This is a genomic window from Sphaerisporangium dianthi, assembly GCF_042654065.1.
Taxonomy (GTDB): Bacteria; Actinomycetota; Actinomycetes; order Streptosporangiales; family Streptosporangiaceae; genus Sphaerisporangium; species Sphaerisporangium dianthi.
Genome location: NZ_JBHSFP010000035.1, coordinates 1 through 55,150, shown reverse-complemented (window position 1 = coordinate 55,150; position 55,150 = coordinate 1). Strand labels below are relative to the sequence as shown.

General features: G+C 72.8%; 52 protein-coding genes (1 of these 52 cut by a window edge). 21 read left to right on the top strand and 31 right to left on the bottom strand.

Annotation, left to right across the window (positions count from 1 at the left end; genetic code table 11):
- Together ACFO60_RS33890 and ACFO60_RS33885 are read left to right on the top strand one after the other, a co-directional pair.
- On the top strand, positions 1–1,227 hold the 3' portion of the coding sequence (locus ACFO60_RS33890) for an aldehyde dehydrogenase family protein (protein ID WP_380849023.1). It extends 372 nt beyond the left edge of the window; only the last 1,227 of its 1,599 coding nucleotides appear in the window; its start codon lies beyond the left edge, outside the window; the stop codon is at positions 1,225–1,227.
- A gap of 14 nt (positions 1,228–1,241) precedes the next feature.
- On the top strand, positions 1,242–1,934 hold the full coding sequence (locus tag ACFO60_RS33885) for an SRPBCC family protein (protein WP_380849020.1): 693 nt from the start codon (positions 1,242–1,244) through the stop codon (positions 1,932–1,934).
- A 20-nt stretch (positions 1,935–1,954) separates the two neighbouring features.
- Here the strand turns inward: ACFO60_RS33885 and map are convergent, their stop codons facing one another.
- On the bottom strand, positions 1,955–2,722 hold the full coding sequence (gene map / locus ACFO60_RS33880) for a type I methionyl aminopeptidase (protein WP_380849017.1): 768 nt from the start codon (positions 2,720–2,722) through the stop codon (positions 1,955–1,957).
- A gap of 58 nt (positions 2,723–2,780) precedes the next feature.
- Between map and ACFO60_RS33875 the strand changes: the two genes are divergently transcribed.
- From ACFO60_RS33875 to ACFO60_RS33845, 7 genes are all read left to right on the top strand, one after another.
- On the top strand, positions 2,781–3,050 hold the full coding sequence (locus ACFO60_RS33875) for a helix-turn-helix domain-containing protein (RefSeq protein WP_380849014.1): 270 nt from the start codon (positions 2,781–2,783) through the stop codon (positions 3,048–3,050).
- 170 nt (positions 3,051–3,220) lie between these two features.
- Positions 3,221–3,799 (top strand): PadR family transcriptional regulator, encoded by a 579-nt coding sequence (locus ACFO60_RS33870; RefSeq protein ID WP_380849011.1) that lies wholly within the window; start codon positions 3,221–3,223, stop codon positions 3,797–3,799.
- Positions 3,799–4,557 carry an ABC transporter ATP-binding protein gene (locus tag ACFO60_RS33865; protein WP_380849129.1) on the top strand — a complete coding sequence of 253 codons (759 nt, stop codon included), beginning with the start codon at positions 3,799–3,801 and terminating at the stop codon, positions 4,555–4,557. The genes ACFO60_RS33870 and ACFO60_RS33865 overlap by 1 nt, the downstream gene beginning before the upstream one ends.
- A gap of 4 nt (positions 4,558–4,561) precedes the next feature.
- Positions 4,562–6,478: an FtsX-like permease family protein gene (locus tag ACFO60_RS33860; RefSeq protein ID WP_380849008.1), complete on the top strand. Its 1,917-nt coding sequence runs from the start codon at positions 4,562–4,564 to the stop codon at positions 6,476–6,478.
- Between the two features lie 104 nt (positions 6,479–6,582).
- Positions 6,583–7,263, top strand: a complete 681-nt coding sequence (locus ACFO60_RS33855) for a GNAT family N-acetyltransferase (RefSeq protein ID WP_380849005.1) — start codon at positions 6,583–6,585, stop codon at positions 7,261–7,263.
- 134 nt (positions 7,264–7,397) lie between these two features.
- A complete protein-coding gene (locus ACFO60_RS33850) occupies positions 7,398–8,378 on the top strand; it encodes a hypothetical protein (RefSeq protein ID WP_380849002.1) in 981 nt (326 codons plus the stop codon).
- 259 nt (positions 8,379–8,637) lie between these two features.
- Positions 8,638–8,934: an SHOCT domain-containing protein gene (locus tag ACFO60_RS33845; protein WP_380848999.1), complete on the top strand. Its 297-nt coding sequence runs from the start codon at positions 8,638–8,640 to the stop codon at positions 8,932–8,934.
- Between the two features lie 115 nt (positions 8,935–9,049).
- Here ACFO60_RS33845 and ACFO60_RS33840 read toward each other — a convergent pair whose 3' ends face one another.
- Positions 9,050–9,694: a hypothetical protein gene (locus ACFO60_RS33840; protein WP_380848996.1), complete on the bottom strand. Its 645-nt coding sequence runs from the start codon at positions 9,692–9,694 to the stop codon at positions 9,050–9,052.
- Between the two features lie 193 nt (positions 9,695–9,887).
- On the opposite strand from ACFO60_RS33840, the gene ACFO60_RS33835 reads away from it, so the two are divergent.
- From ACFO60_RS33835 to ACFO60_RS33815, 5 genes are all read left to right on the top strand, one after another.
- On the top strand, positions 9,888–11,309 hold the full coding sequence (locus ACFO60_RS33835) for a sensor histidine kinase (protein ID WP_380848993.1): 1,422 nt from the start codon (positions 9,888–9,890) through the stop codon (positions 11,307–11,309).
- Entirely contained in the window at positions 11,306–11,908 is a 603-nt protein-coding gene (locus ACFO60_RS33830; RefSeq protein WP_380848990.1) for a response regulator transcription factor, read from the top strand. Before ACFO60_RS33835 ends, ACFO60_RS33830 begins: the two co-directional genes overlap by 4 nt.
- Positions 11,909–12,013: 105 nt before the next feature.
- Positions 12,014–13,114 (top strand): serine hydrolase domain-containing protein, encoded by a 1,101-nt coding sequence (locus ACFO60_RS33825; RefSeq protein ID WP_380848987.1) that lies wholly within the window; start codon positions 12,014–12,016, stop codon positions 13,112–13,114.
- Positions 13,115–13,279: 165 nt separating this feature from the next.
- Positions 13,280–14,227 (top strand): zinc-binding dehydrogenase, encoded by a 948-nt coding sequence (locus tag ACFO60_RS33820; protein WP_380848984.1) that lies wholly within the window; start codon positions 13,280–13,282, stop codon positions 14,225–14,227.
- A gap of 216 nt (positions 14,228–14,443) precedes the next feature.
- Positions 14,444–15,658 carry a glycosyltransferase gene (locus ACFO60_RS33815; RefSeq protein ID WP_380848981.1) on the top strand — a complete coding sequence of 405 codons (1,215 nt, stop codon included), beginning with the start codon at positions 14,444–14,446 and terminating at the stop codon, positions 15,656–15,658.
- Between the two features lie 63 nt (positions 15,659–15,721).
- Here ACFO60_RS33815 and ACFO60_RS33810 read toward each other — a convergent pair whose 3' ends face one another.
- From ACFO60_RS33810 to ACFO60_RS33800, 3 genes are all read right to left on the bottom strand, one after another.
- Complete coding sequence (locus ACFO60_RS33810; protein ID WP_380848978.1) at positions 15,722–16,336, bottom strand: response regulator transcription factor; 615 nt, start codon at positions 16,334–16,336, stop codon at positions 15,722–15,724.
- Between the two features lie 269 nt (positions 16,337–16,605).
- Positions 16,606–17,295, bottom strand: a complete 690-nt coding sequence (locus ACFO60_RS33805) for a hypothetical protein (RefSeq protein WP_380848975.1) — start codon at positions 17,293–17,295, stop codon at positions 16,606–16,608.
- A gap of 12 nt (positions 17,296–17,307) precedes the next feature.
- Positions 17,308–18,180: a hypothetical protein gene (locus ACFO60_RS33800; RefSeq protein ID WP_380848972.1), complete on the bottom strand. Its 873-nt coding sequence runs from the start codon at positions 18,178–18,180 to the stop codon at positions 17,308–17,310.
- 173 nt (positions 18,181–18,353) lie between these two features.
- On the opposite strand from ACFO60_RS33800, the gene ACFO60_RS33795 reads away from it, so the two are divergent.
- Complete coding sequence (locus ACFO60_RS33795; protein WP_380848969.1) at positions 18,354–18,812, top strand: Rv0361 family membrane protein; 459 nt, start codon at positions 18,354–18,356, stop codon at positions 18,810–18,812.
- Positions 18,813–18,847: 35 nt separating this feature from the next.
- On the opposite strand, the gene ACFO60_RS33790 is transcribed toward ACFO60_RS33795, so the two are convergent.
- From ACFO60_RS33790 to ACFO60_RS33700, 19 genes are all read right to left on the bottom strand, one after another.
- On the bottom strand, positions 18,848–21,526 hold the full coding sequence (locus tag ACFO60_RS33790; RefSeq protein WP_380848966.1) for a glycoside hydrolase family 3 protein: 2,679 nt from the start codon (positions 21,524–21,526) through the stop codon (positions 18,848–18,850).
- Complete coding sequence (locus tag ACFO60_RS33785) at positions 21,523–22,266, bottom strand: PIG-L deacetylase family protein (protein WP_380848963.1); 744 nt, start codon at positions 22,264–22,266, stop codon at positions 21,523–21,525. Before ACFO60_RS33785 ends, ACFO60_RS33790 begins: the two co-directional genes overlap by 4 nt.
- Positions 22,256–23,281 carry a glycosyltransferase gene (locus ACFO60_RS33780; RefSeq protein WP_380848960.1) on the bottom strand — a complete coding sequence of 342 codons (1,026 nt, stop codon included), beginning with the start codon at positions 23,279–23,281 and terminating at the stop codon, positions 22,256–22,258. The genes ACFO60_RS33785 and ACFO60_RS33780 overlap by 11 nt, the downstream gene beginning before the upstream one ends.
- Positions 23,278–24,537 (bottom strand): sugar efflux transporter, encoded by a 1,260-nt coding sequence (locus tag ACFO60_RS33775; protein ID WP_380848957.1) that lies wholly within the window; start codon positions 24,535–24,537, stop codon positions 23,278–23,280. Before ACFO60_RS33775 ends, ACFO60_RS33780 begins: the two co-directional genes overlap by 4 nt.
- A 26-nt stretch (positions 24,538–24,563) precedes the next feature.
- Positions 24,564–26,162: a flavin-containing monooxygenase gene (locus ACFO60_RS33770; RefSeq protein ID WP_380848954.1), complete on the bottom strand. Its 1,599-nt coding sequence runs from the start codon at positions 26,160–26,162 to the stop codon at positions 24,564–24,566.
- 10 nt (positions 26,163–26,172) lie between these two features.
- Positions 26,173–27,351 carry a radical SAM protein gene (locus ACFO60_RS33765; RefSeq protein WP_380848951.1) on the bottom strand — a complete coding sequence of 393 codons (1,179 nt, stop codon included), beginning with the start codon at positions 27,349–27,351 and terminating at the stop codon, positions 26,173–26,175.
- Positions 27,348–28,589 carry a glycosyltransferase family 2 protein gene (locus ACFO60_RS33760; RefSeq protein ID WP_380848948.1) on the bottom strand — a complete coding sequence of 414 codons (1,242 nt, stop codon included), beginning with the start codon at positions 28,587–28,589 and terminating at the stop codon, positions 27,348–27,350. The genes ACFO60_RS33765 and ACFO60_RS33760 overlap by 4 nt, the downstream gene beginning before the upstream one ends.
- A 176-nt stretch (positions 28,590–28,765) precedes the next feature.
- The gene (locus ACFO60_RS33755) at positions 28,766–30,031 is read right to left on the bottom strand and encodes a sulfate adenylyltransferase subunit 1 (protein ID WP_380849126.1); all 1,266 of its coding nucleotides are present in this window, start codon (positions 30,029–30,031) and stop codon (positions 28,766–28,768) included.
- Positions 30,032–30,046: 15 nt separating this feature from the next.
- Complete coding sequence (gene cysD, locus ACFO60_RS33750; protein ID WP_380848945.1) at positions 30,047–30,967, bottom strand: sulfate adenylyltransferase subunit CysD; 921 nt, start codon at positions 30,965–30,967, stop codon at positions 30,047–30,049.
- Positions 30,964–31,746 (bottom strand): SDR family oxidoreductase, encoded by a 783-nt coding sequence (locus ACFO60_RS33745; protein ID WP_380848942.1) that lies wholly within the window; start codon positions 31,744–31,746, stop codon positions 30,964–30,966. The genes cysD and ACFO60_RS33745 overlap by 4 nt, the downstream gene beginning before the upstream one ends.
- Positions 31,731–32,699: a sulfotransferase gene (locus tag ACFO60_RS33740; protein ID WP_380848939.1), complete on the bottom strand. Its 969-nt coding sequence runs from the start codon at positions 32,697–32,699 to the stop codon at positions 31,731–31,733. The genes ACFO60_RS33745 and ACFO60_RS33740 overlap by 16 nt, the downstream gene beginning before the upstream one ends.
- Positions 32,700–32,721: 22 nt before the next feature.
- Positions 32,722–33,618, bottom strand: a complete 897-nt coding sequence (locus ACFO60_RS33735; protein WP_380848936.1) for a family 3 encapsulin nanocompartment shell protein — start codon at positions 33,616–33,618, stop codon at positions 32,722–32,724.
- The gene (locus tag ACFO60_RS33730; protein ID WP_380848933.1) at positions 33,615–34,664 is read right to left on the bottom strand and encodes a transketolase family protein; all 1,050 of its coding nucleotides are present in this window, start codon (positions 34,662–34,664) and stop codon (positions 33,615–33,617) included. Before ACFO60_RS33730 ends, ACFO60_RS33735 begins: the two co-directional genes overlap by 4 nt.
- Positions 34,661–35,434, bottom strand: a complete 774-nt coding sequence (locus tag ACFO60_RS33725; RefSeq protein ID WP_380848930.1) for a 1-deoxy-D-xylulose-5-phosphate synthase N-terminal domain-containing protein — start codon at positions 35,432–35,434, stop codon at positions 34,661–34,663. Before ACFO60_RS33725 ends, ACFO60_RS33730 begins: the two co-directional genes overlap by 4 nt.
- Entirely contained in the window at positions 35,431–37,377 is a 1,947-nt protein-coding gene (locus tag ACFO60_RS33720; protein ID WP_380848927.1) for a M20/M25/M40 family metallo-hydrolase, read from the bottom strand. The genes ACFO60_RS33725 and ACFO60_RS33720 overlap by 4 nt, the downstream gene beginning before the upstream one ends.
- Positions 37,368–38,396, bottom strand: a complete 1,029-nt coding sequence (gene argC / locus ACFO60_RS33715) for an N-acetyl-gamma-glutamyl-phosphate reductase (RefSeq protein ID WP_380848923.1) — start codon at positions 38,394–38,396, stop codon at positions 37,368–37,370. The genes ACFO60_RS33720 and argC overlap by 10 nt, the downstream gene beginning before the upstream one ends.
- Positions 38,393–39,295: an ATP-grasp domain-containing protein gene (locus tag ACFO60_RS33710; RefSeq protein WP_380848920.1), complete on the bottom strand. Its 903-nt coding sequence runs from the start codon at positions 39,293–39,295 to the stop codon at positions 38,393–38,395. The genes argC and ACFO60_RS33710 overlap by 4 nt, the downstream gene beginning before the upstream one ends.
- Positions 39,288–39,476 (bottom strand): lysine biosynthesis protein LysW, encoded by a 189-nt coding sequence (locus ACFO60_RS33705; RefSeq protein ID WP_380848917.1) that lies wholly within the window; start codon positions 39,474–39,476, stop codon positions 39,288–39,290. The genes ACFO60_RS33710 and ACFO60_RS33705 overlap by 8 nt, the downstream gene beginning before the upstream one ends.
- 200 nt (positions 39,477–39,676) lie before the next feature.
- Positions 39,677–40,405: a 2OG-Fe dioxygenase family protein gene (locus ACFO60_RS33700; protein WP_380848914.1), complete on the bottom strand. Its 729-nt coding sequence runs from the start codon at positions 40,403–40,405 to the stop codon at positions 39,677–39,679.
- A gap of 336 nt (positions 40,406–40,741) precedes the next feature.
- Here ACFO60_RS33700 and ACFO60_RS33695 point away from each other — a divergent pair, with 336 nt between their 5' ends.
- On the top strand, positions 40,742–43,489 hold the full coding sequence (locus ACFO60_RS33695) for a helix-turn-helix transcriptional regulator (protein WP_380848911.1): 2,748 nt from the start codon (positions 40,742–40,744) through the stop codon (positions 43,487–43,489).
- 14 nt (positions 43,490–43,503) lie between these two features.
- Complete coding sequence (locus tag ACFO60_RS33690; protein WP_380848908.1) at positions 43,504–43,701, top strand: hypothetical protein; 198 nt, start codon at positions 43,504–43,506, stop codon at positions 43,699–43,701.
- Between the two features lie 86 nt (positions 43,702–43,787).
- On the opposite strand, the gene ACFO60_RS33685 is transcribed toward ACFO60_RS33690, so the two are convergent.
- Positions 43,788–45,113, bottom strand: a complete 1,326-nt coding sequence (locus ACFO60_RS33685; RefSeq protein ID WP_380848905.1) for a trypsin-like peptidase domain-containing protein — start codon at positions 45,111–45,113, stop codon at positions 43,788–43,790.
- Between the two features lie 292 nt (positions 45,114–45,405).
- On the opposite strand from ACFO60_RS33685, the gene ACFO60_RS33680 reads away from it, so the two are divergent.
- Complete coding sequence (locus ACFO60_RS33680) at positions 45,406–46,221, top strand: NAD-dependent protein deacetylase (protein ID WP_380849123.1); 816 nt, start codon at positions 45,406–45,408, stop codon at positions 46,219–46,221.
- A gap of 21 nt (positions 46,222–46,242) precedes the next feature.
- Here ACFO60_RS33680 and ACFO60_RS33675 read toward each other — a convergent pair whose 3' ends face one another.
- Positions 46,243–47,514 (bottom strand): NAD(P)-binding domain-containing protein, encoded by a 1,272-nt coding sequence (locus ACFO60_RS33675; RefSeq protein WP_380848902.1) that lies wholly within the window; start codon positions 47,512–47,514, stop codon positions 46,243–46,245.
- A 74-nt stretch (positions 47,515–47,588) separates the two neighbouring features.
- On the opposite strand from ACFO60_RS33675, the gene ACFO60_RS33670 reads away from it, so the two are divergent.
- On the top strand, positions 47,589–48,566 hold the full coding sequence (locus tag ACFO60_RS33670) for a LysR family transcriptional regulator (RefSeq protein WP_380848899.1): 978 nt from the start codon (positions 47,589–47,591) through the stop codon (positions 48,564–48,566).
- On the opposite strand, the gene ACFO60_RS33665 is transcribed toward ACFO60_RS33670, so the two are convergent.
- The 4 genes from ACFO60_RS33665 to ACFO60_RS33650 form a co-directional block, all read right to left on the bottom strand.
- Positions 48,497–48,946: an ester cyclase gene (locus tag ACFO60_RS33665; RefSeq protein ID WP_380848896.1), complete on the bottom strand. Its 450-nt coding sequence runs from the start codon at positions 48,944–48,946 to the stop codon at positions 48,497–48,499. The genes ACFO60_RS33670 and ACFO60_RS33665 overlap by 70 nt on opposite strands.
- Positions 48,947–49,255: 309 nt before the next feature.
- Positions 49,256–49,993: a ribonuclease HII gene (locus tag ACFO60_RS33660; RefSeq protein ID WP_380848893.1), complete on the bottom strand. Its 738-nt coding sequence runs from the start codon at positions 49,991–49,993 to the stop codon at positions 49,256–49,258.
- A gap of 163 nt (positions 49,994–50,156) precedes the next feature.
- Positions 50,157–50,774: an FMN reductase gene (locus ACFO60_RS33655; RefSeq protein WP_380848890.1), complete on the bottom strand. Its 618-nt coding sequence runs from the start codon at positions 50,772–50,774 to the stop codon at positions 50,157–50,159.
- A gap of 58 nt (positions 50,775–50,832) precedes the next feature.
- Positions 50,833–51,951, bottom strand: a complete 1,119-nt coding sequence (locus ACFO60_RS33650; RefSeq protein ID WP_380848886.1) for an LLM class flavin-dependent oxidoreductase — start codon at positions 51,949–51,951, stop codon at positions 50,833–50,835.
- Between the two features lie 209 nt (positions 51,952–52,160).
- Between ACFO60_RS33650 and ACFO60_RS33645 the strand changes: the two genes are divergently transcribed.
- Positions 52,161–53,717, top strand: coding sequence for a sensor histidine kinase (locus ACFO60_RS33645; protein ID WP_380848883.1), 1,557 nt, complete (start codon positions 52,161–52,163; stop codon positions 53,715–53,717).
- A 330-nt stretch (positions 53,718–54,047) separates the two neighbouring features.
- Here ACFO60_RS33645 and ACFO60_RS33640 read toward each other — a convergent pair whose 3' ends face one another.
- The gene (locus tag ACFO60_RS33640) at positions 54,048–54,290 is read right to left on the bottom strand and encodes a zinc ribbon domain-containing protein (protein WP_380848880.1); all 243 of its coding nucleotides are present in this window, start codon (positions 54,288–54,290) and stop codon (positions 54,048–54,050) included.
- A 112-nt stretch (positions 54,291–54,402) separates the two neighbouring features.
- On the opposite strand from ACFO60_RS33640, the gene ACFO60_RS33635 reads away from it, so the two are divergent.
- Positions 54,403–55,017 carry an ArsR/SmtB family transcription factor gene (locus tag ACFO60_RS33635; protein ID WP_380848877.1) on the top strand — a complete coding sequence of 205 codons (615 nt, stop codon included), beginning with the start codon at positions 54,403–54,405 and terminating at the stop codon, positions 55,015–55,017.
- The last annotated feature ends 133 nt before the right edge of the window (positions 55,018–55,150 follow it).

Here is a 55,150-nt window from a genome sequence, read left to right as displayed (position 1 = left end):
CGGACGCTGGCGGAGTGGGAGATCGACGGCCTGCTGCACATCGTCAGCCCCGAGACGCTGAGCTGGTGCGCCGAACTGCTGCAGCGGGACTTCCACTACGGCGGCAAGCGCATCTCGATGCGGCGCAAGCCCGACGGGGTCGTGTGCGTCGCCCCGCCGCAGAACGCCCCGCACTCCAACGCCATCTACGGCGCCGCCGCCGTGCTGTCCGGCAACGCGGTCGTCGTGCGGGCGCCGCGGAGCATCCCGTTCGGCGTCATGTACGCCCTGCGGGAGATCGTCGCCCCCGCACTGGAGGAGGCCGGCGCCCCGCCCGGCACCCTCAACGTCGTGTGCGGCCCGCCCATGATGGAGGAGTGGCTCGCCAGCGAGCACGTGAACGACATCATCTACTTCGGCGGCACCGAGAAGGGGCTGGTCTTCCAGAACGACTGCGCCGCCGCCGGCAAGAAGCCCATCCTGGAACTGGCCGGCAACGACTGCGCGATCGTCTGGCGCGACGCCGACCTCGACCTCGCCGTGGGCGCGCTCGCCGAGGCGTTCCACGCCTCCGGCCAGATCTGCAACATCCCGAACCAGGTCATCGCCCACCCGGCCATCGCCGGCGAGCTCATCGAACGGCTGGCCGCCGCCGCGGCGCGCGTCAGGCCCGGCCACCCCGACGAGGAGGGCGTCGTCCTCACCCCGGTCCTGGCCGCCGACGGGTTCTTCGCCTTCCTCGCCGACGCGCTGGACAAGGGGGCGGAACCGGTGTGCGGCGGCCGGCGCCTGGAGGTCGACGGCACGCCGTCCGACACCGGGTTCTTCATCGAACCCACGGTGATCCGCGTGAACGGCCTGGCCGGGGCGCGTGACATCGAGGCCGTGCGCAGTGAGACCTTCTTCCCGCTGCTGCCCGTGGTGGTCCCCGAGGCCGGCGGCTCCGACGAGCGGCTGCTGGACGAGGTGCTGGCGTTCGTCGACGGCAACGCCTACGGCCTGCGCAACTCGCTGTGGACCGCCGACGAGCGCGTCGCCGAGCGGTTCGCCGACGAGGTGCGCAACGGCGGCGTCCTGAAGGTCAACGACGACTCCCACTGCGGGTTCTATCCCTACATGCCCTCCCACGGCGGCACCGGGCTCACCGGCGGCGTCTTCGGCGAGGCCAGCTACATGATGATCCGCACCACCCACCTCCAGGGCGTCGCCCTGACCCCCGCGAGACCGGCCACGGCCGGCGGGAAGTGAAAGGGGACCGTGACATGCGAAAGGTAGGCATGAGGGCCCGCGTCGCGCTCGACGCCCGCGCCGCGCTGGACCGCCTGGCCGGCGGCTCCTGGAGCGAGCGCCTGACCGGCGACGTCCTGTCGGTGACCCCCGTCCCGGGTTCGCCGACCGTACCGGGCGAGTCCTCCGCGCCGGGCACGCCTCCCGTCCTCGAGACGCCCCCCGCCCCGGCCTCTGAGACCCCCCTCGTCCTCGAGTCGCCCCCCGGCACCGAGACGGCCCCCGGCCGTCCGGTGAGCCCGGCCGCATCGGCCGGAGTGGGACGCGACGGCGACCGCCTCAGCGAATGGGCCCTGCCCTTCCGCGGAGGCACGGTGCGCTGGCGCCAGTACGAGCAGGCGTTCCCCGCGCGGGCGGACGCCTCCTCCCCGGCGCCGGGCATCGCCTTCGAGCAGGTGGACGGCGACTTCGCCACGCTGTCCGGCACCTGGCACGTCGTCGCCGACCCCGGCGGCGCGTCCTGCCAGGTGCTCTTCGAGGCCCGGTTCGACCTCGGCGTTCCCATGTACGACAGGGTCGTCGAGCCGTTGCTGGCCCGGGTGATCGCCCGGGCGGTCCGGGCCGTCCTTGTCGCGGCCTACGGCTCGGTGGAGGCGGAGGAGGACCCGCCGACCGTCCCGGAGGCCGAACGCCGCGTCGCGTCCCTCCTCGCGGCGGCCACCGCCTGAGCCCGCCTCCCTGAAGGGCTTCAGAGGAGGGTGAGGATGCGGGGGCCTTCCCGGGTGATGGCGATCGTGTGCTCCATATGGGCGGCCCGGGTGCCGTCGGTGGTGAGCAGCGTCCAGCCGTCGGCCGCGCTGCGGTAGTCGTCGCGGCCGCCCGCCATGAGCATGGGTTCGATGGCGAGGGTCAGGCCGTGGCGGAGCGGGAAGCCGCGGCGGGGACGGCCGCGGTTGGGAACCGGCGGGTCCTCGTGCATGCGGCGGCCGATGCCGTGCCCGCCGAAGTCGGCGGGCATGCCGTAGCGGGCGGCCCCGGCGACGGCGGCGATGGCGTGCGAGATGTCGCCGATGCGGTTGCCCGGGACGGCGGCGGCGATGCCGGCGGCCAGGGCCCGCTCGGCGGTGCTGATGAGCTCCAGGTCGGCGGGCCGCGGGGTGCCGACGGTGAAGCTGATGGCGGCGTCACCGGTCCAGCCGTCCAGTTCGGCGCCGCAGTCGATGCTGACCAGGTCACCGTCGCGCAGGCGGTAGCGGCCGGGGACGCCGTGGACGATGGCGTCGTTGACCGAGGTGCAGATCACCGCCGGGAAGGGAGTGGGGGCGAAGGAAGGCCGGTAGCCGAAGAACGGCGAGCGCGCCCCGGCCTCGTCCAGCACGGCACGGGCCGCGTCGTTCAACTCCAGCAGCGACACTCCGACGGCCGCCGCCTTGCGGACGGCCTGCAGAGCGCGGGCCACGATGCGCCCTGCCTCCCGCATGGCGTCCATCGCCGCGTCGTCCTTGATCTCAACCATTCGCGTACTCCTTGCCCCACGCCGAACCAATTTTTATACCGGTATTAGTATCACAGTCATGGTGAGGACTCCTTTGACCCCCTGGGAACGCCGGCGCGGGGAGCGGTTCGGGGCGCTGCTGCGCCGGGCGCGCGGCGACCGCAGCATGGTGGAGGTCGCCGCGGCGGCGGGGGTCTCGGCGGAGACGCTCCGCAAGATCGAGACCGGCCGCGCGCCGACCCCGGCCTTCTTCACGGTCGCGGCGCTGGCCGCCGCGCTGGGGATGTCCCTGGACGAGCTGGCCGCCGCCTGCGCGGAGGGCTGGGACGGCCGGGAGCTCACGGCGTGAGCACCCTGATCCCGGGGGCGCGTGCCCCGGGCCGACGGCCGACCCCGTAGAGAACGGCCGGGCCGGCCCGCCCCGCATCCCGCCGCCGTTGCCGCCCGCTTGAGGGAGGGGTTGCTCGGATCCCTACCTAACGGTTAGCTTGTCTAGCTAACCGTTAAGTAGGTGTGGTGATGTCCGAGAATGCCGGCGTTTCGAGCAAGGAGCCGTCCGGCGGCTATCAGCTGCGAGTCGTGCAGGAGGTGTCGCTGGCGCTGCTGGCGAAGGAGGCGTCTCACGGCTATCAGGTGCGCGCGCGGCTTCAGCTCGCGCTCGGCCCACTGGCGGAGGCTCTGAACGCGGGCCAGGTGTACGTGACGCTGACCCGGCTGGAGAAGGCCGGTCTGGTGACCTCGGAGCGGATCGGCCAGACCGATCGCCCGGACCGCAAGGTCTACGAGCTGACCGCGGCGGGGCGCGAGCGGGTCGACGAATGGCTGGGCGACACCAGCTGGCCCAAGCCGGCCCCGGCGGAGTTCCATCTGAAGCTGGTGGCCGCCGCGGCGGCCGGACTGGGCGACCCGGTGCGACTGGTGGACACCCAGCGGCACGTGGTGCTGGCCGGGCTGGCCGCCGCGCAGCGGGCCGCGTTGGCCGAACCGGACGGTTCGGTCGCCGCTCTCTTGCTCGAGGGCGTGGTGCTCAGGCTGCAGGCGGACCTGAGCTGGCTTGAAGCCTGCAGTCGGTATTGGACTTCGAGGAAGGACCGATGATGGTGGCGAGCGAGGCGCTGTCGGGCACAGACCCGGTCTTACGCACGCGCGGGTTGCAGATGCGATTCGGCCAGGGAGCGGGGCTCGTACGCGCGCTCGACGGAGTCGATCTGGAAGCCGCCGCCGGCGAGACGCTGGCCGTGATGGGTCCCAGCGGCAGCGGGAAATCGACGCTGCTGCACCTGCTGGGCGGCATGGAACGCCCGTCGTCGGGGGAGGTGTGGCTCGCGGGGCGCCGCATCGACGGGCTGGGCGAGAAGGCGCTGGCCCGGCTCCGCCGGCGGGCGATCGGGTTCGTCTTCCAGGCCTTCCACTTGATGGACGAGCTCACCGCCGCCGAGAACGTCGAGCTGCCCGCGCTGCTGGCCGGGCGCCCGCCGCGCGCGGCCCGCCGCCGGGCCGCTGAGCTGCTGGAACAGGTCGGGCTCGGCGACCGCGCCGAACACCTGCCGTCGGCGCTGTCGGGCGGCGAACGCCAGCGGGTCGCGATCGCCCGTGCGCTCAGCAACGAGCCGCTCGTCGTGCTCGCCGACGAACCGACCGGCAACCTCGACAGCGTCGCGACCGTGGACGTGCTGCGGCTGCTCGACAGCCTGCGCGCGGCGGGTCAGACGCTGGTGATCGTCACCCACGACGCGCGCGTCGCGGCCATCGCCGACCGGCTGATCTCGATGCGCGACGGCGCCTTCGTCGAGGAGACCAGGCTGACCCACGGCACCGGCGGGCTGGTGGGCGAGCTCACCGGACTGGGGGGCTGACCCGATGGGCCGCATCCTGCTCGTCTTCCGGCTCGCCGCGCGAGACCTGCGCCGGCGCCCGGCCGAGGCCGCGCTCCTGGTGCTCACGATCACGGCCGCCACGGCCACGCTGACGCTCGGGCTCGCCCTGCACGGCGTGACCGACCGGCCCTACCAGAGCACGCGTCAGGCGACGGCCGGTCCAGACGTGGTCGCCAGCGTCACCGCGGGGTACGACAGCGGTCAGCCCGCCGACCTCGCCGGTCTCAAGGCGCTGACCGAGGCCCCCGGTGTCGTCGCTCATAGCGGTCCCTACCCGTACACGCAGGTGGACCTCGGAGCACGCGGCATCACCGCGAAGGCGTGGGCACAAGGGCGCGACACCGCCCGCGCCCTTGTCGACCGGCCCGAACTCACCGAGGGCGGCTGGACGCGCGACGGCGGCGCGGTGGTCGAGGCCGGCTTCGCCAAAGCACTCGGGGTCGGCGCCGGTGACCGGATCACCGTGAACGGCCGGTCGTTCCGCGTCGCCGGTGTCGCCGTCACCGCCGCCACGGATCCGTATCCGAAGGTGTGCTTCGCCCCCTGCCGGGCGGGAGGCTATGGGGAGATCGCCGCGAAGGCCGCCCGGACCGAGCCCGCGGGACCGGCGCCCGCACCGCGAGGCGGCCCACCCGGCGCCGGGGGCGCCAAGCCGGAAGCCGGCCCGCCCGGAGCCGGGGATTTCCAGCTCGGCCCGAGCGGCCTGGTCTGGCTCACCGAGGCGGACGCCCGCGGCCTCGCCTCACAGGCGAGACCCCTCTCCTACGCCGTGAACCTGAAACTGGCCGACCCGGCGAGGGCTCCGGCGTTCGTCAACGCGCGCTTCTCGGGCAGGGACAACGCACCGGCGCTGGCGACGTGGCAGGACATCCTCTCCGGGCACGCCAGGCTCGCCGAGTGGAAGCAGACCGCCATGCTGCTCGCCGGCTGGCTGCTCGGCCTGCTCGCGCTGGCCGGCATCGCGGTGCTCGTCGGCGGCCGGATGGCCGACCAGCTGCGCCGCGTCGGACTGCTGAAAGCGATCGGCGGCACACCGGGCCTGGTCGCGGCCGTGCTCCTGGCCGAACACCTCGCCGTGGCCCTCCTCGCGGCCGCGGCCGGGCTGGCGGCCGGACGGCTGGCGGCCCCGCTGCTCACCGCGCCCGGCGCGAGCCTCCTCGGCCGCGCGGATTCCGCGCCGTTGACCCTGTCCGCCGTCGGTCTGGTGACGGCCGTCGCGCTCGGGATCGCGGGCATGGCGACCTTCGTCCCCGCTGTGCGCGCCGCCCGCACCAGCACCGTCCGCGCGCTGGCCGACGCGCCCCGCCCGCCGCGGCGGACGGCCTGGCTGATCACGATCTCGGCGCGACTGCCCGTCCCGCTACTGCTGGGACTGCGGCTGGCAGCCCGGCGGCCGCGCCGCGCCATGCTGGGCGTGGCCGCTATCGCGATCACCGTCACCGGCATCGTCGCGGCCCTGGCGGCTCACGCTCACCGATACGCCGAGAAAGCCCCAGGGGACGATCCTCGCACCGCCTTGAGCCAGGCGCTGACCCTGTTCGTGATCATGCTGATCGCCCAGGCGGCCGTCAACGTGATCTGCATCGTCCGGGCGAGCACGCTCGACGCCAGACGCGCTTCGGCGCTGGCCCGCGCGCTCGGCGCGACCCCGGCTCAGGTCAGCGCGGGACTCTCGGCGGCACAGGTCCTTCCCGCCCTCGCCGGCGCCCTGATGAGTCTCGTCTTGGGAATCGGACTGGCCGAGGTCCTCGACGAGGATCCTGTGACCATCCCGCCGCTGTGGCAGCTGCTCGCCGTGGTCCTCGGGTGCGTGGCCGTGATCACAGTGCTCACCGCGATACCGGCCCGCGTCAGCGCCCGCCGCCCCGCGAGCCGCATGCTGCGGACCGAACTCACCTGACGGCCGCGCCGCATGTCGCGCCTCGCCGTCCGGCAGCCCTGTGCGGTGGTGTGCGGCCGCGTCGACCTTGTAGTATCCCCGGCCCCGACACAGGAGTGAGGCCGATGGTCCCAGAGCGAAGGTTGGCAGAGCATCTGGCCCGGTGGCTCGGCAAATGGCCCGGCGCCGGTGACCTGGACATCGTGGGATCGCCGGGACGGACGCTGCCGGGGTGGAACGGCGCGATCTATCCGGCGATGGGTGTGCGGAGTCCGGCGGGCGGGGTGCTGTCGGTCCCGCCCGAGCACGCCGAGAAGGTGGCGGAGCTGTACGCCGAGGCGCGCGACTTCGACGCGATCGCGCCGCAGGTGTCGGCTCTGCTCGGATACCAGGAGCGAGGCTTCTACACCGCCGTCTACCGCTGGAGCATCCGCCCCGCGCAGTCCGCGGACGCGGGTTCCTGGGTCGCGGCGGACGATCCCCGGGTGCCCGCGTGGCTGCGGCCCTTCGGCGGGGAGGTGCTGGTGGCGTGGGATCCGGATACGGGAGCGTACCTGGCGGGCGTGGGTCTCAAACGGCACGACGACCGCGGACGCGAGCTGGCCGTGGTGACGGCCTCGGAAGCGCGCGGGCGCGGGCTGGCGCGCAGGCTCGTCGCGCAGGCGGCCCGGCGCGTGCTGGACGAGGGCGCCGTGCCCACGTACCTGCACGCGCGGGACAACCGCGCCTCCGCCGCCGTGGCCGATGCCGCCGGGTTCCCCGACAGGGGGTGGACGGCCTTCGGGCTGAGCGGGCGAGAAGGCTGAGGCGTACCGGCGGACCATGGCGCAGATACCATAGGGGGGTATAGTGTAAGCCGGGTCCTGAACGGTGGGCGCCGTCGACGTGGCGAGATCGTCGCCGTCGTCGAGGGGGCCGGGTACGAAGTGGAGGTCCGGTCATGAACACCGGCGTCAAACTCGGCTCCTATGTCCTGGGGCTGGCCGTGGTCTTCGGCGGAGCCCTGGGGGCGGGAAGACTGATGGGGCCGGCAGGGCCGCCCCCGGCCCGGGATCGCGCCACGTCGGCCGCCCCGGCGCACGGAGGGCCCGCCGCGCGGCAGGCGGTGAGCGATACCCCTGGGGGGCTCCAGGTGTCCGAGAACGGCTACACCCTGGTTCCGCTCACCGCGGCCGTCCCGCCGGGCGAGCCCACCGACTTCCGCTTCACCGTGACGGGCCCCGGCGGGCGGCCGGTCACCGGCTACCAGGTCCGGCACGACAAGAAGCTCCACCTGATCGTCGCCTCGCGCGACCTGGACGTCTTCCAGCACCTGCACCCCGCGCTCACTCCCGACGGGGTGTGGTCGGTCGGGCTCACGCTGCCCGCCGCAGGCGTCTACCGGGTGTTCGCCGACTTCGCGCCCATCGGCGGCGAGGCGATGACCCTGGGCGCCGACCTGCCGGCGGCGGGCGACTACACGCCCAAGCCGTTGCCGGAGGCCACCCGCACGGCCCGTGTCGACGGCTACACCGTCACCCTCGACGGCGACCTGATCCCCGGGCAGGTGAGCAGGCTCACTCTCACGGTGGCCGAGGACGGCGAGCCGGTCGGCGACCTCGCGCCCTACCTCGGCGCCTACGGGCACCTGGTGGCGCTGCGCGCCGGAGACCTGGCCTACCTGCACGTCCATCCCGACGGCACGCCGGGCGACGGCAGGACCAAGGCCGGGCCCGAGGTCGTCTTCCACGCCGAGGTGCCCGGTGACGGCGACTACCGGCTGTTCTTGGACTTCAAGCACAAGGGCGAGGTCCGCACCGCCGGCTTCACGCTCGGCGCCGGACGGCCCGCGGCGGCGCCCGCGACTCCCAGCGCCGAGCCCGGCCCCGCCGAGTCCGCCGAGTCCGTGGAGCCCGCGGAGCTCGGCGACCACGGCCACTGAACCACGTCGACCACGCCGCGGCCGGAATGACGACCGCGCTCGGCTACCGGAAGGCGGCCGTCCCCACCTCTCGAGACGTCACCGGGGCGCGCCCTGGACGGCGTCTCCTGCGAGGCGTCCGCACGCGGGGAAGGGCCGGGAAATCCCAGAAGTATGGCCGCCGACCGCCGCCGGCCTTCCGGCTCGGGCCGGGAACGCGGATCCTGGACACCGTGGGCTCCTCTGTCAGCGAATGAGCCGAGGGAGCAAGGTGGTCAGGATGGACTGGAACGGACCGGGCATGGGCGGCGGCTGGAGCGGCGGTTGGGGCGGCGGCTGGGGCGGCGGCTGGGGCTACGGCCTGATGATCCTCAACACGGTGCTCTTCTGGGCGGTGGTGATCACCGTGGTCGTGGTCGCCGCCCGCTACCTGGCGCGTGCGCCGCGCCGCCGGAACGGCCCGGGCTCCGCCGCGCCTTCGGCCGAGGAACTGCTGGCGCAGCGCTACGCCCAAGGGGAGATCGACGCGGAGGAGTACCGCACACGTCTTGACACCCTGCGCGGCGCCCGTACCTGAGCTCGGCCGAGCCGGTCCCGATTCTCGGCCCAGGCCTGGCCGCGCCTCCAGCTTCGGGGCCGCCGGCACGACGGCCCCGAGCGCCAGGGCGCGCTCGCCGACCACGGCGCATCGGCTAGAACATGAGCAGCAGCCCGGCGGCGATCAGGATGTCCAGGACGCCGCACCACTCGGCGTACGACCGGGCCACGACCTTGCCGAGCCGGAGGTGGACGAAGTCCCAGACGCCGTGGAGCAGCCATCCGGCCGCCACGAGATATCGGCCCGCGTCCGGGTCGGCGGTCAGCCCGGCCAGCGCGAGCGCGCCGAACCCGATCATGCCCAGGGCCTGGGCCCTGAAGACGCCGGAGCCGCGCAGTTGCCCGTCGACGGCACCCCAGACCAGGACGACGAGCGCCGCGGCGGCGACGGCCGCGGCCGGTGTCACCACCTCCGCGATCCGCAGGACGGCGAAGGAGACGATCAGAACGGCGAGCGTCGGCCACGACGCCCGCCGGCTCCGCAGCTTCGCGACCACCAGATACAGCAACGGGAGGAGCAGGAGGATCTCCGCGACGGAGGCGACCACCGCGGCCGGATCGTCCCCGCCCCCCAAGGTGACGACCGCCAGCCCGAGTGCCAGTGCCGTGGGCCAGCGCCGCAGGACGGCGGTCCAGCGCCCGCGGTCCGGCCCGGGGCCCGGCCGAGGTGCGGCATCGGACGTGGACCGGGGCCCGGTTCCAGCGCCCACCGGTGTCCCGGCTCTCTCCGACGACGTCATGCTTCGCTCCTTCGCGTACGGGCGGGGGGTGTTTCTCCCCACGCCCACACTGCGGGAGGCGGGCCGACGGTCCGTAGTGCCGGAACCCGACCAGGAAACGTGGATCTGTCATCCATTCTGATGACATTTGTCATCTAGCCCCCCATAGCGGCCGTCCTGGTGACGAAGCGGCGACTGCTGCGAGAATGACCGCGTGGGTGACGTGCCGAACGAGCGCGGGACGGGGATCGGGAGCTGCCGCCGCTACACGTGGTGGAGCCTGGTCGGCACCTTCACGTTCTTCCTGGTTTTCGTCGTCGGGGGCCGGCTGCTGGTCCTGGACGCGCCGCTCTGGGCGAGGATCCTCGGGATCGCCGCGCTCACGGCCATGCTCGTGGCCGTCCCGGTGCTGCTCGACCGGCGCCTGCCGCGCACACCGGCGAAGTCCGCCCGTCCTGAGTCCGGGCGGCGGCCCGTCGCATGGCTGGTCGCCGTGGCGGCCGCGACCGTGCTCGGCGTGATCCCGCTGGCCGCGCGTGACTACGGGCCATGGCCGGTGGCGCCGGCGACGATGGTCTCGATCATCGCTACATTCCTGCCGCCGCGGCGACGCCGGCTGCTGATCGCCGCCGCGACGGTCGCCGCGGCGCTGCTCGGCGGGACCGTCGCCCTGGTCGCCGGCGACGGATGGCTGTTCGCGGCGGCGTTCCCGGCCGGGACGGTGGTCTTCACCGCCTGGATCGCGCTCGGCATGCTGTGGGCATGGGACGTCGCGGAACGGCTGGACCGGGCGCGCCGGCTGGCCGCCGAGCTCGCCGTGAAGGACGAGCGGCTGCGGTTCGCCGCGGACCTGCACGACATCCAGGGACATCACCTGCAGGTCATCACGCTCAAGAGCGAGTTGGCCGCGCGACTGGTCCACACCGACCCGGCGCGCGCCGCCGCGGAGATGAAGGAGGTGCGGCGGCTGTCCGCTGAGGCGCTCCAGGACACCCGCGCCGTGGTGCAGGGCTACCGCCGCACGACTCTGGAAGTGGAGATCGCCAACGCGGGAAAGGTGCTGGCCGCGGCCGGCATCGGCACCCGGATGCGGCTCGGCCCGGACGAGGACGGACCCGCGCTCTCGCAGACCGCCCGGCACCTTCTGGGCCTCGTGGTGCGCGAGGCGACCACCAACATGCTGCGCCACAGCCAGGCCGGCCACGCCGAGGTCCACTACGCGGTCACGGCCGGCCTCGCCCGTATGCGGGTGGGCAACGACGGCGCGGCGGACCAGGCGGGGGCCGCTGGAATGGAGGAGGGGACCGGCCTGCGCGGTCTGGCCGAGCGCCTCCACGCGGCCGGGGGCACGCTGACCTGGAAGCGCGACGGCGACCGCTTCGAGTTGACCGCGACACTGCCGTCCGGCGTGCGCGCAGGCGGGCCGGCCGCAGTCCCCGCGGGCCGGCCGGCCACGGTACCCGTGGAGCAGGCCGGCCCCGGTACGCGCCGGCCGGTCGCCGTGGTGTCCGTGGCACCCGTGGACCGGCCGGCCGGGGTTCCCATGGACGCGGCGGCCTGCGGTTCGCCGAAGGCGCGAGGCCGCGGCGGAGGAGGAACGGCGATGAGAGACGCCACCGAAGGAGGCGCGGGGTGATCCGGCTGCTGATCGCCGACGACGAGGATCTCCTCCGGGGGGCCCTGGCGGCGCTGTTGGAACTGGAGGACGACCTCACCGTCACCGCTGAGGCGTCCACCTCCACCGACGCCGTCCGGCTGGCGCGCGAGCACCGGCCCGACATCGCCGTGCTGGACCTTGAGATGCCGCCGGCGGACGGGCTGCGCGCCGCCGTGCAGATCCGCGCCGAGCTGGCCACCCACGTCATCCTGGTCACCCGGCACGCGCGGCCGGGCGTGCTGCGCCGCGCCCTCGCCGCCGGAGTGCGCGGATTCGTGCCGAAGACCACGCCCGCGGACAGGCTCGCCGAGATCATCCGTGACGTCGCCGCGGGCCGGCGCTATGTCGACCCCGATATCGCCGCCTCCGCGCTGACCGAGGACGACTGCCCGCTCACCGAACGGGAGCTGGAAGTGCTGCGCGTCTCACGGACGGGCGCGTCGATCGGCGAGATCGCCGCCCAGGTCAACCTCGCCCCGGGAACGGTGCGGAACTACCTTTCGGCGGCCATGGCCAAACTCGGCGTCCACTCCAGGCACGCGGCCGCCCACTATGCCTGGGAGCAGGGCTGGATCTGACGCCCGCCGTCGCCGAGGGCCGGATCCGACGTCCGCCGCCGCCGGCTCCGGCGAAACGGCGCCGATTATGTGGCCCCGTCCTCAAGGAGCGGTTAGGTTCCGTCCATGGCGGATATTCAAGGCACATGTGACGACCGGTTCGCTGCGGTACGCGAGGCTCTCGCGGCCACACTGGACGACCAGGACGTGGGCGCCTCGGTGGCGGTGTACGTCGACGGCGAGCCGGTCGTGGACATCTGGGGCGGCCACGCCGACGCCGCCCGCACCGTGCCGTGGGAACGCGACACCATCACCAACGTGTGGTCCACCACCAAGACCATGACCGCGCTGTGCGCGCTGATCCTCGCCGACCGCGGCGATCTCGACCTGGCCGCGCCGGTCGCCAAGTACTGGCCCGAGTTCGCCGCCTCGGGCAAGGAACGCGTCGAGGTCCGGCACCTGCTCTCCCACACCGCGGGTCTGCCCACCTGGGACGAGCCGATGGCGGTCGAAGACCTCTACGACTGGCCGAAGGCCACGGCGCGGCTGGCCGGGCAGTTCCCCCGCTGGGAGCCGGGCGCCAAGGCCGGCTACCACGCGCTCACCCAGGGATTCCTGGTCGGCGAGGTCGTCCGCCGGGTCACCGGCCGCACTCTGGGCACCTTCTTCGCCGAGGAGGTCGCCGGGCCGCTCGGCGCCGACTTCCACATCGGGCTGCCGGCCGAGCACGACCACCGCGTCTCGCCGATCATCCCGCCGCCGCCGTCGGCGGGCGACGCGGGCGAAGAATCCGGGAACCCTCCGGTGCGGGCCGAGGTCGCCAACACCTCCGCGTGGCGGCGCGCCGAGATCCCGGCCGCCAACGGGCACGGCAACGCCCGCTCGGTCGGCGCCGTGCAGTCGGTGCTGGCGAACGGCGGGACGGCGCGCGGGGTGCGGCTGCTGTCGCCGAGCGGCTGCGAGCGCGCCCTGGAGGAGCAGTTCAGCGGCACCGACAGCCTCCTCGGCGCGCCGATGCGCTACGGGATGGGATACGGCCTGGACGGCGGCCAGTTCCCGAACCCGCGCACCTGCTTCTGGGGCGGATGGGGCGGTTCGCTGGTCATCAACGACCTCGACGCGCGCCTGACGGTGGCGTACATGATGAACCGCATGCTCAGCGGCACGCTCGGGGACACTCGCGGCCTCGGCATCGCCACGGCCGCCTACGAAGCCCTCTCCGCATAGCCCCATAGCCCATAGCCCCATAACCCCATGGCCCCGGTCGGGCGGTTGACCTGAACTCAGGTTCATGTTGCATGCTGGCGCGTGCCGCCGCCGGATCGGGGCGGATGGCGTTCCGGTCATGGTCATGGCCATGACGACGCACTTGCGGGGGAGAGGACGGCGATCGTGCGGGCTGTGGTGATGGAACGGTTCGGCGGGCCGGAGGTTCTGCGGCTCACACAGGTCGAGGACCCGGCGCCGGGACCCGGCCAGGTGCTGGTGGCGGTCGAGTACGCGAGCATCACGTTCGTCGAGACGCAGGTGCGGGCCGGGAACGCCCCGCCGGTGATGGGGCGGCCGGACCTGCCGCGCGTTCCGGGCAACGGTGTCGGCGGTCAGGTGCGGGCCGTGGGAACGGACGTCGACCCGCGTCTGCTGGGGACGACCGTGGTGACGACGACGGGGGGCGCCGGCGGCTACGCCGAGCTGGCCGTGGCGCGGGCGCAGGACGCGGTCGCCGTCCCGGCGGGGGTGACCTTGCGCGACGCGGTGGCGCTGCTGGCCGACGGCCGTACGGCGGTGATGCTGCACCGGCAGGCGGAGGTCCAGCCCGGCGAATGGGTGCTGGTCGAGGCGGCCGGAGGCGGCGTCGGCACCCTGCTCGTCCAACTGGCGGCAGAGTCGGGCGCCAAGGTGATCGGCGCGGCGGGGCCCGGCAAGGAGGAGCTGGTCACCTCTCTCGGCGCGGTGGCCCACGTCGACTACACCCGGCCCGGCTGGGAGGGCCATGTGGTCGAGCTGACCGGTGGAACGGGCGTCGACCTGGTCTTCGACGGCGTCGGCGGGCCGATCGGCGCACAGGCCATGACCGCCGTGCGGGCCGGAGGGCGCGCCCGCGTCTACGGAATGGCGGGCGGCGCCTGGACCCGGCCCGGTGAGGGAGTGGAGGTCGTCTCCGGCGCCCCGCCGAGCGCCGCCGAGACGCGCGCGCTCACGCAGGAGGCGCTCGCCCTCGCGGCGGCCGGGACGCTGCGCCCCGTCATCGGCCAGACCTACCCGCTGGCCGAGGCCGCGAAGGCCCACCAGGCCATCGAGTCGCGCGCCACGACCGGAAAGACCTTGCTGATCGCCTGAAGCGCCTGATGGTGGCATGCCCGTGACGGGCGTCACCCAGCGCGCCGTCCTCTTTCCCACTTCAACGTATAGCGGAGAGGGGGACTTGCCGCAAGGCCCTGGTGGTGGCCCAGAATACGGGGCCGTGAGCCGCGGCGCCGCAGGTAGAAGGCGTGGGCTCACGTTCACGGTGCGGCCGGCCGGGCCGTGGCCGTGGCCGTCGCAGAAGGAGTCTTGATGCGCGTACTGCTGTCCACGATCGGGTCGCGGGGCGATGTCCAGCCACTGGTGGCGCTGGCGGTGGAGCTGAGGGCGCTCGGGCATGAGGTCCGCGTGTGCGCGCCCCCCGACTTCCGCGACCTGCTCGGCGCCCTCGAGGTCCCCTTCGTGCCCATCGGGCCCGAGGTGCGCCAGACGGCGTCGGCCGGTCCGCGCGTGGTGCCGACCCCGCCCACGCTGGAGCAACGGCGCCAGATGCTCGAAGGCACGGTCGCCGTCCAGTTCGCCACGATCCCGGCGGCGGCCGAAGGCTGCGACGTCATCGTGGGAGGCGGAGCCATGTCGATCGCGGCTCGATCGGTGGCGGAGCAGATGGGGATCGCCTACGTCTACGCGAGCTACTGCCCGGCGACCCTACCCTCCCCGCACCACGCGCCGATCCCCATCTGGGGTCAGGCGCCGGCGCTTGGAACGGCCGGCAACCGCACCCTGTGGGCGAAGGACGCGCGACGCTGGAACGACACCGTCGGCGCCGCTCTCAACTCCCACCGGGCATCGGCCGGCTTGGCCCCGGTCGAAGACGTGCGCGGCCACATCGTCACCGACCGGCCCTGGCTGGCCGCCGACCCGGTGCTCGGGCCCTGGCCCGAGCCGGCGGACCCCGGTGTGGTGCAGACGGGCGCCTGGATCCTGGCGGACCGGCGTCCGCTGTCCTCCGAACTGGAGGCGTTCCTCGACGCGGGCGAACCACCCGTCTATTTCGGCTTCGGCAGCGTTCGAGCCCCAGAAGGCGCCGGCAAGGTGATGATCGAGTCCGCCCGCGCCCTCGGACGCCGTGCGATCGTGTCCCGCGGCTGGACCGGCCTGTCCCTGGTGGACGAGCTGCCCGACTGCCTGTCCATCGGGGAGGTCGACCAGCAGGCGCTCTTCACGCGGGTCGCCGCCGTCGTCCACCACGGCGGGGCGGGCACCACGACGGCGGCCGCGCGAGCCGGAGCACCGCAGGTCGTCGTGCCCCAGCACTACGACCAGCCCTACTGGGCACAACGGGTCGGCCACCTCGGGATCGGAACCGCGCACGCGCCCGGCGCGCCGACCACCGACTCGCTGACCACGGCCCTCGGCCGGGCTCTCCAGCCCGATGTGGCGGAGCGCGCCCGGACCGTCGCCGCCGCGATGCGCGACGACGGGGCCGGGGTCGCCGCGCGGCGCCTGACGGTATCGGATGCCTGAGGTGTCAGCGGGGCCCGCGCCGGCGCGGGGGCAGTGCGGCCGGCCGGGACCGGTGGGCGGGGGTCAGGGGACCCAGCCGGCTTCGGTGGCTATGCGGATGGCGTCCACCCGGTTGCGGGCGTTGAGCTTCATGACGATGGTCGTCAGGTAGTTGCGCACGGTGCCGGAGGACAGGTGGAGGGTGGCGGCGATCTCGGGGGCCTCGGCGCCTTTGGCGGCCATGCGCAGCACCTGCAGCTCGCGTTCCGAGAGCGGGTTGTCGCCCACGTCCCAGGCGCTGAGCGCGAGCTGGGTGTCGATGACGCGCTTGCCGGCGGCCACGCTGCGCACCGCCCCCGCGAGCTGGTCGGCGGGGGCGTCCTTGAGCAGGAACCCGGACACGTGGGCGGCGAGCGCGCGGCGCACGGTGCCGGGCCGGCCGAGGCTGGTGAGGATGAGCGTGCGGCAGGACGGCAGTTGTTTGTGCAGCAGTTCGGCCGCGGTGAGGCCGTCGACGACCGGCAGGTCGATGTCGATGATCGCCACGTCCGGCCGGTGCTCCATGGCGGCGGACACGATCGTGTCACCCCGGTCGAGCTGTGCCACGACGGTCAGATCGGGCTCCAGTTCGAGCAGGGCCACTAGCGCTCCACGCACCATGTGGACGTCCTCCGCCAGGAGGATCTTCAGGGTGCGCACTAACAGATCCCGCTTTCCGCAGGCACCCGTACATCCCTTCGTCGATCTCGCCGACAACCCTATGTGCCCCGGCTCGCAAACGTAAGCGACATTCGGCTTTGACTTGTCCGGGCGTAAATGTTAAACGGCCGGATGGGAAGAATCGAGATGGAGTGCGGCCCGGATATGCGCCATGAGGGTGACCTCCCCGGATTCACCGATATCCGCGTTCGCCGGACCGGGGCGGTGCGTCACCGGCCGGCCGCCGCCGGTGCCCTCGCGGGTCATGGTCACCCGGGGTCCTCCAGTCGTGACATCATGAGCTCGTCCAGCTGGGCGCTGAAGTCCTGCCGGTCGATGTCGCCCTCATAGATCAGGGCGATCTCTCCTGGGGAGAGGTCGGGGGACAGGCAGTAGTACAGGTGGCCGCCGTCCGTGGCGATCTGCACCAGCCGGGTCGTGGACATCTCGGCGTCCTCCCAGCCGGGGACGCCGTCCGGGTAGTCGGCCAGGTTCGCCAGGGTGTCCATGGAGACCGGCCGGGCGGGGCCGAACGCGGCCTGCCTTCCCGAGACGAAGCCGGCGTGGACCTCGCGGAGGAACACCCGCAGCGGCCCGGGGAAGCTCTCCCAGAATGGCGGCGGTTCGCCGAAGTCACGCGGATCGTAGCCGATCCAGGAGACGTACCCGCCGTCCTCCGCCTCGGCGACGTAGACCAGGACGGGACGGTCGCCGGTGACGCCGGCCCGGACGTCGAAGAAGCGCGTCTCCAATGCGCCGGCGAACCGGGGGACCAGATCGAGGAACTCCCGGCTCCACAATGCCAGGGCCGACCGGTGACGGTGTGCCGGGTCGGATGACCGGGCGATCGGCCGCCACGATTCGGGGAATCGGGTCACCTCGGCGGAGCCGGGTTCGACGAAGGTCAGCGCCAGTCCCGCCACCGTCTCGGCGATCTCGGCGAGGCCGGCCCGTGTCATCAGGCTCCGCTCCTATCCCTGGCTTTTCAGCAGCTTGTCGATGATATCTTGCAGCCTGCGTCGGGTCCGGTCTTCCAGTTGGACCTGGAGAGCCTTCCACGCGGGGGAGACATCGGACATGCCGAGCACGCTGCGCGATGATTTCGACAAGTTCGCCTTGTACGACATCCATTGCAAGTTGATCGGCGCGTGCGCCATGAGGAACATGTTCCTGGGGGTGAGTTCCGTGAAGCCCGGCATCTGGATGACCTGAGCCAATGGATTGATGTGGTCTGGGGTAAGCCCTCCGATGGTCATGCCGGAAGACGGGGGGTACGCCGGATCTCGCGAGCCGGGCACCGGCGGCAGCCGGCCCTGGAGGGCGGCGGCGCCCATCTCGCGCGGATTGTGCGATCGCAGCGCCAGGTACAGCGGCTGCAATGGTGCGGGCACCTCCCAGTTCTTCCCGCGCGCGGGCGGGGGCGGCGGCCTCCAGCCGGCGGGCAGTTTGTTCAGCGCGTCGGCGATCCTTTTCTCTGCCCTCTTGGTCGGTGTCGGGACGGCCGGAGAGTTCGGTTTGCCGTCCGCGAGCACGAGCATCGCGTCGATGCAGGCGCGCAGCCTCGCCACGATCCCGGGCTGTTCCGCCCTGAGCCTCGCCGCTTCGGCGTTGTAGGCGCTGTAGGCCGCCGCCTGCCTCGGCAGCAGGAAATGGTGCGGCTTGGCATTGTGGGCGGCCACCCGCGCTTTGAAGGCCAGCAACGTGGCCGTCTGCGCCGCGCAAAGGCGGGCCGGTGGCGGCGCCTCGGCGACCGCCGGCGAGACGGGGGAGAGCAGGGCGGCATAGAGGACGGCCGATGTCACGAGTGCGGTCAGGCGGCGTAATTTTCCCGGCCTCGACCTCATATTCACCGCACTCCTTCAACCGTCCATTGAAGTCCCGCACGATTTTCCGCATGGTATCTCGCGGAATCAACTCGGGGAAGGCGTCGATCGCTCGCTGTTGACAACGTCATCGGCGGGATTAGTCTCGGACGCGCGAGGCCTTTTCGCCCGGGAAGTCACAGGGGGTGCGAGGAGTGACCTACGGACCCGAGGACGCGGGCCGGACGCCTATATCGCCGGCCGGGCGCGGAAGGCCCTGGCCGCTCATCGTGGCGGCGGCCGGGTTGCTCGTCGCCGGCGCGGCGGGCATCGCGGTCTACCTGGTCGCCGGCCGGGCCGGAGGCGACGAGGCGACGATCCGCCGGCTGACGGAGAACTTCGCGGTCGCTGTGGCCCGGGAGGACCAGGCCCGGATCATCGGGCTGCTCTGCGCGGAAGAGGCGCGCGGCGTCGTCCAGGACGATGACTACGATCCGGACAACCACCGAGTGGTGTCGGGGCGAGGCACGGTGTCGATCCGCATCTCCGACATCCAGGTCGCCGGCGACGTCGCCAGCGCCCGCGTCACCCACAGGTCAAGGTCGGTCTCGACGCTCCACTTCCGGAGGGAAGCGGGCGGATGGAAGGTGTGCGCTCCGGCGGGGGAACGGTGAACGGCGGGAGCGGGGACGCTCCCGCCGTCCGCGGGTCAGGTCAGCCAGCGCACCTCGGCGATCTCCACGACGGTCCGGCCCTCGGTGTAGAGCATGAAGGGCACGTCCACGTGGCGCAGGTCCAGGCCGATGCGTTCGAGGTCGGCGAGCGGCACCTCCATGGTGGTCCAGGTCCCGGCGGGCAGCGCGCGCAGGGACGGCGCGAGGTCCAGCCCGGGCTGGGCGGGGTAGTCGTCGTGGCAGGCCACGTACAGCGGGAGGTCGGGAGCCTCGACGACCCGCACGTCGAACGCGAGACGCCCGCCGGCCTCGCGGTAGCCGCGCAGGTCACGCGGCGGCCCTCCCGGGGCCTGCGCGTAGACGAACGCCACGTACCCCTTGAACCGCAGCGACACCGCGCCCGGCCGGCCGGGGTCCTCGACGGGTTCGGCGCGGACGACCAGCGTGTCGGTGGGCCGCTCTGAGGAGATGTCCTCCCGCGACCAGGTGTTGTGCCCGCCGATGCGCAGCCGGTACGCGCCCTGCGCGCGGGGGCCGAACACCTCCAGAGGGCCGTGCGCCGGGGGGGCGGGCGGCGGCGGGGGCTCCTGGTCCGGCGGCAGGACGCCGGGGTCGGCGGCCGTGCCGGTGTCGTGCAGGGAGAGCCCGAACCCGTAGGGGAACAGCGGCTCGTGCTCGCCCTCAGGGGACAGCTCCTCCGCCGGCACCCGGTACCGGGGGATGTGCGGCGGGATGCGGTTGACGCTCATCGACCGCTTCCTGCGCGGCCAGCTGAAGGTGAGCCGGCCCTGGAAGTCGTGGGCCGGTTCGCCGTCCTGCCCGGTGAACAGCACGTCGGTGATCCCGGTCGCCTCGGTGCCGGGCAGCCAGGCCACCACGAACGCGTCGGACAGGTTGATCTCCTCGGTGACGTACAGGGGCCGCCCGGTGAACAGGACCGTCACCACCCGCACCCCGGCCTCGCGGAGCCTGCGCAGGGTCGCGAGGTCGCGGGCGTAGGACTGCTTGAGCCGGGAGTACTCCAGCGTCCCCCACGGCTTGATCGTGCCGCGCATCTCGGCGTAGGCGTCCTCGCCGATCGCGACCACCGCCACGTCGTAGCCGGCGGGGTCGGCGTGCTCCAGGTAGGGGTCCACCTCGCACCGGTCCTCGCCGGTGACCGAGGCCACGGCCATGGCGAGCGTCGTGGCGCCGGGCAGGTCGGACAGGGCGACGTCGTTGCCCTGCCAGCTCAGCGTCCAGCCGCCTGCCTGCTTGCTGATGTCGTCGGCGGCGCTGCCGGTCACCAGGACCCGCGACGCGGGGGACAGCGGCAGCGCGCCGCCCGCGTTCTTCAGCAGCACCAGCGACTTGCGGACGGCCTCGCGCGACAGCGCCCGGTGGTCCTCGTGGCCGAGCACAGGCGCCTCGCCGGCCAGCGACCGCTCGCGCGGGCGCGGCTTGTCCCACAGTCCGGCCCGCATCTTGACCCGCAGCACGCGCCGCACGGCGTCGTCGACGCGCTCGACGGGGATGACGCCGGACAGCACCTGCTCGCGGGCCGTGCGGTACACCGACTGCCAGGCGTCGCGCCCGGCGACCATCAGCACGTCGAGCCCCGCGTTGATCGCGTAACCGGCGTCCCCGATGGTGCAGCCGGCCACCTCGGCGTGGGCGTCCCAGTCGCTGATCACGATGCCGTCGAAGCCCATCGCGTCCTTCAGGACGTCGGTCAGCAGGTAGCGGCTGCCGCAGATCTTGTGGTTGTAGGCGACGGGGCGGCCGGGAGTGTGGTCGTAGTTGGCCGGGCCTGACCAGCCGCTGAAGGAGGCCATGACCGCCTGCGCGCCGGCCTCGATGGCGGAGATGAACCCCATCGCGTGGATGTTGCGGAGCAGGTCCTCCTCGCAGCGGGCCGTGCCCCGGTCCACGCCCTCGAAGGTGGCGCCGTCGGCGACCCAGTGCTTGATCGTCGAGATGACGTGCGCGTCGGTCGCCAAACCCCCGGCGGCGCCCTGCAGCCCGCTCACCATCGCGCGCGCGTAGGCGTACACGACCTCGGGGTCCTCGGAGTACCCCTCGTAGTACCGTCCCCACCGGCGGTCCCTGGGCGTGGCGACCGTCGGGGCGAAGGTCCAGTCCATCCCGGTCGCGGCGATCTCGCGGGCGGTGGCCTCGCCGATCCTGCGCACGAGGCCGGGGTCGCGGGCGGCGCCCAGGCCGATGTTGTGCGGGAAGATGGTCGCCCCGTACACGTTGTTGTGGCCGTGCACCGCGTCGGTGGCCCACATGAACGGGACGCGGAACGGGCGGTCGGCGTACGCCTCCTCGACGGCCTCCCAGTACGCGTCGACGGTCTCGACCCACTTCTTGACGTCGGCGTGCCGGTCGCCGCCCGGCCAGATGCCGGCCCCGTTCAGCGCCGAGCCGATCTTGTAGGTGCGGGCGTCCTCGACGGTCAGCTCGGCCAGCTCGGGCTGGATCATCTGGCCGAGCTTTTCCTCCAGCGTCATCTGGGCGACGATGCCTTCGACGCGCTCCTCGATCTCCGGGTCCCGCCCGTACGCCGACCGCACGCGCGGCCACTCCGGGAAGTAGGGCAGCCCGGCCGGCGCCGCCGCGTCCTTCGCCCGGTCCGCGGGCGCCGCGTCCTCGGCTGACCGGTGCGCGGGCACGGGGGTCCGCGCCGCGGGTGTCCCGGTCACGGATCCGCCGGTCACGGGTGTCTCGGTCACGCGTCCTCCCCGGGTTCGTCGATCCAGAACTCCTCGGTGCGCTTGGCGCGCAGGCGTGCGAGGAACGGCTCGGGCACCACCGTGCGGGTCTGCGCCCGGGAGTACAGCGTCACCTGGGTGCGGTGCTCCTCCAGCGCGTCGAGCTTGCGCGCCGTCCACGGCGTGATGTCCACGCTGACCAGCCGTTCGGTGGGGGAGGGCTCGCGGTGCGGCGCGGCCCGGTTGGTGAACTCGAACGCGGCCTCGGTGTCCTCGTCCCACACCACGTACTTGCGCAGGCGCGGCGCGAGGCCGAGCTCGGCCAGGCAGGCGATGACGCCTTCTCCGGTCAGCCGGTGGTCGGCGTTCAGCTCGCGCACGTCGTGCGGCAGGTACACCTCCGTCACGTCCCGGTGCTCGGCCAGCAGGCGGAGCACCTGCGCGCGGAAGGCGTCCGACGACGCGGACAGCAGGGTGTCGGTGTGTCCGAGCCACACCACCTCGCCGGGGTCGGCGCCGAGAGCCTTGGCCGCGGACTCGGCCTCCTTGCGCCGGACGACCGCCAGCTCCGCGGGCGAGGGGTCGGCGTCGATGCCCAGCACGGCGCTGTGCGAGCGCGACCCGTCGGTGGCGAAGACGATGACGACGTGGGCGCCGGCCGCGGCCTTCGCCGCGATGGCGCCGCCGCAGGCGATGACCTCGTCGTCGGGGTGTGGCGCGAAGACGAGGACCTTCTCGCGCGCCGCCGGGTCAGTGCGCATGCTCCACCACCTTGACCTGGGACCGCTCGCGCGCGGCCCGCGCACGGGCGCTCACGAGCTCCGCCTGCTCGAGCAGGGGCAGCCTCGGCGCCTGCGCCGTCTCCTCCGGCTCCGGCACGGCCCCGCCGGCCAGGTACTCCTCGCAGGAGGGCAGGCCGCGCTCGCGGACCAGGTCGTTGATCAGGAAGAAGTGGTTGCCGACGAGCAGGCGGGTGATCGGGGTGTCGAACTTCTTGGCGATGTACTCGTAGTTGCCGAGCGCGCCGCTGACGTTGGCGTCGTAGTCCTTGTCGTGCGGGTGGTGGATGGAGGCCGCCTCACGGCCGAGCACGAATTCGGCGCCCCCGCGGTGCAGCCGGTAGCCGATCTCGACGTCCTCGCCGCCCCAGCTGGTGAACCACTCGTCGAACCCGCCGATCTCGCGCAGCAGGCCGGTGGGCGCCGACACGTTGCACGTCCAGTAGACCAGCCATGGGGCCGGCTGGCCGGAGAAGTCGTCGGTGTACAAGGCGTAGAAGTCCTCGCGGATGTCCAGCCACTGCTCCTTGGCGCGCAGCATGCCGATGGTGGCGTCGGGGTTGCCCGCGTCGATGACGCGCAGCATCTGGGCGCCGTCCTCGTTGCCCTCGTTGAAGCAGTACACGTAGCCGACCACCGCCACCGGGCCGGAACGGGCCGCGTGCTCGGCCAGGTGCGCCGCGATGCAGCCGGAGGCGAGCAGGACGCCGGAGTCGACGAAGACGCACACCGGTCCGCGCGCGTGCGCGATGCCCACGTTGCGGGCCTTGGCCACCCGGTAGCCGCGGTCCTCCTGGTAGAAGTACCGCAGGTCGAGGCGGTCCTTGAACGACTCGACGACGGCGGCGGTGTCGTCGCTGGACCCGTCGTCGACCACCAGCACCTCGAAGCGGCCGGCGTCCGGGGTCTGCCGGGTGAGCGAGTTCAGCGTGTGGGCGAGCAGCTCGGCCCTATTGTACGTCGGGATGATGACGGTGCACGTCGGCGTGCTGTTCATGCGTTTCTCCTAAGGACGACGGAGAGGAGCGCCGCGGCGGACAGTGCGGCGCAGGCCCAGAAGACGTTGGTGAAGCCGACGTACTGGGCGACGAGCCCGGCGACGATGCCGCCGAGGAACATGCCCGCCTTGAACGCGCTGGAGTACAGCGAGGAGGCGACGCCGGGACGGTCGGGCATGGAGTCCTGCAGGATGGTGACCGGGATGCTGAGCGCGATGGCCGTCCAGATGGCGTTGGGCACCTGCAGCAGCAGCAGCGCCGGCTTGGACGTCGCGAAGGGCATCGCGCAGAAGAACAGGGTGGCGCAGACGGCGGCGCCCATGACCACCCGCCAGTGGCCGATGCGGTCCGCCTTCGCGCCGATGTACATGATCGCGGGGATCTCCAGCGCCGACCCGAGCCCGAGGACCAGGCCGGTGAATCCCTTGTCCATCCCCAGGTCCTTGGTGATGTACAGCGCGATGTCGAACTGGTACATGGCGTTGACGGCCAGCAGCAGCACGATCGTGACGAGCAGCGCCATGACCTTCGGGGTCATCCCGGCGAACGGGTTGCGCGAGTCGCGCGGCGGCGCGGCCGCCGCAGGTTCGGCGCCGCCGGTCTCCGAGGCGTCGGAGGCGATGATCGCCGCGGCGCTGTCCGCGCCGGGGGGCGGCCGCCGGTCGGTGTTCGGCAGCCCCAGGAAGCAGATGAGCCCGCCGATGGCGTAGAGCACGGCGGCGACCCCGTACAGGGTCTCGAACCCGCGTATCGCGATCAGCCCGAACGCGAGGGGCGGGCCGATGATCCAGGCCAGCGAGGTGACCGCCCGCAGCGCCGAGTTGAAGAACGTCACCCCGTGGCCGCGGGTCTCGGCGAGCTCGCGGGTGTAGGCGAACATCTGCGGGAAGGTGGCGCCGCCGAGCCCGAACATCACCGCGGAGGTGAGCAGGAGCAGCCAGTAGTCGCGCAGCAGCAGGTAGCACAGCGCGCCCCCCGCCGCGAACATGGCGCACACGCCGAGCACGATCCTGCGGTTGCCGACGCGGTCCGACAGCACTCCGACCGACAGGTCGGTGCAGATCTCCGCGATGGCGCGCCCGGCGATGAACGCCCCGATCATCAGCGGCGTGGCGCCCACGGCGTCGGACAGGAACAGGCTGACGGTGGGCACCACCATCGCGCCCCCCACTCCGATCGCGGCGGTGGCGCCCGCGAGCCGGGTGACGGCGCCGTCCCTGAAGATCCCCAGGCCGCTGCTCTTCGTGGAATACACATCGTCTCCTTGGGTGAGGGCGGGGGCTAGACGGCGTCCGTCGGGAGGCGGGACCGGGCGGCGTCCGCCCGCGGGAGGGACGGGACGGGGTCCGTGCCGGGACGCTGGCGGTAGGGCAGCGACGGGGCGACGCGACGCGACGGCGGGACGCCCAGCGCTCCGAGATGGTCGGCGGCGTCGATCTGCCCGGACGTCAGCAGCGCGTCCAGCGCCGGCCGGGGCAGCCAGGCCAGGACCCGATGCTTCAGCTCCGCCAGGTCGAACAGCTCGTCGAAGGGCGCGGGCAGGTCGGTCCGCGCGCCGGGACGAAGGTTCGCCGGGTCGACGAGACCGGACACCAGCCGCCAGTAGTCCGCGAAGTGGGTGGCGGGGTCGGGCAGCGCGCCGCTCGCCAGGCCGATGCGGACCGTCTCCAGCCAGCAGTCGTAGTAGCGCCGGTCGTGGAGCGCGCCCATGTGCCGCTCGCACCAGGCGGCCATCTCCTCCCGGCCGGGCAGCTCGGCCTTGCCCGACAGGACGGCGAGCGCCCATCCGGCGATGGCCTCGAAGTACGGGCAGGCCGTGCCGAACGCGTCGGTGTCCACCGGCGTGTTGACCACCACCAGGGTGGGGTCCCGGTACCAGAAGAAGTGCTCGTACAGTTCCTCGCGGCGGAAGCCCTCGATGAACCCGTAATCGGGCATCTGGTAACCGAGGCACATGATCACCACGTCGTACCGGTCATCGGTGCCGTCGGCGAAGACGACGCGGCCGTCGGCGTCGAACCGCTCGAACGCCGCCCGGGCCCGCACGTCGCCGCGGTGCACGTGCGGCACGATCTTCTCGTTCACGTGCACGGCGCCGTGGAAGCCGCTGTCGGGCAGCAGCCCCGTCGCGCGGTACATGCCCATGTACTCGGGCAGCAGCCGCTCGAGCCACTCCAGGTAGGCGGCGTAGGACATCTCCTCCATGGCGACCCGGCCGATGTAGGAGAACAGCATGTCGTTGGGCAGGCCGCCGCAGTCGCGCGGCAGGAACAGCGCCTTGCGGCGCACCGCCCAGTCGACGGCCGCCGCGTGCCCGACCAGTTCGGAGGCGATGTCGGCCCCGCTCACCCCGCCGCCGGCCACCAGCACGCGCAGACCGCGGAACGCGTCCGGGCGCCGGTAGTCCTTGGCGGTCAGCACGCGGACGCCGCGCGGCGGTTCCGGCGCGCCGGGCGGCACCCTCGGCCGCCACAGCTCGCCGCTGGCGACCATGACCGCGTCGAACCGGGCCGTGACCGGCACGCCCCGGCACACGGCCGTGACACGCCAGTTCCCCTCGCCGCCGGCCACCCGGGTCACCTCGTGCCCGAACCGGATGACCGGCGCCACCTCGAACCGCTCGGCGTAACCGCGCAGGTAGTCGTGCACCTCGGCCACGGTGAGGAAGTCGCCGTGCGGCTCCGGGGCGAAGTCGGAGAACGGGAAGCCCGACCGCGAGGTCTGCATCCTGACGCCCTCGTAGGCGCCCAGGGACGCCGGGTTCCAGATACCGCCCACGTCGTCGTGCTTCTCGAAGACCACGACGTCATGTCCCGCCTCCAGCGCCTGCTTGGCGCTGGTGAGGCCCGCGGGCCCCGCTCCGATCACCGCGATGCGCATTCCCGCCGCCCTAGATGAAGGGGTCGAAGTCGTCGGACAGCTCCACCGGGCGTCCCCTGCCCGGCAGCGCCGCGATCTCCAGGTTGGTCTGGTGCCGCGCGCAGTGGAACCGGCAGTCCGTGCTGGGGTCGACGACGGTGGTGTCCGCCTTCTCCCACAGCTCGGCGAAGGACATCTCGTTGATGTCGCCGAGCCTGGCCTTCTCGTTGCCCCGGTGGTAGGGGCAGACGAACACGCCGTTCGGCGTCACCGTCGTCCGCAGCTCGGCCACCTTGCAGGTGGTGTACTCCTTGGGCTGCACCGGGTCGTGGTCGTGGCGCACCGTCTCCCAGTTGGACGAGCCGAGCAGGTGGAACGAGCCGTCCTCCAACTCGCGCAGGCGGGCCACCTGCTCCTCCACCAGAGCGACGTCGGCGGGCGCCTGGTTGACCGTGAAGTGGTCGTCGTCGAGCATCGCCTTGAGCTCGAAGTAGTCGCAGCCCAGCTCCTTGGCGAGCCTGCCCGCGTCGTACACCTCGTGGTAGTTGGTGTCGACCACGTTGCCGTCGGCGTCGCGGCGCTGCATCAGCAGGAACGAGTATCCGAGCGCGCCGCGCTTGCGTTCGGCCAGCGCCCGCATGTTGTCGAGGATCGTCGGGAAGACGCTGGTCTTGCGGCGGCTCGGCCGGAACTTGTCGTAGGTCTCCATCGTGCCGGCGTCCATCGACACCCGCACCCAGGACACCATCTCGGCGATCTGGTCGATGTATCGGCCGATGAGCGTGCCGTTGGTGACCAGCCCGAGCTGGATGCCCGCCTCGTGCAGGATCGTCATGATGGTCCCGATCGACCGGTGCATGAGCGGCTCGCCGCCGCCGATCAGGATCACCGCCTTGACGCTGGAGGCCGCCAGCTCGTGCGCCAGCTCCACGATGCGGTCGCGCGAGAGCTGGCCCTTGTGCAGCACTCCGGCGCTGATGCACTCGGGGCAGGCCAGGTCGCACAGCGTCGTCGGGTCGAGGTCGACCACCAGCGGCGAGCTCAGCCTGCGTCCCTGCGCGACTTCCGCGGCGCTCGGGTAGATGGATCGCTGGAACAGCTTGCCGGCCAGGTCGAGGTTGCGGTCGATGCGGTCGGTGCCGAGGGTGCGGCCGGCTCCCGCTCCCGCTCCGGCTCCGGCGGTGGCGGCGAGGTCCTGGATGATGGTCACGCCGCCTCCACCGCCTCAGGGGCCTTGGCGTCCCGCGTTCCGCCGTCGAGTCCGGCGGCGAAGCGGTCGATGCGCCCGATCGGCTCCTCGGGCTTCCAGCTCAGCGGCGGGATGTGCGCGTTGGTCAGCTCGCCGTCCTCGCGCAGCGCCGACGCCGGGGGGTGGCGCAGGTGCAGCAGTGTGTCGGGGTAGCTGTCGTAGGCGTTGGCGAAGTCGAAGCGGTAGTTGAAGTCGATGTCCTCGCCGCCCCAGCCCTCGTAGCGCTCGTCCATGCCGTCGACGCGGTGGAACGCGCTGGTGCGCACCCACAGCGAGCAGCCGGGCCCGCGGCGCAGGGTGTAGCCCCGCAGCCGGTCCAGGTCGGGCTCGCCGGCGCCGCCCCACAGCCGCTCCCTGATCGCGCGCTGGCTGGACGGGGTGTCCAGGCACAGCATGTTGCGGTAGGTCAGGTGCCCCATCGTGCCGGGCCGCTCGAACCGGGCCGCGTTGCGGGCGACGAAGTCACGGTCGGCGAGCACGTCGGCGTCCAGGATGGCGACGACCTCCGAGCGGCCGGGGGAGTTGACCACTCCGGCGTTGACCGCCCACGACTTGTTGAAGGTGTCCGCCTTCGGGGCGAACAGGTAGTTGTCGGCGTAGGGCTCGATGACGTCGCGCCAGCGCGGGAACGAGTCGGACTCCACGACCGTGACCTGGTAGCGGTCACGGGCGAAGGACTGGTCGCGCAGAGATTGCAGGCAGGCCAGCAGGTTGCGCAGGCGGGCGCCGCCGGTGTCGCGGTCGCGGAACGGCACGACGATGAGCACCTCGGGGTCGGCGCCGGGCGGCAGGCCGGGCCCCGGCGGCAGGGTGCGCAGGTCGTCTACGGTGACCGCGCCCTCCTTGGCCGTGTAGGCGGCTCCCATGTGGTGGCCCAGGCGGTTGTTGCACTCCGACTCCCAGGCCAGGTCGAAGATGCGGTCCAGGGCCGGCCCCTGCGCCTCGGGCGCCTTGAGGGCCTCACGCAGGTCGGCGTACCGGCCGGGGTCGGAGGGTTCGGCGATCAGGGCGCGCCCGAGCTCCCTGATGACAAGGTCGTCGGCGTCACGGACGGCTTCCACCACCGCGCCGGTGAACGGGCGGGCGCACTCCCAGTAGTACAGGCCCGACTGGGGCGCGTCGGGGTCGAGGGCGACCGCGATCGAGTCCACGACGGCGGTGGCGAGAGTATCAAGATCCGACGGTCGTAAGGTCGGCATCGGAGCTCCTTCCAGTGCTGTTTCAGCGGGGGGAACATGCGGGCACGTCGTTGACGAGACCGACGGTACGAAATGCGGCGGTGCCGGGTTAATGCCTGGCGTTACTCCATTGGTGTCGGGCGGTACTCATTTCCCGCGAGGGGCGGCGCCGGCACCCGGGCCGGCCGGCGATGGGGTCAGGCGATCCCGCCGGAGCCGGTGATCATGCCGGCGCCCACCGTGGCGTTGGTCGCCTCGTCGATGAGGATGACCCCGCCGGTGAGCCGGTTGCGGGAGTAGGGGTCGCAGAACAGCGGCTGGGTGACGCGCAGGCTCAGCCGGCCGATCTCGTTGCGGCGCAGGACGCCGGCGTCCTGGTCGCGGTGCAGAGTGTGCACGTCGAGCCGGTAGTGCAGGTCGCGGACCAGAGCCCGCGCGGTGCGGGTGGTGTGCTTGACGGCCAGCGTGGACCCCGGCCGCATCGGCTGGTCGCCCATCCAGCACACCATCAGGTCGATGTCCTGGGTGACCGCCGGCGCGTTGCGGGGACGGCAGAGCATGTCGCCGCGGGAGATGTCGATGTCGTCGGCCAGCCGGAGCGTGACCGACATCGGCGGGAACGCCTCCCGCACCGGCCCGTCGAGCGTGTCGATCGCGACCACCCGGGTGGTCAGCCCGGACGGCAGGTGCAGCACCTCGTCGCCGGGACGCAGCGTCCCGCCCGCGAGCTGGCCGGCGTAACCCCGGTAGTCGTGGTGGGCGCCCGACTGCGGCCTGATCACGTACTGCACGGGGAAGCGCAGGTCGACCAGGTTGCGGTCGGAGGCGATGTGCACCGTCTCCAGCAGGTGCAGCAGCGAACCGCCCTCGTACCAGGGCATCTCCATCGACCGCTCGACCACGTTGTCGCCGTTCAGCGCCGAGACCGGCACGAACGTCACGTCGGAGGCGGTGAGCTTGGCGGCGAACGCCGTGAACTCGTCCTTGATGCGCTCGAAGACCTCCCTGCTGTAGCCGGCCAGGTCCATCTTGTTCACGCACACCACGATGTGCGGCACGCCGAGCAGGCTGAGCAGGACGGCGTGCCTGCGGCTCTGCTCCAGCACGCCCTTGGTCGCGTCGACCAGGACGATGGCCAGGTCGGCGGTGGAGGCGCCGGTCACCATGTTGCGGGTGTACTGCAGGTGGCCGGGCGTGTCGGCGATGATGAACTTGCGCTTCGGCGTCGCGAAGTAGCGGTAGGCGACGTCGATGGTGATGCCCTGCTCCCTCTCGGCCCGCAGGCCGTCGGTGAGCAGCGCCAGGTCGATGCGCTCGTCGCCGCGGGACAGGCTGGCCCGCTCCACCGCGTCGAGCTGGTCCTCGAAGATCGATTTGGAGTCGTACAGCAGGCGGCCGACGAGGGTGCTCTTGCCGTCGTCGACCGAGCCGGCCGTAGCGAACCGCAGAATGTCCATGGTCAGCTCGATTCGCCGGGGTCAGAAGTAGCCTTCACGCTTACGGTCCTCCATGGCCGCCTCGCTGGCGCGGTCGTCGGCCCGGGTGGCCCCGCGCTCGGTGGTCCGGGCGACCGAGATCTCCTTGATGATCGATTCGACGTCGGCGGCGGCGGAGGAGACCGCCCCCGTGCAGGTCATGTCGCCCACGGTCCGGAAGCGCACCGTCGTCTCGTACACCGGCTCGTCCGGCGCGGAGGTCAGGTGCGGGTTCTCGGCGAGCAGCATGCCGTCGCGGTCGAACACCCGCCGGGTGTGGGCGAAGTAGATCGAGGGCACCTCCAGCCGCTCCCGCGCGATGTACTCCCACACGTCCAGCTCGGTCCAGTTGGACAGCGGGAACACCCGGATGTGCTCGCCCTTGCGGATGCGGGTGTTGAACAGGTTCCACAGCTCCGGCCGCTGGTTCTTCGGGTCCCACTGCCCGAACTCGTCGCGGAAGGAGAAGACGCGCTCCTTGGCCCGCGCCTTGTCCTCGTCCCTGCGGGCGCCGCCGAACACCGCGTCGAACCCGTGCCCGGCGATCGTGTCCAGCAGCGTGGTGGTCTGCAGCCGGTTGCGGGTCGGCCACCGGCCGCCCGGTTCGGCGACCCGGCCCGCGTCGATGGACGCCTGCACCGAGCCGACCACCAGCCGCATGCCGAGCTCGGTCACCCGCTGGTCGCGGAAGCCGAGCACCTCGGGGAAGTTGTGGCCGGTGTCCACGTGCACGGCGGGGAACGGAATCGGCGCCGGCCAGAACGCCTTCTCGGCCAGGCGCAGCAGGACGATGGAGTCCTTGCCGCCGGAGAACAGCAGGGCGGGGCGCTCGAACTCGGCGGCCACCTCGCGGAAGACGTGGATCGCCTCCGACTCCAGCGCGTCGAGCCGGCCCAGCTGGTAGTCCACCATGGTCGCGCTCATCCGAGCCCCCTGGTGTTGCCGCCGTCGGCGACCAGCACGGTCCCGGTGACGAACTTCGCCTGCTCGCCGGCGACGAACGCCGCCAGGGCGCCGAAGTCGCCGGGGTCGCCGACCGTGCCGAGCGGGATCTCCGAGGTGATCTCCTTCAGCGCGGTCTCCTTGTCGTGCGCGAGACGCGCCTCGAGGAAGGTCTCGAACGCGGGCGTGCGATGGCAGCCGGGCGCCAGCACGTTGACCGTGACGCCGCTCGCGCCGAGGGTGTGCACCAGGCCCTTGGCGAAGCCGAGCAGGCCGAGCCGGGCGGTCGCCGACAGGGCGGTGCCCGGCAGCGGCTGCCGCACCGCCTCCGAGGTGATCATCAAGATCCTGCCCCAGCCGGCGGCCTTCAGGTGCGGCAGCGCGGCCAGCGCCATCGCGATGTGCGGGAGCATGGAGGAGTCCATGGCCTCCCGGTACTGGCCGGGGGTGAAGGCGTCGGCGCGGCCGTGCGGCACCCCCGGAGAGTTGGTCACGACCACGTGCAGGGCGCCGAACTCCTCGGCGGTGCGCTCCACCCAGGCGGCCACCGCGTCGTCGTGGCGCAGGTCCACGGCGGTGCTCAGCACCCGCCCGGGCCCGGCGGCGTCCACCTCGGCGTGGGCGCGGGCCAGGCGCCCGGCGTCGCGGGCGGCGATGGACACATGGGCGCCTTCGGCGGCCAGCGCGCGGGCGACGCCGAGCCCGAGGCCGCTGCTCGCCGCCGCGACCAGGGCCACCCGCCCGGTCAGTCCGAGGTCCATCTCAGGCTCTCCTTCCCGATCGGGGCGCGACGGCGCGGCACCCGCACCGGGTAGTCGTAGCGGCGCAGCAGGGGCAGGGCGAGGGCGGTCGCGGTCACCGTGTGCCGGGGCGGCAGCTCGGTCCGCCAGCGCTCGTCCCCGCGGATCGACACCGCGCCGTGGGTCAGCCGGTCGGGATTGCCGGTGACGGTGTGGTTGGGGCCCAGGTGGACGGTCCCGCCGGCGTCGACCGGCGTCGCGTCGTCCAGCCCGGCGAACCGGATGACCCGTTCGACGACCTCGGCGGGGCCGGCGACCAGGTCCTCGTGGCGCACCCGCAGGTAGCGCTCGCCCGCCGCGGAGCCGACCAGTTCGGAGGCCGCGTTGAAGGCCGTCCAGTAGGCCGTGCTCGCCGCCGGGCTCATGGGGGAAATGTACTGCTTGCTCTTGTGGTACGAAAGGGCGGTGGCGCGCGGGTCGCGCACGACGTGCAGCACCTGCACGTCCAGGTCTTCGCGTCCCAGCAGGGCCGCGGCCTCGGCGGGGTACTTGGAGCCGTCGACCACCAGCCGCTCGCCGCCACGGGCGGCCAGCTCGCGGTAGAGGCCGGCCATCCGGTCCAGGACCGCGGTCACCGGGGCGGCCGCGGGGCCGCCCGAGCGCACCTCGGCCAGCCGGGCCCGCGTGTGACGGGTGCGCAGCGACCGTCGCTGCGCGGCCGTGACTCGGCGGGCCGCCTCGAGGTCGCCTTCGCCGGTCGAGGCGAGGACCGCCGACCACAGGGAGCAGGCGCGAACCTGCTCCCCGCAGCCGCAGACCGAGTTCGTACCCGCCCGCAGCACCCCGTTCTGCCATAGATAATGCAGCTCGCCCGCGTGCAGCACCCCGGGAAGCTCGTTGAGCACGTTCCCCAGGAGGGTGCTGCCGCTGCGCAGCCAGCCGGTGATGTACAGGACTCTGGGTCGGTCTGTCATCGCGCGTGAACCTCCGTTCTGATCAGGGGCGGGACAGCAGCAGGAAGTGCTGGGGCAGGTGCACGGCCAGGCCGGCCCGGGCGTGCGCTCTGACCACGTCCTCGCCCTCGGGCCCGGCGTTCCTGCGCAGCGTGAGCGAGGAGACCCCGGGGTCGAGCAGCGTGACCGCGGCGCGGAAGTCGCCGAGCAGTGCCTGCCCGCGGGGCATCATCCGCGTGCGGGCCACCTTGATGCCCACCTCGGTGAGCTTGCTCAGCGTGCCGTCGCGCACCAGCCGCCAGTACAGGGCGGGATGGGCGACGATGCCGTCGCAGGAGCCGCCGGTGTCCTCCACCCGGGCGGCTGCCGAGGTCAGCGATTCGCAGACGTCGTCACCGAACGCGCCGGTGCGCAGCTCGGGCAGGGTGAGCAGGCCGCTGATCCTGCCGTCGGCGGTGCCGTGCAGCAGCGACTCGTTCTCCACCACGCCCAGGCGGACCAGCACGCGGTAGTCGACGAACGCGGCCAGCAGGGCGGGCTCGTCGACGAGTCCTTTGGGCACCGCGACGTCGATCACCAGGTCGGTCAGCTCGGCGTGCTGGACGCTCGGCCCGAACGCCGACTCCGGTGTGCTGGCGTAGGTGTTGCCGGGCACGTCCCGCCCCGGCTCGGGGGCCTCGCGGACGTAGGCGGCGGGCCGGTCGGTGACGCTCGCCACCTTCAGCAGGTGGCGGACGGTGTAGCGGGGACGGGTGGCGAACAGCGGGAACGCCGAGGGCAGGTAGCCGTTGAGCGCGACGACGACGTCGCCGCCCTCGCGGTCGCGCGAGACGGCCCAGGCGAACTCCTCGCCGGGACTGCGCTTGGTCAGCGACGGGTCGGACAGGGTCTGGCGGGTCACCTCGACGGCGGTGGCGCTCTTGTGGACGGTCGTGGTCATGTCGCTCCCTGGCTGTGAGTGGTAGGGGCATGCGTGGCGCCGGGGGTGCCGGTGCCGGTGCCGGCGGTGGTGGCGTGGGGCGTGCCGGAGGCGGTCGCGGGGCGGGGCGCGCCGCGGGCCGCCAGGCCGATGGTGACGGTCTCGGGAACGCCCAGGTCCGCAGCGGCCAGCACGGCCGGCACGGTGAGCCCGAGCGAGGCCAGGGTGTCGTCGTGGCCGCCGCCCTCCGACGGCCACGACGTCCCGGCGTTGACGCTGAGCACCTCGTGCCCGGGCAGCAGCAGCGCCAGCGTCGAGGCGACGCTGCCGGCCGCGCGGTGCTCCTCGACCACCACCAGCCGCCGGGCCGATTCCGCCAGCTCGGCGGCGGCCTGCGCCAGGCTCTCGAAGTCCACCCAGCACAGGTGGGCGTGCGAGAGGTCCGGGCGCCGCTCGGTGGCCGCCACGCACAGCTGCGCGGGCTTCTCGCCGACCGACACCAGGCAGGTGGGGCCGCCGGTCCCGCGGACCCAGCCGGCCTCGCCGCGGCCGGCCGGCTCGAACGGCGCCTCGTAGGGCTCGTTGCGCGCCAGCCGCACGTAGCAGGGCCGGTCCTCGCCGGCGGCGGCCCGGATGACCGCCCGGGTCTCGGCCTCGCCGCACGGGACGGCGATGCGCACGCCGGGCAGGCTCTGCACCACGGCCAGGTCCTCCAGGCTGTGGTGGGTGGGCCCGAACCAGCCGCCGGACACCCCGCCGTAGGGGCAGACCAGCACGACAGGGGCCCCCTGGTAGCCGAGCCCGAGCTTGACGCTCTCGGCCGCCCGCCAGGTGCCGAAGGCGGCGAACGTGCTGAGGAACGGGCGCAGCCCGGCCGAGGCGAGCCCGACCGCGATGTCCACCGCGGCGGCCTCGGCGATCCCGAGATTGCAGAACCGGTCGGGGTGGCGCTCGGCGAACGGGTGCGAGGGGCCGCCGAGGTCGGCCTCCAGGCAGACGATGCGCGGGTCGCCGGCCGCCAGCGCGGTCAGCTCGTCCTTGTACGCCTCGCGTCCGGGGAGCGTCATCGGAGCACCGCCTTCCACTGCTTGGCGCGGGCCGGGCTGATCTTGACGTAGTGGGAGGAGGCCTTGCCCTCGGTGGCGGGCACGCCCTTGCCCTTGACGGTCGCGGCGAGCACCGCCTTGGGCCGGTCCTCGGGGACCAGTACGGCCGCGAGCTTCTCGATGTCGTGGCCGTCGGCCTCGATCACGTCGAACCCGAAGGCGGCCAGCCGGGCGGGCAGGTCGGTCATCGGCGAGATGTCGGCCACGTACCCGTCGTTCTGGCCGCCGTTGACGTCGACCACGACGGTGAGGCCGCCGATGCGCTTGGCCTGGACGATCTGGAGGGTCTCCCAGACCAGGCCCTCCTGCATCTCGCCGTCGCCGACCACGGCGATGGCGCCGCCCGGCTCGCCGAGCAGCCGCCGCGACAGCGCCCAGCCGGCCGCGTAGGCGAGCCCGTGGCCGAGGCTGCCGGTGGGGAAGCGCACCCCGGGCACCTTGGGGGAAGGGTGCCCGGTGTACGGCTCGCCGGCCCGGCCGTAACGCGGCGCGGGGTCCTCCTCGATGGAGCCGGTCTGGTGCAGCACCGCGTACAGCGCGGCGGCGGCGTGGCCCTTGCTGAGCACCACCTCGACGCCGGGCCTGCTCTCGGCCACCGTGTAGGCGGCGACCAGGATGTCCAGCACGGACAGGCTGCCGCCGAGGTGGCAGCCCGCCGGGCTCGCCGCCATGTCCACCACGCTCGCGCGGGCGCGCTGGGCGCGCTCGCGCGCCAGGTCGATCTCGTTCATCCCCTCTCTCCCGTCGTCACGGCGCCCGCGCCGGCCGGCAGGGGCTCCTCGCAGGACGCGCCGTCGCGCAGCCAGCGCCGCACCGCCTCGCCGAGCACCGCGGTGACCAGCCGGTACTCGGCCGCCTCCAGGAGCTCGTGCGGGGTGTGGTCCAGCGAGGCGTCGCCCGGCCCGTAGGCCACCATCGGAACGCCCTGCCAGGTGGTGGCGAGCGTGTTCATGTCGCTGCTGCCCTTCTTGGCCAGCAGCCTGGGGGAGGCGCCGGTCGTGGCCCGCATGGCGCGGGTGAACGCCTTGACCAGCGCGCTGGTGCGCGAGGTGGCCACCGCCGGGGTGGCCAGGAGCGTCTCCACCCGCACCGGGGCGGGGGCGGCCCTGCGCAGGGCCTCGACGATCTCGCCCGGCGTGGTGCCCGGCGGGACCCGCACGTCGACGACCGCCTCGGCCGTCTGGCTCCCGCCCCGGCTGCCCGCGCGCAGGCTGATGACGGCGAACAGCGTGTCGGCGCCGAGCCGCGCGATCTCGGCCTCGGCCGCGGTGACGGCGTCGGCGATGCGGCTGGCGGCGGTGCGCGCGGCCTTGCCGGCCGTGTGCGCGGTGGTCTGCGACACGCTCAGCCGTGCCTTGCACACCCCGTGGTAGCCGATGGTCAGCGCCGCGGCCCCGCTCGGCTCGCCGACGATCACGGCGTCGGCCGGGTAGCGGTCGCGGGCGTGGAAGGCGCCGGCCGCGGTGCGCTCCTCCTCCACGGTGCCGACGACGCGCACGGTGGCGTCCTTCGGCACCTCCAGGGCGGCCAGGGTGGCGAGGAACGCGGCGAGGCTGCCCTTGGCGTCGACGCAGCCGCGCCCGGTGATCGCCTCGCCGTCCCAGCGGGCCGGCCACCGGTGGGGCACGGTGTCCAGGTGCCCCACCATCAGCAGCCGCCGCGGACCGGCGCCGCGGGTGGCCACCAGGTTCCCCGCCTCGTCGATCTCGGCGTCCACGCCGTTGGCGGCGCACCAGTCGACCAGGTACTCGGCGAGTTCCCGCTCGTCGCCGGAGACCGACGACAGCTCGACCATGTTGGCCAGCAGCCCGAGGTCGTGCGCGGGGGCCGGGGCCCGCCAGAACCGGGTGCCGCTGCCGGCGTCCAGGGTGTGCGGGCCGGTGATGGCGATGTCGGGCGTGCCCGCCAGCGCCAGCTCGGCGGCGCGCACCTTCTGCCGCATCCGGCCCCCGGCGTAGACCATGCCCTCGCCCGCCGTGGCGTGCGGGAGCGTGCTGCCGGGGTCGGCGGGGTCGGTGAGCAGCCCCGCCGTCCCGGTCACCAGGCGCAGGTGGTCGGCGTCCACCGCGAGGGCCGCCTCGGCGGCCAGCACGTCGGCGTCGACGTTGAGCGCCGAGCCGCCGTCGGTGGCCGCCACCGGCGGCGACAGGCACACCACGTCGAAGGCGTCCAGCAGTTCGATCAGGCGGGCGCCGTCCACGCGGTCGACCGTCCCGGCGCGGTGGTCGCGCACGAAGCGCTGCCGGCCGCCGTCGAGCGCCCGGATGGGGCCGTTGGGCGTGGCGGTGACCAGTTCCTCGGCCCGGCCGGTGGTGGCGAACACCGACAGCCCGCGCCGCCCCAGTTCCTCGCGCACCCGGGGCAGGGTGATCTGCTCGTAGGCGTCGATGATGTGGGCCATCTCGTCCGGCGGGCAGTAGCGCACCTCGTCGCCGCCGCGCAGGGTCAGCGTCCTGACCGGCCGGCCGATGAGGGCGTAGTGCAGCTTGATGTCGGCCGCGCCGCCGGTGACCACCAGCAGCCGCGCCCCGCGTCCGCTCAGCTCGGCCAGCTCGTCGAACACCTCGGGGTGGCGCAGCGTCGCGCTGCCCAGCTTCACCGTGTACAGCGCGCGGTGGGCGTTGATCGCCTTGAGAGCGGCGGGGTCGTACCCGCCGGCCGGGCTCACGGCCATGCTCCCACCTCCGGCAGTCCGAGGGTCTCCTCAAGGCCGAAGACGCGGTTCATGGCCTGGACGGCCTGGCCGGCCCCGCCCTTGATCAGGTTGTCCAGGGCGGACACCGCCACGCAGCGGGAGCCCTCCACCGACACCCCGACCTCGGCGGTGTTGGAGCCGACCACGGTCTTGAGCATGGGGAACGCCATCGGTGAGCGCCCGTTGCTCATGCGCACGAACGGCGCGTCCGCGTAGGCCCTGGCGTAGGCGCGGCGCACCTGGCCGGCGTCCACGCCCTCGCGCAGCCAGGTGTACGCCGTGGCGAACACGCCGCGGGCGACCGGCAGGCTGAAGGCGGAGAACTGCAGTTCGGGCTCGGTGCCCGTCCAGGTGGCCAGGGCCTGCCGGATCTCCGGCGCGTGCCGGTGCCCGTGCAGCTTGTGCACCCGGACGTTGCCGTCGCGCAGCGCCGGATGCTCGGTGCTGTGGGTGCCGCCGCCGCTGGAGCCGGTCTTGGCGTCGACCACCGCCCTCGGCTCCACCAGTCCGTCGCGGAACAGCGGGTAGAGGGCGTACAGGCCGGCCGACGCCATGCAGCCGGGCAGGTTGACGACCGGCTCGCTCGGCCTGGCGGTGAACTCGGGCACGTAGTAGGGGATCTGCTGCCGCCAGCCCGGCGCCGACTCCGGGTAGTGCTCGGCGATCTCGCCGGGGTCGCGCAGCCGGTAGTCGCCGGCCACGTTCAGCACCAGGTCGGCCTGACCGCTGACCTCGTCCAGGATGCCGGGGAGCACCCCGTTGGGCAGGCAGGAGAACGCCACGTCGACCTTCGACAGCTCGTCGGCGGCGCGCAGCCTGCGCCCGGCGAGCCGCGAGTTGCGCAGCCCGGACACCACCTGCCCGAGCGGCTTGCCCGCGTGCTGCTGGGACGACATGAACGACACCTCGGCCTGCGGGTGGTCGCTCAGCAGCCTGATCAGTTCGGCGCCGATGAAGCCGCTGGCCCCGAGCACGGCGACCTTCATCCGGTCGGTCATGCCGCCCTCTCCTTCCGTTCGGCGAACCGCCCGTCGTCGGCCTCGATGACCGAGCGGGCGAAACGGGCCAGGTGGCCGGGGATGTCGACGCCGTGGATCTCCACCGACTTGGCGAACTCCGGGTTGGCGTTGACCTCCAGCACGTACAGCTCGCCGGTCTCGGCCGACTCGGCCAGGTCGACGCCGTAGAAGCCCGGGCCGAACAGGCCGACGACGCGCCTGCCCAGTTCCGCCGACCTCGGCGACAGCGGGATCGGCTCGACCGTCCCGCCGAGGTGGGTGTTGGTCCGGAGGTCGGGGCTCACCTGCTTGTAGGCCACGACCGGCGTGTGCCCGACGATGATGACCCGCTCGTTGAAGCCCGGTTTGGGGATGTACTCCTGGACGACCACCGGGAAGGATCGCCCGGACGGGTCCAGTCCCTCCCAGCCGCCGCTCCAGGCGGCCAGCTCGGCGGGGGTGGTGATGTGCACGATGCCCCGGCCCCAGGATCCGCTGACCGGCTTGACGACGCCGTGCCCGCCGAGCGCCTCGATCTGCTCGCCCACCTGTTCGGCGGAGAAGGCGATGCGGGTGACCGGGTGGGGGATCCCGGCGCGGGCGAACGCGAGCGCCTGCAGGTCCTTGGACAGGCACAGGCGCACGGCGCCCGGGGTGTTCAGGGTGGGGACGCCCGCCTGCTCGAAGCGGTCGGACATCCCCGCCAGCTCGCGGTGGGAGACGTTGCGGAGGATGACCAGCCGGGGCGCGAGCGCCCGGTCGTTGAGGAACGCGGTGGTGTGCCGGGGCGTCACGGACCGCGCGGTCAGACCGGCCGCGCGGAACGCCGAGAGGAGCAGCCGCTCCTCAGGGCGCATGATCGTGACGGAGACGAGCACGTCCGCAGGGGCGTCACTCACCCCAGTCCTCCTCGACCTCCGGCGCCAGGTCCAGCCGGACGACGGGCGCGATGTCCAGCACTTCGTGCTCCTGGCCGCAGCCGCGGCAGGCCAGGATGTCGCCCAGCTCGACGTCGGACGGCACGGTGATGTCCGTCTCGCACTGCAGGCATGCGGGGGCGGCCGTGGTGATGTTTGCCATGAGAACTCCTCGGCGTGGTGTGTGTTTCGGGTGACGAGATGTGTTCGGCCCGGCGTGGTCCCGGCGAAAGCCGGGCGTGATTCACGCGCCGGCGCTCGGATATCCAGGCGCCTTTCACACGCGGGCGGTTTTCATGCGAGGGCGCCCATTTCCGCCGGGCGCCCTTCCATGGACAGGCGCGGTTCGCGGCGCCGGCCTTCTCAGTCGCCAGGCTTCACACGGTCGAAATCGATGATCATCATGTCCCGGACCGCGCTGGTGGCGTTGAGCGGCCTGATCGGGGTGACCTCGTGCTCCATCGTCCGGTCGTCGATCACGACGGTCTCCATCGGCTCCAGCAGCGTGTGCTCCAGCGCGGGCCGGTCGCCGCCTTTGCGGAACACGCGGCTGAGGCCGCCGGCGCAGCGCTCCCGGTTGACCAGGTGCATGATCACGTAGTCGTGGCCGTCGGTGTGCCGGCCCTCGGGCGCCGGGGCCGACGCCGAGTCGCCCGCGGCCACGACGCGGATCAGGTGCACGGTGACCAGCCAGGTCGGATAGTCCCCTTCCAGTTGCCTGACCAGGCCCAGGTCATGCTCCAGGGCCGCGCGGAAACAGAGGTTGTCGTAGGTCTCGGCAGTGATGGGGGCGAACGTGCGCACCTGCCCGCCGTACACCGAGTTGATGTCGGCGCTCTGGTAGAAGGCCCCGTGCGGCGCCCTCTCCATGGTCACGCCCGCGCCCTCGCCGCCGCGGGCCAGCAGGTGCCCGATGCGGCGCAGCCGGGTGGTGCCGTGACTCTTCTCGACGTACTTGTCGGCCGGAAGGTCTTCCCAGTACTTGGCGAACTCGTTCCATTCGCTGGACGCCGGAATGGGAAGCCGGCCGTGGCTCCACCCTTTCTCGACGACCTCGGCGGGCCATGGGTCGGACGTTTTCGTTATCAGCATTGGGCCGCTTTCTCGTGATGGGTTTCCTGTTCTCCAGTGGAGGTGTCGTCCGATCGGAACTATCAGTACTTGCCTGACGACCAAGGTAGGCAACGGTTTATGACGGTGTAATACCTCGCGGTGCTCTGTTGGCGGTGCGACGCTACTCAACGCGCGCCGGGGCGTTACTCACCCGCTTTCCAGTGGGCAACGTGCCTGGTGGGAGGCCATTGTGAGCTGTTAAGGGAATGCGTATGACGGATTCACATCGGCCCAATGATCGGCGCACTGGTGTCCGGTACGGGGTGCAAATGACAATGATCTGGAAACGCGCACCGATGACACGGGAGAGGCGATATGACGCTCGAAGTCCCTGTCGCACGGGAACAGGTCGGCCTGATCGCGGGCGACGGGCGCTCCCCGCTCTACGTTCCGCGGTCATGGGTCGCGATCGCAGAGCTCGGGCAGATCTTCGTCGGCCGGCAGGACGAACTGGACCGCATAGACGCCGCGATGCGCCACCCCGGGCTGTCCGGGGCCGCGCTCATCGGCGCCGGCGGCGCCGGCAAGAGCCGCCTGCTCGCCGAGGTCGTCCGGCGAGCGGACGAGGGCCACCACCTCGTCGTCCGCGCCTGCGCGTGCCAGGCCACCTCCTCGGTGCCCTTCGGAGCCTTCGCGCAGTACCTTCCGGCCGCCCTCATGGACACCGCGTTCAACGGCAACGCGCTGCGCATGGCCGCCGACGCCCTGATCGGCCAGTCGGGAGGCCGGGACCTGCTGCTGGTCATCGACGACGCCCACCTGCTCGACGAGGCGTCCGTGGCCCTGGCGTTCCAGATGGCCCGCCACCGTGAGGCGTTCGTCCTCACCGCCTCGCGCAGCGGCGAGGGCATCCCCGACCCCATCGCCGACCTGTGCACCAGCGGCCTGGCCGAATGGATCGAGGTGCGCCCCTTCACCCGCGCCGAGGTCGGAGAGGTCCTCGCGAGCACGCTGGGCGGACCCGCCGAGGGCGCGCTGGTCCAGCGGTGCTGGGAGGCCACCGGAGGCAACGCCTTCCTGCTGCGCGAACTGACCACCGCCATGCTCGAGACCGGCGCGCTCACCCTCGCCGAAGGCGTCCGCCGCGGCGGCGAGCGGCTCCCTGTGACCTCCCGGCTGGCCGGGCTGGTCGACAAGCGGCTCACCGGCCTCACCCCCGAGTGCCGCCGGGCGCTGGAACTGCTCGCCTTCGGCGACTCGGTCAGCGTGGACGTCCTGGCCGGGCTGGTCTCCCGCGCGGCCGTCGAGACCGTCGAGGCGCGCGGCATCGTCAAGGTCGAGCGGCTCGGCGGCCGCGACCGCGCACGGCTCGCCTACCCCCTGTACGGGGACGTGCTGCGCGCCCGCGCCCCCCGGCTGCGGGCGCGCCGGTGCAGGGAGGAGCTCGCGGGCGCCGTCGAAGCCGCCGCGCCCGGTCCCGGCGACCTGCTCAAGGTCGCGGCGTGGCGCCTGGAGAACGGCGAGCGGCCGTCCGCCGTCGCCGTCGCCGCCGCCACCAGGGACGCCTGGTCGCGCATGGACCTGCCGCTCAGCGGGCAGCTCGCCGGATGCGCCGTCGAGGCCGGCAAGGGGGTCGAGGTCGCCGAACCGCTCGGCTACGGGCTGATGTTCGCCGGGCGCTCCGGCGACGCCGAGGCCCGGCTCGCCCACCTCGGCCGGCCCGCCCGTGAGCGCGACCGGGCGCGGCTGACCAGCGTCCGGGCGTTCAACCTGGCCTTCGGGCTCGACAACGTGTCCGAGGCGTGGCTGCTGCTCCGCACCGGCCTGGACGACCTCACCGGCGGCGAGCCGCGCGCGGAGCTGCGAGCCCTGCAGGCGCTGCTCCATGTCTTCGGCGGACGCTGCCACGCGGCGGTGGTGCTCGCCGAGCAGGTCATGGCCGACGTGCCCGGCGACTCCCGCGCCCGCTGCGTGGCCGAGGTCGCCCGCGGCGTCGCGCTGGCCTTCCTGCGGCGGCCGGAGGAGAGCTTCCAGGCCCTGGGCGAGGCCCGCGAGCTGAGCCTGAGATGGCAGGGCGAACTGCCCTGGCTGGAGATCTTCATCGAGCTGGGGTGGGTGCACGCCTGCCTGCTCACCGGCCGCTTCCTGGAGGCCCAGGCGCAGGCCGCCGCGGGGTACGACCGGGCGGTGGCGCGGCAGTTCCCCTTCGCCATCGCCTGGTTCTGCCTGCTGCGCGCACTCGTCGCCCGGGCGCGCGGCGAGGTCCGCGAGGAGCTGCACCGCTGCCGCGAGGGCGTCGCCATCGCCCGCCACCACGGCGACCGCGGCCTGCTGGCCGTGCTGCTCGCCCAGCTCGCCCAGGGCCTCGCGCTCGCCGGCGAGGTCAAGGCGGCCCGCCGGGCCCTCGCGGAGGCCGACGGCCTGGCCCAGCGGTCACTGTGGCTGCTCCAGCCCTGGATCGAGCTGGCGCGCTCGTGGGTCGCCGCGGCAGGCGACTCCCCCGACGCCCCTGCCATCGCCGAGAAGGGCGCGGCGCTGGCCCGCGAGTTCGGCGCCGTCGGCATGGAGGCCCTCGCGCTGCACGACGTGGCCAGGATGGGCGCTCCCCAGCACGTGCTCGCCCGCCTCCGCGAGCTGGCCGGGCAGGCCGGGGACGGGGCGGTGCCGCTGTACGCGGCGCACGTCGAGGCCGCTGCGGCCGGGGACGGCGACGGGCTCGCCGCCTCCTCCGCCGAGCTGGAACGGCTCGGCAGCCCTCTGCTCGCCGCGGAGGCGGCCGCCGAGCAGGCCAACTGCCACCGCGCGGCCGGAGATCTCGCCGCGGCCTCGGCCGCGGCGGCCCGGGCGCTGCGCCTGGCCAGGTCCAGCGGAGCCCGGACCCCGGCCCTGTCCGCGCTGGAACGGCCGAGGCTCACCCGCAGAGAGCACCAGATCGCCGAACTGGCCGCCAAGGGCCTGTCCAGCAAGGAGATCAGCGCGCACTTCGTGCTGTCCGTGCGCACGGTCGAGAACCACCTGCAGCGCGCCTATCGCAAGCTCGGCATCGGCGACCGCGCCGAGCTCGGCGCCCTTCTCGGCCTCTTCCAGCCCGCTCACGACGACGACCACAGTCCGACGATGTGAAACGAGGTGCTGTCATGAACTCCGGTTTGCAGTCCTACGTCGAGTGGATGGTCCGGGCCCGCTGGGGCCAGGTCCCGGCCGACGCCGCCGACCCGGCGGGAGGGCCGGGCCCCGCCGCCGGTCACCGTCCCGGGTCCGGCGCGCCGTTCCTGAGCCGGCTGCGCCACTACCTGCGTCCCGGCCGTCACGAGCGCCGGGGCGGGGCCTCCTGACGGCCCTCCGCCGCCAGGCCTGACGGCCCTCCGCCGTCCCGCCCCCCTCGGGGAGGGCGGGACGGCGCGTGCCGCCCGGGCGGGGGTCAGCGGCGGGGGGTCCTGTCCTTGCCCGCCGCGATGGCGCGCCCGGCCTCGGTGATGTAGGAGGCGACGTACGGGTGGGCGGGGAACAGCTTGCGCACCTGGCGGAACCGCGGGAGCGCCATCTTGTAGCGGCCGGCGAAGAAGTCCGCGAGCGCGGCGTCGTACAGCAGCGTCGTCCGCGAAGCGGACGGGACGACCCCGGCGGCGGCCAGGCGCTTGCGCACGATGCCGACCGGCAGGATGAAGCTGTGGTTCTCGGCCGTCTCCCCGGTGGCCGGGTCGACCGACCCCGCGATCAGCGTCCCGATGACCTTGCCCTCCTTGTCGAAGACCGGCCCGCCGGAGTTGCCGTGGTACGAGGGCGCCTGCGCCTGGATGTAGGGCACGCCCAGCACGGTCGTGCGCCGGGCGTTGTAGGCGCCCTCGGTCAGCGCCGGGTACAGCCGCGAGCGCAGGTCGAAGACGGCCGTGTTGGTGGTGACCAGGCCGGGGAAGCCGTTGATGTACAGCGGGTCGCCCACGCGGACGTCGGAGTCCCGGCCGAGCGGCACCGTGGGAAGGTTGCGGGCTCCGCCCATCTTCAGCACGGCGAAGTCCTCGCCGGGGTAGTCGCGGCCCTTGGCGATCAGCCTGATCGGCGTCACCTTGGCCGTCTTGTCCATGCCGCCGCCGGGCAGCGGGCTGATGACCTTGATGCTCCGGTGTATCCCCGTCACGCGCATCTTGTCCGCGTTGAAACGGCCGAACATCGTCTTGGCCAGCCGCACCAGCTCGTCGTCGGGCTGGGCGCTCTTGCGTATCGCCTTCAGGAACGACTTCGTGTCCGCGGCGGTGATCGCGGGCAGCACCTGGGCGCCGTAGAACCGCCGCAGCGCCGTCCTGGTCGTGCCCACGCAGTGCGCGCCGGTGACCATGTACCCGTCCGGCGTCACCCACCAGCCGGTGCACAGGCCCGGCCGGTCCACCTTGGCCGTGCGCGCGGGCGCGGCCGAGGCCAGGTAGCGGTCGACGTGCGAGGCGGCGGTGCGCAGCACCCACTTGACCTGGCTCTGGTGGTCGGCCGGGATGCGCCCGGCCTTGGCGTGCCGCGCGGCCGCGTCGAACAGCGCGCCGAACGCCTTCTTGGCCCGCGGAGAGGGGACGGTGACCGTCGCGGTGTGGTCGGTCTGGATGAGCTGGACCGCGGGATCGGTGCGGGCCGCCAGTCGCGTTCCGGTCGCCACCTCGCGCGCGGCCTCGGCCGGTGAGGCGACGGCGACGCCCGGCATCGCGGCGGCCCCCGCCAATACCGCTCCCGCCGTCACCAGCCGTAAGGACGTTCGCATGGTTCCACCCCCTGGGTCATTTCGTGACCCGAGTGTGCGCGGCGTCGCTATATGCCGCCTTGCAGGCCGCTTACGCCCTGTTCGCGGGGTTGTACGCGACGGACCGTGTCCGCAGGGGTCGTCCAGGTCCGCAGGGGGCGTCGAACGACCGGCCGGCGATGGAAGCGGCGGCGGGGGCGGCAGGCGGAGATCTTCGAACGGGCGGAGATCACGGGTCGCGGGGTCGCGGGCCGGACGATTTCGCGCGGCCGGGACCGTGCGGCACCATGGAGGGGTGAACGAGGGCGCGGACATGCTGGCGAAGTTCCTGGCCGAGGGCGACGTGGTGGTCCTGAGCGGGGCCGGCATCTCCACCGAGTCGGGCATCCCCGACTACCGCGGGCCGAGCGGAGCCCTGCGGCGGCACACCCCGATGACCTACCAGACCTTCACCGGCGACCCGGCCGCGCGGCGGCGCTACTGGGCGCGCAGCCACGCCGGATGGCGCACCATGGCGGGGGCCAGGCCGAACTCCGGCCACCACGCGGTCGCCCGGCTCCAGAGGCACGGCCTGCTGTCCGGCGTCGTGACCCAGAACGTCGACGGCCTCCACCAGGCCGGCGGCGCGACGGGCGTCATCGAACTGCACGGCAGCCTGCACCGCGTGGTCTGCCTCGACTGCGGCGACGCCACCTCGCGCGAGGAACTGGACCACCGACTGCGGCAGGCGAACCCCCGGTTCGGCGCCCTGGTCACCGCCGTCAACCCCGACGGCGACGTCGAACTGCCGCAGGAGGAGATCGAGGCGTTCCGCCCGGTCGGATGCCGGGCGTGCGGCGGCGGGGTCCTCAAGCCCGACGTGGTCTTCTTCGGCGAGACCGTCCCGCCCGGCCGCGTCGCCGCGTGCTTCGCCCTCGTCGAACGCGCCCGCCTGCTGCTGGTCCTCGGCTCGTCCCTGACCGTGATGTCGGGCCGCAGGTTCGTGCTCCGGGCCGCGAAGCTCGGCATACCGGTCGCGATCGTCAACCAGGGGCCGACCCGCGGCGACGACTACGCCGACCTGACCGTCGACGCCCCTCTCGGCGTCGTCCTCTCCCAGACCGCCGCCCTCATGGCCGCCGCCCCCTGACGTCTGTCCAGGCCGCGCGGCTCAGAGCACGGTGGCCGCCGGCACGGCCGCCGTCACCTCCACCTCGATCAGCAGACCGGGCCGGAACAGTCGTGACACCTCCACGGTCGTGCTCGCCGGCGGCTCGCCGGTGATGTACCGCTTACGCACGGTCCCGTACTCGGCCAGACGCGACATGTCGGTGAGGAACGTCCGGATGTGGGTCACGTCGTCGAACGTGCATCCCTGGTCGGCCAGGATGCGGGCCAAGGACTCCATCACCCGCTCGGCCTGAGCCGCCATGTCGTCTTCGCCGATCACGTTCCCCGCGTCGTCCAGTGCCACCTGCCCCGAGACGAACACCAGGTCGCCGACCCGTGTGGCGTGTGAGTAGAGCCCGTTCGTGGCGGGCACCGAGGCAGGGTTGATCTTCTCCACCCGCGTCCGCGCGCGCACGCCGCCCGATGTCCCCGCGCCGTCCGGTGTCTCCGCGCTGCCTGACGGTTCCGCGTGTCCGACGTGCTGGAACACGGCCGTCAGGTCGTCGCCGCCGAGCCCGGCGGCGATCGCCCCGTCCAGCCGCCTCCAGGCGGCGGCCGCGAGGGTCTGGACGGGATGCGCGGCCAGCGCGAGATCCTTGGCGGCCAGGCCGAGTCCGTAGCGGCGCTCGGCGCGCCCACCCTCCACGGCGGGGCGGACCCGCTCGGCCAGCGCGCCGAGCGGGGTGACGCCCAGAACCTCCAGCAGCGCTCCCGCCTTCACCCCGATCGCCTCGCCATAGGCGACCGTCTCGGCCAGCAGCACCTGCGAGGGCACCACCGCGCTCATCACGGCCACCTTCATCGCCGCTCCCGCGCCCAGGCCGCCGAGCTCCCGCACCTGACCGAAAACCTCGAGCACCTCGCGGCAGCGCGCCACATCGCCGGCCGGCCCGCCGGCCAGGACCGTCAGCGCGCCCTCGCGCGCCGGGCCCACGCTGCCCAGCACCGGTGCGTCCACCAGACCGATCCCCGCGGGAAGCCGGTCGCGCAGGCCGGCCACCGCCTCGGGCCCGATCGTGGACATCTCCACCACGAGGGTGCCGTCGCGCAGCGCGGGCGCCGCCTGTTCCAGCACCTCCCTCACCGCCGCCGGATCACTGAGCATCGTGATGACGAGCTCCGCCCCCGCCACCGCGTCGGCGGGAGAGCCGGCGGCCCGTGCCCCGAGCACCGTCCGCGGAGTCCGGTTCCACGTCGTCACGGTGTGTCCGGCGTCCACGAGTCGCCGCGCCATCAGGACGCCCATGCGTCCCAGTCCGAGAAAAGCAATCATGGATGATGACCGTAGACACGTGCTTGGCATTCCACCAGCGACTACATTGCATATATCCCATGCGCTGGAGGAATGTGTTCGACGTCGATGCACTGCGCTTGCTGGACGCCGTGGCGCGGACCGGCTCCTTCACGGCGGCGGCCGCGGAACTGGCCTACACCCAGTCCGCGGTCTCCCGCCGCATCGCCTCCCTGGAACGGCAGGCGGGCGGCCCGCTGTTCGAACGGCTCGCCCGCGGAGTACGCCCGACGCCCGCGGGAGAACTGCTCTGGCAGCACGCCCGGGCCGTCCTCAACCGCCTGGCCAGGGCCGCCGACGAGCTGGCCGGCATCCACGGCGGCTACCAGGGGCGGGTCCGTCTCGGGGCGTTCGCCACGGCCAACGTCGCGTTGGTCCCCGCGGCCCTGCGCGCCTTCCGCCATGAGTTCCCGCAGGTCGAGCTCGCTCCCGCCGAAGGGCCGAGCACGGGTCTGCTGCGCCGCATGCGCGAGGGCGGCCTGGACGTCGCGGTGGTCAGCGACTATCCCTCCGGCCTGCCCTACGACGACGAGATCGAGATCATCGAACTGGTGCGGGACGAGCTGCTCGTCGCCCTGCCCGCGGATCACCGGCTGGCGGCGGCCGGCCACATCGACCTGCGCGACCTGCGTGAGGAGACCTGGATCGAGGCGCCGCCGCACGGGCAGCGGACCATGCTCGCGGACGCCTGTGCCCGCGCGGGGTTCACGCCTCGCGCCACCCTCAAGATAGGTGACTGGACGGGGAAGTTCGGGTTCGTCGCGGCCGGGCTCGGTGTCACCCTGGTACCGTCCATCGCCGCGTGGGCCGTGCCGGAAGGGGTCGCGCTGCGTTCCCTGGGCGAGCTGGCGCCGCGTCGCACCGTGTCGGCCGCACTACCCCCATCGCCGCTGCCCGCCGCGCGCACGCTCGCGGGCATCCTGGCGCGGACCGCCTTCGCCGTCCTCGCTCCGGCTCTGGCGCCCTATACGGCGCGGAGGGCGGGGTCGAGCTCCTTCAGGCCGAAGCCCAGCTGGCTGTACAGCTCCAGCTGATCGTAGTACTCCCGATGCGTCGTGATCTTGCCGTTCTCGACGAAGGACGAGCAGGTGGCACGGTAGATGACACGACGGCCGGTCGCCTGGAGCTCACGCCCGTCGGGCAGCAGGAGCGGCCCTTCGTGGGTACCGGTGACCGTCCATTCGGTGATCGCGGGATTGTCGCAGTCGGCGGCCTCGAACCACGCCGTCAGGTGGAAGTCGGGAAAGCCGCGGAAGAACTGCTCGTAGAGCCAGGCTATCTGCTCGTGCCCTTCCATCGTCCCCGACGGCGTGACAAGGACGGCGTCGCGGCTGTAGCAGTCGAGTATGCGATCTAGCGCGTGCGCGTTGGTCGCGTCGCACAGCCGATGTTTGATGGTCCAGAAATCAGACAATGACAAAATAATCCCTCAATGACGTGTTTGTCCCCCTCACGCACGTTACTCGGCGGACCGTCAAGCTCGGGTCATAAGTGTCTGATATGTCCTCATCGAACCGGCAAGCCGCGCCCTGGGACGGGCGATCCGCGTCAATGCGATCGGAATCCCACCGTGGGCACGTCGCGAGACATGCCGAAGACGACGCTGACCTCGAGACGGTGCACGGCGAGGTCAAGGGCGCCATCGGTCAGCGCCGCGTGACGCGCGTGCTGGAGGACGTCCGCCGGAGCGGCTGACGGTGACCTCACCTGGAGCGTGCCCCGGTCACAGGAGGGAGAGCTGGCCGGAGGCGGCCAGGGGGTCGCGGTGCTTTCGCAGGTGCCGCCACTTGGGCAGGTCGTCCAGATAGGACCACGACAGCCGGTGGTGCGGGGTCGGGCCGTACTCGGCCAGAGCCTCCTGGTGGGCGGGGGAGGGGTAGCCGGCGTTGCCCGCGAAGTCGTAGGCCGGGTGCTCGGGGGCGAGGGCGGCCATCAGCCGGTCGCGGTGCACCTTGGCCAGCACCGACGCGGCGGCCACGCTGACCGAGCGCAGGTCGGCCTTGACCTCGCAGCGCACCCGCCACGGCCTGCGGAGGAAGTCGTGCTTGCCGTCCAGGATGACGACGTCGGGGCGGCACGGCAGGGCGTCCAGCGCCCGTGTCGCCGCGCGGCGCAGCGCCTCGGTCATGCCCACCTCGTCGATCTCCTCGGCGCTCGACGCGCCGATCGCGTGGCAGGTCAGCCAGCCGGGCAGCGCCTCGGCGAACGCCTCACGGTGCGTGCGCGCCAGCAGCTTGGAGTCGGTGAGGCGCACGGTCGCCCCGCCGCGTCCGGAAAGCTCGGGCGGCGGGCTCAGGTCGGTGATCGCGGCGCACACCACGACCGGCCCGGCCCACGAGCCGCGGCCGACCTCGTCCACCCCGGCGATGACGCGCGCCCCTCCGGCGCGCAGCTCGCGCTCGATCAGGTAACCGGCGGCGCGAGGCGCGGCGGGCTCCCGCGGCGTGGTCGGCTTTCGCATCGGTCCATCATGGCAGGACGGCGCGTACGACGGCGTGGCTTCGCGGACGGGGGCCCATCGGACGGGCGCCCATCGGACGGGGGCTCATCGGACGGGCGCCGATCAGGGGACCGCTGCCGGGGGTCAAGGAGCGGCCCCGTGATCAGCGGGTGGGACGCGCGGATCAGGGGCGCAGTGCCGCGAGCCGCTGCTCGAAGGGGATGAGCTCCTCGACCGGCTCGGCGGCCGGGGGCCGGCGCAGCATGAGGCCGGCCAGCTCGCCGGCCGCGCGGGCGATCCGGCCGGCCAGGGCGCCCGTGCGCTCATCCCCGCCCGAGCCCCAGTCCTCCGAGGCGGCGTAAACGGCGGTCGGAACCACGACCGCGCGCAGGTAGGCGAACAGCGGGCGCATGGCGTGCTCCAGGGCGAGCGAGTGGCGGGCCGTGCCGCCGGTCGCCGCGATCAGCACCGGCTTGCCGACGAGCGCGGTGTTCTCGACGATGTCGACGAACGACTTGAACAGCCCGCTGTAGGAGGCGGTGAAGATCGGGGTGACGGCGATGAGGCCGTCGGCCTCGGTGACCGCGCGCAGCGCCTCGGCCAGGGCCGGGGAGGGGAAGCCGGTGACCAGGTTGCCGGCGATGTCGCGGGCCAGGTCGCGTAGTTCCACGACCCGCACCTCCACATCCCGCTCCCCGGCCAGGCGGCCGCGGGCGGCCTCGGCGAGGCGGTCGGCCAGCAGGCGCGTCGAGGACGGCCTGCCGAGCCCCGCGGAGACGGCGACGAGCTTCAACGGCTTCATTGAGAACTCCCGGTGGTCAGGGGATGGCGGGGGAGGGGATGCGGGGTGGGGAGGGCGGTCAGGAGGCGGTGTCGGCGGCGATCTGCTGCCCCTGCGCCGCCTCGGCGTCGCGCCGGGCGACGAGGGCCGCATGGGAGGGGCCGTCCGGCACCTGGCCCGGCCGGCCGGCGGCGAACTCCTTGCGCAGCACCGGCACGACCTCCTCGCCGAGGATGTCGAGCTGCTCAAGGACGGTCTTCAGCGGCAGGCCGGCGTGGTCCATCAGGAACAGCTGGCGCTGGTAGTCGCCGAACGTGTCGCGGAAGGTCAGCGTCCTGTCGATGACCTCCTGCGGGCTGCCCACGGTGAGAGGCGTCTGCTCGGTGAACTCCTCCAGCGAGGGGCCGTGGCCGTACACCGGGGCGTTGTCGAAGTAGGGCCGGAACTCGCGCACCGCGTCCTGGGAGTTCTTGCGCATGAACACCTGGCCGCCGAGGCCGACGATGGCCTGCTCGGGGGCGCCGTGCCCGTAGTGGGCGAAGCGCTCGCGGTAGAGGCCGATCAGCCGGACGAAGTGCTCCTTGGGCCAGAAGATGTTGTTGGCGAAGAACCCGTCGCCGTAGTACGCGGCCTGCTCGGCGATCTCGGGGCTGCGGATCGAGCCGTGCCACACGAAGGGCGGGACGCCGTCCAGCGGGCGGGGCGTCGCGGTGAAGCCCTGCAGCGGAGTGCGGAACCGGCCCTGCCAGTCGACGACGTCCTCGCGCCAGAGCCGGTGCAGCAGCGCGTAGTTCTCGATGGCGAGCGGGATGCCCTGCCGGATGTCCTGACCGAACCACGGGTACACCGGCCCGGTGTTGCCGCGTCCCATCATCAGGTCGACGCGCCCGCCGGCCAGGTGCTGGAGCATGGCGTAGTCCTCGGCGATCTTCACCGGGTCGTTGGTGGTGATCAGGGTGGTGGCGGTCGAGAGGATGATCCGCTCGGTGCGCGCCGCGATGTAGCCGAGCATCGTGGTCGGCGAGGAGGGGACGAAGGGAGGGTTGTGGTGCTCGCCGGTGGCGAAGACGTCCAGGCCGACCTCTTCTGCCTTCAGGGCGATGGCGACCATCGCCTTGATCCGCTCGTGCTCGCTCGGCGTCGTGCCCGTGACCGGGTCGGTGGTGACGTCGCCCACACTGAAGATCCCGAACTGCATCGCCCTCATCATCCTTCTTGTCGTTGAAATTTCAACTAAGTAAGCGTTGCCACCGTACCCCTTATTCCTCTGCGGAGGGAGCCTGTCCAGGTGATTTCCGCGCCCGGCGCGCTCGCCCGATCGCTCGCCGTCACCTGTCCTGAGGGGTACCGGGGAAAAGCTACGATGCCTTTCATGTCCGCCATCGCCGAGGTCGTTCCGGGCACTGCATGAGAACGCGCTGGAGCGCCCAGGCCTGGTTCGCCTTGGTGCTGGTCGTCATGGTCATCGTGCTGGCGGGGTCCGCCCTGGTGGCCTCCCTGGTGCTGCGGCACACGACGGAGGTCTCCAACCGGCTGTCGGACGAGATCTCCCCGGCGAGGATCCAGGCCGAGAGGATCCGGACGGCGCTGGTCGACCAGGAGACCGGCGTCCGCGGCTTCCTGCTCACCGGCAAGGAGGACTTCCTCGGGCCCTACACCACCGGGCAGGCGGCCGAGCGGCAGGCCGTCGCGGCCGTCCGGCGGCTCGCGCCCGGTGCTCCGCCGCTGCGCGAACTGAGCGAGGTCGAGCGGCTGAGCGTCGAATGGCGCGCCCGGTACGCCGAGCCGCAGATCGCGATCGTCCGCCGCGACGGGCCCGACAGCCTGCCCGCCGGCCGCACCGAGGAGAGCCGGCACGCCTTCGACACGTTGCGTGCGGCCCTCGACGCGCAGGAGGCGGCCTGGGGACGGGCGCGCGACGTCTCCCGCGCCGACCTCCAAGCCGCCAGGTCGGCGCGCGACATCAGCTTCGGCGGCATCATCGGGTTCTTCCTGCTCACCATCATCGCGCTCGCCGTGCTGCTCCGTCTGGTGGTGTTCCGGCCGCTGGAGCGGCTGCGCGACGCCTCTCGCCGGGTCACCGCGGGCGACTTCGGCCACCACGTCGACACCGGCGGCCCCGCCGACGTCGCCGAACTGGCCCGCGACATGGAGGCCATGCGCCTGCGCATCGTGACCGAACTGGAGGAGACCCGCCAGTCGCGTGAACTGCTCGCCCGGCAGGCCGCGGAGCTGAGGCGCTCCAACGGCGAGCTGGAGCAGTTCGCCTATGTGGCCAGCCACGACCTGCAGGAGCCGCTGCGCAAGGTCGCCAGCTTCACCCAGATGCTCGAACAGCGCTATGGCGATCAGCTCGACGACCGCGCCAAGCAGTACATCGGCTTCGCCGTCGACGGCGCCAAGCGCATGCAGGCGCTCATCAACGAGCTGCTGACCTTCTCAAGAATCGGCAGGCTGAACGCCGAGCACACGCGACTGAAGCTCAACGAGACCGTGGACCTGGCCGTGCGCAACCTCGCGGGCCGTCTCGAGGACACCGGCGGCGTCGTCGAGGCGGCCGAGCTGCCAGAGATCACCGGCGACCGCACGCAGCTGGTCATGCTCTGGCAGAACCTCATCGGCAACGCGCTGAAGTTCCGCCATCCCGATCGCGCGCCGGTCGTCCGCATCGACGCCGAGCGGGACGGCGACGAGTGGCGCATCACGGTGACCGACAACGGCATCGGCATCGAGCCGCGGTACGCCGAGAAGATCTTCCTCATCTTCCAGCGGCTGCACACCCGCGACGCCTACGAGGGCACCGGCATCGGGCTCGCGCTCTGCCGCAAGATCGCGTCCTACCACGGCGGGCGCATCGAGCTGGACCTCGCCTTCACCGGCGGCAGCCGCTTCATCATCCACCTCCCCGCGGAGGAGGAGCCCGCCGAGATTCCCGTCGTGGAAGCCGCCGTCCAGGACGCCTGACCGGGCCTCGGGGCGCCACCCGCCGGGTGGCCGCGGCCCGCTCCGGTAGGTGCGCTGCCGGCCGGCGTCGCGGAAGGCGGCGGTCTCGCCGTGGATCGACGGGTCGCCGTCCTGGACGCGGCGGTTGCGGACCCGGCCGAGCAGCCGCTCTCCCGGTCCGAACAGCGCCGCGCCGGCGGGGACCCCGCCCTCGGCGTAGCCCTTCCTGGCCTCTTCCAGCGCCACGCCCAGCATCGCGGCCGGATCGGCGTGGCCAACGGTCATGTGGTCACCCTCCCCGCTCCTGCCCCCTCGGAAAACGGCCGGCCGCTCGCGCCGCGGGCTCACCTGTCAGCGGATCGCGGCCCGGGTCGCCTCCTGCTTCGAGACGCCGTACGTGGCGCCGCCCGACGTGCACTGTGCCGCGTACCTGGTGCGCAGCCGGAACAGCGGTACGAAGAACAGGCTGAACCGGGTGACCCGCCGGGAGAGCATCTGGACCGCCATGACGCCGCAGCCGTGGCAGACGGAGCTCAGCGTGCCGAGCGGATGAATGGTCGTGCGGAGCCCGAACAAGATGAACATCACCCCCATCTACCCGATCCGGCCCCGACGAGTCCCGGTGCCGGACGCCGCTCCGCGCCCGCCGCAAACCGACAACTTGAACAGTCTTGACAACTTCGTTTGTCGGTGAGACCGTTATGGCATGTTCGAAGTTGCGGTGATCGAGGATGCGGCGGCGGCCCAGGTCTCACTGGACCCGGTTCGGGCCCGGCTGCTGGCCGAGCTGGTCGAACCGGCATCGGCCGCGACGCTGGCCGGCAGGGTCGGCCTGCCTCGCCAGAAGGTGAACTACCACCTCAAGGCGTTGGAGCGGCACGGCCTCATCGAGCTGGCGGAGGAGCGGCGCAAGGGCAATGTGACCGAGCGGGTGATGCGGGCCACGGCGGCCTCGTACGTCATCTCGCCGGTCGCGCTCGCGGCGGTGGCGCCCGATCCGGGGCGCTCGCCGGACCAGCTCTCGGCGCGCTGGCTGCTGGCGGTGGCCGCGGGGCTCGTGCGCGATGTCGGCCGGCTCGTCGTCGCCGCGGCCCACGCGCGCAGGCGGGTGGCCACCTTCACCATCGACGGCCAGGTGCGTTTCGCCTCGGCGGCCGACCGGGCGGCGTTCGCCGAACGGCTCGCCGAGACGGTCAAGGAGCTGGCCGGCGAGTACCACGACGAGACCGCCGAGGGCGGCCGCGTGCACCGGCTGATCGTGGCGATGCACCCCCACGTGCCGGACGAGACGGAGACCGATGTCGAGGGGGTCATGCGATGACGCACGCGTTCGAGTTGCGCAAGGAGATCGAGCTGCGGGCGAGTGCTTCGCAGGTGTGGGAGGCGGTGTCCGGTGGTCCGGGGTTGGACTCCTGGTTTCTGGGTCGCAGCGAGGTGGAGCCGCGGGTGGGCGG

What these genes read in the sequence shown, in the direction of transcription:
- ACFO60_RS33885 (WP_380849020.1), top strand. Translation starts at nt 1,242, where the DNA reads ATGCGAAAGGTAGGCATGAGGGCCCGCGTCGCGCTCGACGCCCGCGCC.
- map (WP_380849017.1), bottom strand. Translation starts at nt 2,722, where the DNA reads ATGGTTGAGATCAAGGACGACGCGGCGATGGACGCCATGCGGGAGGCA.
- ACFO60_RS33875 (WP_380849014.1), top strand. Translation starts at nt 2,781, where the DNA reads ATGGTGAGGACTCCTTTGACCCCCTGGGAACGCCGGCGCGGGGAGCGG.
- ACFO60_RS33870 (WP_380849011.1), top strand. Translation starts at nt 3,221, where the DNA reads ATGTCCGAGAATGCCGGCGTTTCGAGCAAGGAGCCGTCCGGCGGCTAT.
- ACFO60_RS33865 (WP_380849129.1), top strand. Translation starts at nt 3,799, where the DNA reads ATGGTGGCGAGCGAGGCGCTGTCGGGCACAGACCCGGTCTTACGCACG.
- ACFO60_RS33860 (WP_380849008.1), top strand. Translation starts at nt 4,562, where the DNA reads ATGGGCCGCATCCTGCTCGTCTTCCGGCTCGCCGCGCGAGACCTGCGC.
- ACFO60_RS33855 (WP_380849005.1), top strand. Translation starts at nt 6,583, where the DNA reads ATGGTCCCAGAGCGAAGGTTGGCAGAGCATCTGGCCCGGTGGCTCGGC.
- ACFO60_RS33850 (WP_380849002.1), top strand. Translation starts at nt 7,398, where the DNA reads ATGAACACCGGCGTCAAACTCGGCTCCTATGTCCTGGGGCTGGCCGTG.
- ACFO60_RS33845 (WP_380848999.1), top strand. Translation starts at nt 8,638, where the DNA reads ATGGACTGGAACGGACCGGGCATGGGCGGCGGCTGGAGCGGCGGTTGG.
- ACFO60_RS33840 (WP_380848996.1), bottom strand. Translation starts at nt 9,694, where the DNA reads ATGACGTCGTCGGAGAGAGCCGGGACACCGGTGGGCGCTGGAACCGGG.
- ACFO60_RS33825 (WP_380848987.1), top strand. Translation starts at nt 12,014, where the DNA reads ATGGCGGATATTCAAGGCACATGTGACGACCGGTTCGCTGCGGTACGC.
- ACFO60_RS33815 (WP_380848981.1), top strand. Translation starts at nt 14,444, where the DNA reads ATGCGCGTACTGCTGTCCACGATCGGGTCGCGGGGCGATGTCCAGCCA.
- ACFO60_RS33805 (WP_380848975.1), bottom strand. Translation starts at nt 17,295, where the DNA reads ATGACACGGGCCGGCCTCGCCGAGATCGCCGAGACGGTGGCGGGACTG.
- ACFO60_RS33800 (WP_380848972.1), bottom strand. Translation starts at nt 18,180, where the DNA reads ATGAGGTCGAGGCCGGGAAAATTACGCCGCCTGACCGCACTCGTGACA.
- ACFO60_RS33785 (WP_380848963.1), bottom strand. Translation starts at nt 22,266, where the DNA reads ATGCGCACTGACCCGGCGGCGCGCGAGAAGGTCCTCGTCTTCGCGCCA.
- ACFO60_RS33780 (WP_380848960.1), bottom strand. Translation starts at nt 23,281, where the DNA reads ATGAACAGCACGCCGACGTGCACCGTCATCATCCCGACGTACAATAGG.
- ACFO60_RS33770 (WP_380848954.1), bottom strand. Translation starts at nt 26,162, where the DNA reads ATGCGCATCGCGGTGATCGGAGCGGGGCCCGCGGGCCTCACCAGCGCC.
- ACFO60_RS33760 (WP_380848948.1), bottom strand. Translation starts at nt 28,589, where the DNA reads ATGCCGACCTTACGACCGTCGGATCTTGATACTCTCGCCACCGCCGTC.
- cysD (WP_380848945.1), bottom strand. Translation starts at nt 30,967, where the DNA reads ATGAGCGCGACCATGGTGGACTACCAGCTGGGCCGGCTCGACGCGCTG.
- ACFO60_RS33745 (WP_380848942.1), bottom strand. Translation starts at nt 31,746, where the DNA reads ATGGACCTCGGACTGACCGGGCGGGTGGCCCTGGTCGCGGCGGCGAGC.
- ACFO60_RS33740 (WP_380848939.1), bottom strand. Translation starts at nt 32,699, where the DNA reads ATGACAGACCGACCCAGAGTCCTGTACATCACCGGCTGGCTGCGCAGC.
- ACFO60_RS33735 (WP_380848936.1), bottom strand. Translation starts at nt 33,618, where the DNA reads ATGACCACGACCGTCCACAAGAGCGCCACCGCCGTCGAGGTGACCCGC.
- ACFO60_RS33730 (WP_380848933.1), bottom strand. Translation starts at nt 34,664, where the DNA reads ATGACGCTCCCCGGACGCGAGGCGTACAAGGACGAGCTGACCGCGCTG.
- ACFO60_RS33725 (WP_380848930.1), bottom strand. Translation starts at nt 35,434, where the DNA reads ATGAACGAGATCGACCTGGCGCGCGAGCGCGCCCAGCGCGCCCGCGCG.
- ACFO60_RS33720 (WP_380848927.1), bottom strand. Translation starts at nt 37,377, where the DNA reads ATGGCCGTGAGCCCGGCCGGCGGGTACGACCCCGCCGCTCTCAAGGCG.
- argC (WP_380848923.1), bottom strand. Translation starts at nt 38,396, where the DNA reads ATGACCGACCGGATGAAGGTCGCCGTGCTCGGGGCCAGCGGCTTCATC.
- ACFO60_RS33705 (WP_380848917.1), bottom strand. Translation starts at nt 39,476, where the DNA reads ATGGCAAACATCACCACGGCCGCCCCCGCATGCCTGCAGTGCGAGACG.
- ACFO60_RS33700 (WP_380848914.1), bottom strand. Translation starts at nt 40,405, where the DNA reads ATGCTGATAACGAAAACGTCCGACCCATGGCCCGCCGAGGTCGTCGAG.
- ACFO60_RS33695 (WP_380848911.1), top strand. Translation starts at nt 40,742, where the DNA reads ATGACGCTCGAAGTCCCTGTCGCACGGGAACAGGTCGGCCTGATCGCG.
- ACFO60_RS33690 (WP_380848908.1), top strand. Translation starts at nt 43,504, where the DNA reads ATGAACTCCGGTTTGCAGTCCTACGTCGAGTGGATGGTCCGGGCCCGC.
- ACFO60_RS33685 (WP_380848905.1), bottom strand. Translation starts at nt 45,113, where the DNA reads ATGCGAACGTCCTTACGGCTGGTGACGGCGGGAGCGGTATTGGCGGGG.
- ACFO60_RS33680 (WP_380849123.1), top strand. Translation starts at nt 45,406, where the DNA reads ATGCTGGCGAAGTTCCTGGCCGAGGGCGACGTGGTGGTCCTGAGCGGG.
- ACFO60_RS33675 (WP_380848902.1), bottom strand. Translation starts at nt 47,514, where the DNA reads ATGATTGCTTTTCTCGGACTGGGACGCATGGGCGTCCTGATGGCGCGG.
- ACFO60_RS33660 (WP_380848893.1), bottom strand. Translation starts at nt 49,993, where the DNA reads ATGCGAAAGCCGACCACGCCGCGGGAGCCCGCCGCGCCTCGCGCCGCC.
- ACFO60_RS33655 (WP_380848890.1), bottom strand. Translation starts at nt 50,774, where the DNA reads ATGAAGCCGTTGAAGCTCGTCGCCGTCTCCGCGGGGCTCGGCAGGCCG.
- ACFO60_RS33650 (WP_380848886.1), bottom strand. Translation starts at nt 51,951, where the DNA reads ATGCAGTTCGGGATCTTCAGTGTGGGCGACGTCACCACCGACCCGGTC.
- ACFO60_RS33645 (WP_380848883.1), top strand. Translation starts at nt 52,161, where the DNA reads ATGAGAACGCGCTGGAGCGCCCAGGCCTGGTTCGCCTTGGTGCTGGTC.
- ACFO60_RS33640 (WP_380848880.1), bottom strand. Translation starts at nt 54,290, where the DNA reads ATGGGGGTGATGTTCATCTTGTTCGGGCTCCGCACGACCATTCATCCG.
- ACFO60_RS33635 (WP_380848877.1), top strand. Translation starts at nt 54,403, where the DNA reads ATGTTCGAAGTTGCGGTGATCGAGGATGCGGCGGCGGCCCAGGTCTCA.